Here is a 57,671-nt window from a genome sequence, read left to right on the forward strand (position 1 = left end):
ATGTCGGTAGGCGGTTCGTTGGATCAGCAATGGGCGCGGGTGAGCGGTCGGCTCAAGGACGAGGTCGGTGAGACGGCCTACCGGAGCTGGCTGAAGCCGCTCATCGTCAGCGAGCTGAAGGGCGGCGAGGTTCGCATCACCGTGCCGACCCGGTTCATGCGCGACTGGGTGCTGACCCACTACGCGGACCGGATCCGCGCCCTGTGGTCCGGCGAGAATCCGCGGGTCCAGTCGGTGGACATCGTCGTGGCGCCCAGCCGGCTGGATGTCGGCGCCTCCGCCAACGACGACATGGGGAGCGACCTGTCCGTCCCGATTCCCTCCGACGAGGTCGAGGAGGAGCGGCCGACCTCCGGTGCCCAGCTCGGGCTGGACGGCCGGGACGAGCATTTCGCCCACCTGGACCCGCGCTTCACCTTCGAGAATTTCGTCGTCGGCAAGCCGAACGAGCTGGCTCACGCCGCCGCCCGGCGGGTCACCGACGCCGCGACCGTCACCTTCAACCCGCTGTTCCTCTATGGCGGGGTCGGCCTCGGCAAGACCCACCTGATGCACGCCATCGCCTGGCAGATCCGCAAGAAGGACCCCAACCGCCGGGTGCTGTACCTGTCGGCCGAGAAGTTCATGTACCAGTTCATCCGGGCGCTCCGCTTCAAGGACACCATGGCCTTCAAGGAGCAGTTCCGGTCGGTCGACGTGCTGATGATCGACGACGTACAGTTCATCAGCGGCAAGGACAGCACCCAGGAGGAGTTCTTCCACACCTTCAACGCCCTGGTCGACCAGAACCGCCAGGTCGTGATCTCCGCCGACAAGTCGCCGTCCGACCTGGAGGGGATGGAGGAGCGCCTGCGCTCCCGCCTCGGCTGGGGGCTGGTCGCCGACATACACCCGACCACCTACGAGCTGCGGCTCGGCATCCTCCAGGCCAAGGCCGAGTCGATGAACGTCCAGATCAACTCCAAGGTCCTGGAGTTCCTGGCCCACAAGATCACCTCCAACGTCCGCGAGCTGGAAGGGGCGCTGAACCGCATCGTCGCCCACGCCGAGCTGGTCGGCCGGGCGATCACGCTGGAATCGACCCAGGAGGTCCTGCACGACCTGCTCCGGGCCAACGACCGCCGCGTCACCATCGACGAGATCCAGAAGAAGGTGGCGGAGCATTACAACATCCGCCTCGCCGACATGCATTCGGCCCGGCGCGCCCGCGCCGTCGCCCGGCCCCGGCAGGTCGCCATGTACCTGGCCAAGCAGCTCACCGCCCGCTCCCTGCCGGAGATCGGCCGCAAGTTCGGCGGCCGCGACCACACCACCGTGATGCACGCCGTCCGCAAGGTGGAGGAGCTGAGGACCTCCGACCAGAGCTTCGCCGAGGACGTGGAGCTTCTGCGCCGCATGCTTGAGGGCTGAGCGGCCCCCGGCGCCCTTTCCGGGCGCCGCTTCCGGCCCCCGGCGCCCTTTCCGGGCGCCGCATCCGGCCCGAGAATTCCGTTCGGAAATCGTTAGCTTTTCGCACGCGTGTGCTATAGTCGGCGCCCGTTTCGCGGCACCCGGCGGGGTGCGCGCGGCAGCGGCCACACCTGTCGGAACCGGCTAAAGCCCCTCGAGACCAGCGGATCAGCATGAAAATCACGATCGAACGAGCCGCCCTCCTCCGCTCCCTCGGGCATGTTCAAAGCGTGGTGGAACGCCGGAACACCATTCCCATCCTGTCCAACGTCATGCTGAAGGCCGAGAACGGCGAACTGGCCCTGACCGCGACCGACATGGACCTGGAAATCGTCGAATCCGTTCCCGCCGACATCGCCCAGCCGGGATCGACCACGGCGCCGGCCCACACCCTGTACGACATCGTCCGCAAGCTGCCCGACGGCAGCCAGGTGGAGCTGGACAGCTCCGGTGACAACGGGCTGCTGACGCTGCGGTCGGGCCGCTCCAACTTCAAGCTGGGCTGCCTGCCGGTCGAGGACTTCCCCCAGATGTCCGGCGGCGACATGGCCCACCGTTTCACCCTCGCCGCCTCCGACCTGCGGAACCTGGTGGACCGCACCCGCTTCGCGATCTCCACGGAGGAGACCCGCTACTACCTCAACGGCATCTACCTGCACGCCACCAAGTCCCGCGCCGGCGAGGCGGAGATGCCGGTGCTGCGCGCGGTCGCGACCGACGGCCACCGGCTGGCCCGGGTCGAGATCCCGCTGCCCGACGGGGCGTCCGGCATTCCCGGCGTGATCGTGCCGCGCAAGACCGTGCTGGAGATCCGCAAGCTGATCGACGAGGCAGCCGACCGGATCGAGGTCAGCCTGTCCGAGACCAAGGTCCGCTTCGGCTTCGACTCCGTGACGGTGACTTCCAAGCTGATCGACGGCACCTTCCCCGACTACGAGCGGGTGATCCCGACCGGCAACGACAAGGTGCTGGAGGTGGACAGCCGGGTCTTCGCCAGCGCCGTGGACCGGGTCGCGACGATCTCGACCGAGAAGAGCCGGGCGGTCAAGCTCAGCATCGACCGGGGCAACCTGACCCTGTCGGCGACCAGCCCCGAGGCCGGCAGCGCCACCGAGGAGCTGGAGGTCAGTTATGACAGCTCCCCCCTCGAAATCGGCTTCAACTCTCGCTATCTATTGGACATCACTCAGCAGATCGAGGGTGACGGCGCCCGCTTCACCATGGCCGACGCCGCGTCGCCCACGATCGTCCGGGATGTGGCCGACAGTTCGGCCCTGTATGTTCTGATGCCGATGCGCGTTTGACGCGCGGCCGCGCGGGAAGCGCGGCCCTCGCGGCGTGGCCGGGTACGGATACGGGTCCGGGCGGCGCCGCGGGTATGGCTGGAGTTTCGATGCCGCCAGTTCCGATGCCGCCAGTCCCCATGTCGTCAGGCCCGATGGCCTTGCGCGACGCGCCCGCCCCCAGGCTGGCGGTCACGCGCCTGACCCTGACCCAGTTCCGCTGCTATGACGGCGCGCGGCTCAACGCCGACGCGCGCCCGGTCGTGCTGACGGGGCCGAACGGCGCCGGCAAGACCAACCTGCTGGAAGCCGTCAGCTTCCTGTCGCCCGGCCGCGGCCTGCGCCGCGCCCGCCTGGCCGACGTGGAGCGGATCGGGGCGCCCGGCGGCAGCGGCTGGGCGGTCGCGGCCCGGGTCGAGACGCCGTTCGGCCCGGTCGATATCGGCACCGGCCGGGACGGCGCCGCCGACGGCGCGTCGGAACGCCGCCTCGTCCGGATCGACGGCCATCCCGTGCGCGGCCAGGTGGCCCTTGCTGAGCATGTCGCGCTGACCTGGCTGACGCCCCAGATGGACCGCCTGTTCGTCGAGGGGTCGAGCGGCCGCCGCCGCTTCCTGGACCGTCTGGTGTTCGGCTTCGACCCCGCCCATGCCGGGCGGCTCAGCCGTTACGAGCACGCGCTGCGCGAGCGCGGGCGCCTGCTGCGCGACGGGCGCGGCGACGACGCCTGGCTGTCCGCGCTGGAGGACGAGATGGCGACCTCCGGCGTCGCGGTCGCCGCCGCCCGGCGCGACATGGTGGCGCGGCTCCAGCAGGCCTGCGAGCAGGCGACCGGCCCGTTCCCGCGCGCCGACCTCGCGGTCTCCGGCACGGTGGAGGACTGGCTGGCCGACCAGCCGGCCCTGGCGGCCGAGGACGCGCTGCGCCGCCGGCTCTCCGAGTCCCGCCGCCACGATGGCTCCGGGAACGCGGGGGAGGGCGGCACCGCGGGTCCCCACCGCAGCGACCTCGCGGTCCGCCACCGCGGCAAGGACATGCCGGCCGAGTTCTGCTCGACCGGCGAGCAGAAGGCCCTGCTGATCGCCATCGTCCTGGCCAACGCCCGGCTGATGGCGGCGGAGCGCGGCCAGCCGCCCCTGATGCTGCTGGACGAGGTGGCGGCCCACCTGGACGCCGACCGGCGCAGCGCCCTGTTCGGCGAGATCCTGGATCTCGGCGCCCAGGCCTGGCTGACCGGCACCGACGCCGGCATCTTCGCCGAGCTGGGCGACCGGGCCAGCTTCTTCCGCGTGGAGGACGCCCATGTCCATCCGGCCTGACGCTCCGCCGGCCGTCCCGGCCCCCCGATTCTCCGCCGTGGGGATTAATCCCCCGGCATGTACCCCGAAACTCTGATAGTATCGACCGATGGCACAGGAAGCTTTCAAGACACCCGACTCCGCACCGCAGGAATACGGCGCCCACTCCATCAAGGTCTTGAAGGGGCTGGACGCGGTGCGGAAGCGCCCTGGCATGTATATCGGCGACACCGATGACGGCTCGGGCCTCCACCACATGGTCTACGAGGTGGTGGACAACGCGATCGACGAGTCGTTGGCGGGATACTGCGACAAGGTGGAGGTGGTGCTCAACGCCGACGGATCGGTCACGGTCCGCGACAACGGCCGCGGCATCCCCGTGGACATGCACGAGGAGGAGGGGGTTTCGGCGGCCGAGGTCATCATGACCCAGCTCCACGCCGGCGGCAAGTTCGACCAGAACTCCTACAAGGTGTCCGGCGGCCTGCACGGCGTCGGCGTCTCCGTCGTCAACGCCCTGTCCGAGCTGCTGACGCTGCGCATCTGGCGCGCCGGCCGGATCTGGGAGATGGATTTCCGCCACGGCGACCGGGTCGAGCCGCTGAGGGACGCGGGCGAGGCCCCCCTGGTGGACGGCAAGCCGCTGACCGGCACCGAGGTCACGTTCCTGCCGGCCAAGTCCACCTTCACCAAGGTGGAGTTCGATTTCGGCACGCTGGAGCACCGGCTGCGCGAGCTGGCCTTCCTCAATTCCGGCGTCTATCTCCAGCTCGCCGACGCCCGCGGGGTCGAGCCCAAGGTGGTCGACCTGCATTACGAGGGCGGGCTGGAAGCCTTCGTCCAGTACCTGGACCGGTCCAAGGCGGCGCTGCACAAGCCGGCGATCGCCTTGTCCGCCGTCCGCCCCAGCGAGCTGGGCGGCGAGATCACGGTGGAGGCGGCGCTCCAGTGGAACGACAGCTATCACGAGACGATGCTGTGCTTCACCAACAACATCCCGCAGCGTGACGGCGGCACCCACCTGGCCGGCTTCCGCGCCGCGCTGACCCGCACGATCAACGCCTACGCCACCGAATCCGGCATCGCCAAGAAGGAAAAGGTCACCCTGACCGGCGACGACATGCGCGAGGGACTGACCTGCGTGCTGTCGGTCAAGGTGCCGGACCCCAAGTTCTCCAGCCAGACCAAGGACAAGCTGGTCTCGTCCGAGGTCCGCCCCGTGGTCGAGTCGGCGATCTCCGAGGCGCTCGCCACCTGGTTCGAGGAGCACCCGAACGAGGCCAAGCGCATCACCGCCAAGGTGGTGGAGGCCGCCGCCGCCCGCGAGGCCGCCCGCAAGGCGCGCGAGCTGACCCGGCGCAAGGGCGTCCTGGACATCACCTCGCTGCCGGGCAAGCTGGCCGACTGCCAGGAGCGCGACCCCGCGCTGTCCGAGCTGTTCATCGTCGAGGGCGACTCGGCGGGCGGCTCGGCCAAGCAGGGCCGCTCGCGCCAGTACCAGGCGATCCTGCCGCTCCGCGGCAAGATCCTGAACGTGGAGCGGGCGCGCTTCGACAAGATGCTCGGCTCGGCGGAGATCGGCACGCTGATCGCGGCGCTGGGCACCGGCATCGGCCGGGAGGAGTTCGACGTCGCCAAGACGCGCTACCACAAGATCATCATCATGACCGACGCCGATGTGGACGGCTCCCACATCCGCACGCTGCTGCTGACCTTCTTCTACCGCCAGATGCCCCAGGTGATCGAGCAGGGCTACCTGTACATCGCCCAGCCGCCGCTCTACCGGATCAAGCGCGGCAACGCGCGGGAGCGGTACCTGAAGGACGACAAGGCGCTGGAGGATTACCTGACCGACGAGGGCATCGACGACGTGATCTTCAGCCCGTCGTCCGACGGCGTCATGGTCGTCGGCGAGCGCCTGAAGGCCCTGGTCGAGCAGGCCCGCGCCGCGCGCGGCCCGCTGGAGACGGTGACCCGCAAGGCCGGCAGCCTGCGCGTGGTCGAGCAGGCGGCCATCGCGGGCGCCTACGACCTAGCGATCCTCAACGACCCGGACCGCGCCGCCGCGCTGGCGACGGAGATCGCGACGCGCCTCAACACCCTGTCCGACAGCGACGGCATGACCGGCGGCGGCTGGCAGGGCAGCGCCAACCAGGACGCCCTGGTGATCTCCCGCACCCGGCGCGGCGTGACCCACCGCCACGTTTTCGACCGCGACCTGCTGAAGAGCGTCGAGGCCCGCACCCTCAACACCATGGCCGCCTCGCTCAAGGCCAACTACGCCGCCATCGGCCGCCTGACCCACAAGGACAAGGAACTCCGCCCGATCACCGGCCCCCTGGCCCTGCTCGACGCGATCATGGAGCTGGGCCGCCACGGCGTGACCATCCAGCGCTACAAGGGCCTGGGCGAGATGAACCCCGAGCAGCTCTGGGAAACCACCCTCGACCCGACCAAGCGCTCCCTGCTCCAGGTCAAGGTCAACCACGCCGACGAGGCCGAGGAGGTCTTCAGCACCCTGATGGGCGACATCGTGGAGCCGAGGCGCGAGTTCATCCAGGACAACGCGCTGAAGGTCGCGAACCTGGACGTGTAGGGCGCGTATCCGAGCGGGGGAACCAATCCCTGGGAGTCCGGTTCCAGGATTCGGATTGCAGAGTCCGTATCCAACCACAGGGGGACCGTGACGATGACCAAGGTCACCGGGAACACCGGCCAAACTCCGGAGACTGCCTGACCGGATCTTGATCCGGATCAAGTTTCCCGGCGGAGTGGCCGCGTATACTCGGAACGAGGCAACCGGAAGTCCGACTCCTGGCGACACTGGCGAGGCATTCAAGGATGCGACGCGGCATCGGCAAGATCGTGAGAACCCTGGTGGCGTGCCTGCTGATGCTGGCACTGCCCGGGGCTTCCCCCGTGCCGGACGCCGCGTTCGCCGATCACCTCCGGCACGGCTGCGAGCATGCGGCCGACCTCGCCGCCGGAGCCCTTCCTTCCGAAACCGGCGGGGATGACTGCGCCGGCACGACCGGCGCCGGCTTCAAATGCCGGATCGGTTTCCAGTGCATGACGGTGGCCGGCGGCCTTCCCGCATCCTTTTCCCTGCCCCTGGTCGGCCCGCCCGCCGGTTCGGAACTGCCGCCGGCCGCCGCATTGCTGGACGGCATAGATCCGGCTCCCGTTCTTCATCCTCCCAGGCCGGTCGTCTGACCGATCCGGAACGCCGGCTTGCCCGGCGTCGCCTGCACCACGCGTTCGCCCGCCGTCCCTTCACGACGGCGGCATGGTTCCGATGGAGGAAACGATGAAGACCTTTACCCGCATGACGCTCCCCGTTCTCGCGCTGCTGGCCTCGGCGGCCTTCGCCCAGGCCCAGCCGCAATCCCCGATGCAGGCCCCGATGCAATCCCGGGCGGACGACCACCAGGCCCACCATCCCGCCGGCCAGACCGCGCAGGCGCAGCCCGATGCGGCTCCGATGCAGCAGCCGGGCGCCGGCATGGGGATGCGGGGCATGGGCGGCCAACAAGGCATGCCCATGCAAGGAATGCCCATGGGCGGCCAGGGCGGCATGATGATGGATTGCCCGATGATGCGCTCCGGCCAGGGCGGCGCCTCCGCGGGCATGCCCATGATGCAGGGCATGGGCCAAGGCATGATGGGCGGAATGGGCCAGGGCATGATGGGAAACATGGGCCAGGGCATGGGCATGCCCTTCGAGCATGCCGAGGGCCGCATCGCCTTCCTGAAGGCCGAGATCGGCATCACCGACGCGCAGCAGAACGCCTGGAACGCCTTCGCCGACGCGATGCGCCGCAACGCGGAGACGCACCGGGCCATGCATCGGCAGATGATGGGCGCGGAAGCCGCAGCCGCCTCGGACTGGCAGGAGCGTCTCGATCGGCGGGCCCGGATGATGACCGCCCGCGCCGAGGCCATGACCGCCCTGAACGCCGCCGCCGGGCCGCTGTTCTCCGCCTTGTCGGAAGACCAGCGGCAGAAGGCCGAGAGGTTGCTTTCCGGCCCCATGGGCATGATGTGATGACGGCGGCGGCTCAAGTCGCCTGAAATCGATCGGCCTGAAATCGATCCGCCTGAAACCAGGCCGCCAGAACCACTCGGGGGCGCCCGCACCGCGCACGGGCGCCCCGCTCCAGGAGACATCATGAAGACCAGGAAGACCCTGCTCGCCGCCCTGACCGGCGCCCTCGCGATCGGCGCCGCCGCCTTCGCGGCCATGCCCGCCCACGCCGACCCGGCCGCCGCCGGCCAGGAGGTGGAAGTCTGGAAATCCCCCAGCTGCGGCTGCTGCGGCGGCTGGGTGAAGCACATGCAGGCCGCCGGCTTCACCGTGAAGGTCCACGACATCGAGGACGTGCAGCCGGTCAAGACGGCCAGCGGCGTCCCCGACGCGCTGGGCTCCTGCCACACCGCCAAGGTCGGCGGCTACGTGGTCGAGGGCCACGTCCCCGCGAAGGACGTCCTGCGCCTGCTCGCGGAGAAGCCGAAGGCGACGGGGCTGTCCGCCCCCGGAATGCCGGCGGACGCGCCCGGCATGGATATGGGGACCGGCCAGCCCTACGACGTGATCCTGTTCGACGCCGGCGGCGGCGCCAAGGTCTACGCGCGGCACTGATCCCGGCCCGGCGGCCCCCCGGCGGCCCCCGGCGGGCCGGTGATAACGCACGAGGAAACGGAGGACCGGCATGGCCGATCCGCATCCCGCAGGCAACCACCACGGCCACCAAGGCAGCCACCACCACGGCCATCCCCATCCGGACGACGGCAAGCCGACGGCGAAGGACCCCGTCTGCGGCATGACCGTGGACCCGGCCACGTCCCGGCACCGCGCCGAACATGGCGGGCGGACCCTGCATTTCTGCTCGGCCGCCTGCCATGACAGGTTCGTCGCCGATCCCGACCGCTACCTGAACCCCGCCGACAAGCCGCCGGAGCCGGCCGGGCAGGGCGTCATCTACACCTGCCCGATGCACCCCGAGATCCGCCAGGAGGGTCCGGGCACCTGTCCCATCTGCGGCATGGCGCTGGAGCCGGTCGGCGGCGGGGCCGAGGACGGGCCCAACCCCGAACTCGCCGACATGACCCGGCGTTTCCGGATCGGCGCCATCCTGACCGTCCCCCTGTTCATCCTGGAAATGGCGGCGCACATCCCCGGCATGGGGCTCCATGGCATCCTGCCGCCCCGCGTCTCCCTCTGGATCCAGTTCCTGCTGGCCACGCCGGTCGTCCTGTGGGCGGGATGGCCGCTGCTGGAGCGCGGCTGGCGCTCCTTCGCCACCCGCCGCCTCAACATGTTCTCGCTGATCGCGCTCGGCGTGGGCGCCGCCTACCTGTTCAGCCTCGTCGCCACGTTCCTGCCGGGCCTCTTCCCGGCCGGGTTCCGCAACGCGGAGGGACTGGTCGCGGTCTATTACGAGGCGGCGGCCGTCATCACCGTCCTGGTGCTGCTGGGGCAGGTCCTGGAACTCCGCGCGCGGGAACGGACCGGCGGCGCCATCAAGGCCCTGTTGAACCTGGCGCCCAAGACCGCCCGGCGCATCCGCGACGGCGGCGAGGACGAGGAGGTCCCGCTCGACCGCGTGCAGGTCGGCGACCGCCTGCGGGTCAGGCCCGGCGAGAGCGTTCCCGTGGACGGCACGGTGCTCGACGGGCGCGGCGCCGTGGACGAGTCCATGGTGACCGGCGAGTCCATGCCCGTGGAGAAGGCGCCCGGGACCAAGGTCATCGGCGGCACCCTCAACCAGACCGGCGCGCTGGTCGTGCGGGCGGACGGGGTCGGCTCCGACACGATGCTGTCGCGCATCGTCGCCATGGTCGCGGAGGCCCAGCGCAGCCGGGCCCCCATCCAGCGGCTCGCAGACATCGTGTCCGCCTGGTTCGTGCCCTCCGTCATCGTCGTGGCCGTGCTGGCCTTCGCCGCCTGGATGGCCTTGGGGCCGTCCCCCGCCTTCGCCTATGCCCTCATCGCCGCCGTCTCGGTCCTCATCATCGCGTGCCCCTGCGCCCTGGGGCTGGCGACGCCGATGTCCATCATGGTCGGCGTCGGCAAGGGGGCGACCGCGGGCGTGCTGATCAAGAACGCGGAGGCGCTGGAGCGCTTCGAGAAGGTGGACACGCTGGTCGTGGACAAGACCGGCACCCTGACCGAGGGCCGGCCCCGCGTCGTCGCCGTGGTCCCTGCGCCCGGCTTCGACGAAACTTCCGTCCTGTCGCTGGCCGCGGGACTGGAGCGGTCGAGCGAGCATCCGCTGGCGGCGGCCATCGTCTCCGCCGCCCGGGACAGGGGCCTGGAATCCCCCGACGTGACCGGCTTCGGGTCGGTGACCGGCAAGGGCGTTTCCGGAAATGTCGGCGGGCGGAACGTCTCGCTGGGCAACGCCGCGATGATGCGGGACCAGGGCATCGCCCTGGGCGACCTGGAAAGCCGCGCCGACGCGCTGCGGCGGGACGGCGCAACGGCGCTGTTCGCGTCGATCGACGGCAGGCCCGGCGGCGTGATCGCCGTCGCCGATCCCGTCAAGGCCAGCACGCCCGAGGCGCTCGCCAGGCTGCGCGAGGACGGCATCCGCATCGTCATGCTGACCGGCGACAACCGGACCACCGCCGAAGCCGTGGCCCGGACCCTCGGCATCTCCGACATCGAGGCGGAGGTCCTGCCCCAGGACAAGAACCAGGTCGTGAAACGCCTCAAGGCCCAAGGCCGCGTGGTCGCCATGGCGGGCGACGGCGTCAACGACGCCCCGGCCCTGGCGGAGGCCGATGTGGGGATCGCCATGGGCACCGGGACCGACGTCGCCATCCAGAGCGCCGGCGTGACCCTGGTGAAGGGCGATCTGGCGGGTATCGCCCGGGCTCGGACGCTCAGCCGGGCCACCATGTCCAACATCCGCCAGAACCTCGTCCTGGCCTTCGTCTACAACGCGCTGGGTGTCCCCGTCGCCGCCGGCCTGTTCTATCCGCTGTTCGGCTGGACCCTCAGCCCGATCATCGCCGCCGCCGCGATGGCGCTCAGCTCCGTCAGCGTGATCGGCAACGCCCTGCGCCTCAGGACGCTCCGCCTGTGAAGGACGATCCTCAGGAACGATGGTCCGCCCCCGCGCGGCTGCCGTCCGGAGATGCCTGCTTCACGGCCAAGGCGTCCCTCATGCGGCGCTTGCAATTCCTGGCTCGGCTACCCTACTGTGAATTCTGCCAAAATATGTGACATGCGATGCGAGACCACCGGAACCGCTTTGCGCTACCCCTCATGGGCCTCGACAACGTGCTTCGATCGTACGGGGGTGCGGTTGCGCCTCCTGTCGTGATTCCCAGGCGCCATGGTGACGTGGTTGCACAAGTGGTTGAGCGGATCATTGACGAAGCCGGCGTCGCCAGGGCGCGGCGCATCCTCGATGCCGCCGCCAGGGCGGAGCGCGGCGGCGCCAACGTCACTTGGCTGACAGGCATGTCCAAGGAGGAGCGGCGCGAACGCCTCTTCGGCAAGATGCCGCGTTCCTGAGTTCAGCTGAAATTTCGCGGCCCACCCGACTCTCCCTTCGGTATATCGAAGCGAAACCGAAGATCGTCGGAATCGTGGGCGATCATCTCGATGTCAAGGTATCGCTTTCCTCACGCCAGCAAGCCGATCTGGAACTGCTGATCGACCTGATCGAGTCAGGGGTTGCCGTTCCCGATCGCTTCTACCGCCCCAGCATGGATCGCCGGGGTGACGACATGCTCGTCAAGGGCAAGGTGATGCACCTGCATCTGGATGGCCCATCGAATGCACTGGTGTATTTGATCCAGTACGACGATGCCGTGCTCATCATCGAAGTGAATTCACATATTCACCTGCACGACAAACCGGAGGGCAAGAAGTTCCGCGCCGACCTTATCGGCAGAGCCGAACGGAATCTTCACAAGGTTCTTCAGGCCGGACCCGCTTCATTCCCTGCCGGCGGTCGAGGCAGGAAATCTCGGACGTGAAGCCTGTCCCGGCCCTCGACTGGCCACTCTTTCCGCGATGCCGGTTATCCCATCCCGCTCTTGCGGATATCGAGGCCGACCGTTCCGACGCCAAGCCGCCCCGCTGACGCTCCCGCACCCATCACCCGCGCCCTTCCGCCGCACCCTGCAAGATCACGGTACCGAATCCCGCACCGGCCTGTTCCTTCCGCTGAACCCGTCGAGCAACGGACCGGGCATCGAAGAACGCATCGAACGCGAGGGCTGCCATGAGCTGGTCAATCCCCATCGGGACCGTCAAGGGCACGGTCATCCGGATCCACGTCACCTTCCTGCTTTTCCTCGTCTGGATCGGCGCGATGCACTACGCCCAGGGCGGCGGGCCGGCGGCGCTGGAAGGAATCGTCTTCATCGTGCTGCTGTTCGCCTGCGTGCTGCTGCACGAGTTCGGGCACGTCTTCGCGGCCCGGCGCTACGGGGTACAGACACCGGACATCACCCTGCTGCCGATCGGCGGCGTGGCGCGGCTGGAGCGCATCCCCGAGAAGCCGTCCCAGGAACTGGTGATCGCGCTGGCCGGGCCGGCCGTCAACGTCGTGATCGCCGCCGCCCTCTACGTGGCGCTCCTGGCCGGCGGGTTCCCGCTGTCGGTCGGCCTGCCTGCCGACGGGTCGGAGGTACAGAACCCCGGCGTCAGCATGCTGGCCCGGCTCGCCTGGGTTAACGTTTTCCTGGTGCTGTTCAATCTGATCCCCGCGTTCCCCATGGACGGCGGCCGGGTCCTGCGGGCCTTCCTGGCCCAGCGCATGGGCTATGGGCGCGGCACCGCGGTGGCCGCCACGATCGGGCAGGGCGTCGCCTTCGTGTTCGGCCTGCTGGGCCTGTTCGGCAATCCCCTGCTGCTGTTCATCGCGCTGTTCGTCTATCTCGCCGCCTCGTCGGAAGCCCATGCCGTGCAGATCCGCGAGGTCTCGCGCGGGGTCATGGCCGGCGACGCCATGATCACCCGGTTCGAAAGCCTGTCCCCCGGCAGCGTCGTCGAGGACGCCGTGCAGTGCCTGATCCACACCACCCAGCACGAGTTCCCCGTCGTGGACGGCTCCGGCCGCCTGCGCGGGGTGCTGACCCGCGACGACATGATCCGCGCGTTGCGGGACCGCGGCCCCGACACCCCCGTGCTGGAGGTGATGCGCACCGACATCCCGGTGATCGGCCAGCGCCAGAACCTGGAGGAGGCCCTGCGCCTGATGCAGGAAAACCGTCTCCCCGCCGTCGGCATCAACGACGGCGCCGGCCGTCTGGTCGGTCTGATCACCCCTGAGAATGTCGGCGAGATGATGATGATCGAGTCCGCGCGGCCCAAGGGCGGCCCCCGCGCTCCGCAGGCATCGGCACCGCTCCCCGGCCGGTGAAAAGGCTTGCGGAGGGGCGGCGTCCCGCCGCCCAAGGTGCGCGGGACGCGCACCCTCCCAAGGATCATGCCTGCCGATACTAAGATTGAATTCCTGAACAAAAAAGGATAAAACACCTAAAACCTACCCCGTCCGGAGAGCCGCGCCATGCCCGAAGTCATCCCCAAGCTCCCCCACCGCCGTGAAGCCTTCGCCCGCCACGTCGCGGCCGGCCGCAGCCTGGCGGAGGCGGCGCGGCTCTCCGGCTACGCCCATGACAGCGCGCGCCAGACCGGCTCGCGCCTGATGAAGGAGGGGGAGGTCGCCGCCCGGGTGGCCCAGCTCGCCGCCGAGGAGGACCGCCGCCAGCGGGAGGAGACCGACGAGCTTGTCGGCATCCTCAAGCGCGTGATGCTCGACGCGGTGGATCGCCACCGCCACTCCGCGGCCCTGCGCGCCGTGGATCAGATCGCCCGGTTCCGCGGCCTCGCCGTCGCCAAGCCGGCGGCGCGCGGGTCCGCCGCCCGTGCCGGGGATGGCGACGCCCCCGCCTCCAACGAGGAATCCGACGGCCCCCCCGGCGACGTCGATAATTTCAGCAACATCCTGTTCGACCCGCCGATGCCGCCGGAATCCATCCCTCCGGTCGAGGCCGCCCCCGTCCCCCCGGACCCGAAGAAGGAGGAGAGCAAGGCCCGCGAGGCGAAGGCGGAGCGGCGGTCCCTTTGCCGGGACCTGATCGTGAGGCACCATCCCCAATTGATCCCGCGCGTCCGGGACGGTGCGGAGCCCGAAGCGTTCTTCGACGCGGAATACCGGCTGCTGCCGGCCGACCGGTGGCCCGAGGATCGCCTTCGGCTGCGCGAACCGGCCCCGGCCTCCCCGGCTTCGGCTTCGGCTTCCGCCCCGGCCCAGGCGTCCCCGGCCCCAGCCCCGGCTTCCCGGGCTCCGGCCTCCCCGGCCCGGGGCCGATGATGACGAATCATGACATTCTCCGCCCCGGAACGGCGCCGCCCTCGAACGGCCCGGACCGCGCCCCTGTTGAGCGGCATCCCTTCAGCGGGTACCTTGTCATGCCGTCCGGATCGGCGGCATTCGCCGACATGAACCGCCGATCCGGACGGCAAGGATGACAAGCTCCCGGCCGTGGCGGCGCGGCGCGGGGCATGCCATGGACAGGCCGCCAGGAAGGGACATGCCTTGACCACCGACATCAACGATCGGGTGCTGCTCGATATCGCGGGGGGCGTCGCGACGCTGACGCTCAACCGGCCGGGCGCGCTCAACGCCCTCGACACCAAGCTTGCCGAAGGGCTGTCGGCCGGGTTGTCGCGCTGCGAGGAGGACGACGCGATCCGCGCGGTGGTGATCCGCGGCGCCGGCGACAATTTCATGGCCGGCGGCGACATCAAGATGTTCTCGGCCCTGCTGGCCGAGCCGAACGGCGCCCGGCGCAGCTATTTCGAGCGCCTGATCCATCAGGTCCACGAATCCATCGTCATCCTGCGGCGCATGCCCAAGCCGGTCGTCGCCAGCGTGCGCGGCGCCGCCGCCGGCTTCGGCGTCAGCCTCGTGCTGGCCTGCGACCTCGCCATCGCCGCCGACGACGCCGTCTTCACGCTGGCCTACTGCCATATCGGCGTCAGCCCGGACGGCGGTTCGACCTTCCACCTGGCCCGCGCAGTCGGCATGAAGAAGGCGATGGAGATCGCGCTGCTGGGCGACCGGTTCAGCGCCACCGACGCCGAAAGCCTTGGCCTGATCAACCGCGCCGTCACCTCCGCCAACCTGGAGGACGAGACCGCCAAGCTCGCCAACCGGCTCGCGGCCGGACCGACCGCGGCCTATGGGCGGACCAAGCAACTGCTCAACGCGTCGCTCAACACGACCCTGGAAACCCAGCTCCAGGCCGAGGCCGAGCGGTTCGCCGCCAGCGCCGCGACCTCCGACTTCGCGGAGGGCGTCACCGCCTTCCTGGAGAAGCGCAAGCCCTCTTTCACCGGCAAATAATCACAAGAACCAGTCGCACCGCGATTCTGTCCCGCGATCCTGACCCGCGATTTCGGAGGAAACGACCATGGCTCCCGCCGGCACCGGCACCCTATCGGGCAAGACCCTGTTCATCACCGGCGCCAGCCGCGGCATCGGCAAGGCCATAGCCCTGCGCGCGGCGCGCGACGGCGCCAACATCGTCATCGCCGCCAAGACGACCGAGGCCCACCCCAAGCTTCCCGGCACCATCCACAGCGCGGCGGAGGAGATCGAGGCCGCCGGCGGCCGGGCGCTGGCCGTCCAGGTCGATATCCGCGACGAGGCCCAGATCGCCGCCGGGGTCGCCCGCGCGGTCGAGACGTTCGGCGGGATCGATATCCTGGTCAACAATGCCAGCGCCATCAGCCTGACCGGCACCCTGGAAACGCCGATGAAGCGCTTCGACCTGATGATGGGCGTCAATGCGCGCGGCACTTTCGCCACGTCGCAGGCCTGCATCCCGCATCTCCGCGAGGCCGCCAACCCCCATGTCCTGATGCTGTCGCCGCCGCTCGCGATGAATCCCAAGTGGTTCAAGGACCACACGGCCTACACCATGGCGAAGTACGGCATGAGCATGTGCGTCCTGGGCATGAGCGCCGAGTTCCGCGACGCCGGCATCGCCGTCAATGCCCTGTGGCCGCGCACCCTGATCGCGACCGCGGCCCTCGCCATGATCCCCGGCGTCGATCCGGGCACCGGCCGCAAGCCGGAGATCGTCGCCGACGCGGCCCATGCGATCCTGTGCCGCGACAGCCGGGGCTGCACCGGCAACTTCTTCATCGACGACGAGGTGCTGGGCGGGGAGGGTGTCACCGACTTCACCCCCTATGCCGTCGATCCGTCGAAACCCCTGATGTCCGACCTTTTCCTGGACTGATCCGGGAACAAATAGGACGACAGGGAGGAAGAAACGAATGAAACCATTCAAGACCATCCGGGCCGCCTGCGTCGCGGCCGCCGCCGGTACCGCCATCGCCGCCGCGATCATCACCGCCGCCATGCCGGCCCAGGCCGTCGAGGTGACCATCGGCTATCTCGGTCGCCAGGAACCGCCGCGCGAGCCGCTGTCCTTCGTCGAGCCGATCCTGGAGGACGAGGGCATCCAGGGCGCCCAGCTCGGACTGAAGGACAACGCCACGACCGGGCGGCTGCTCGGCCAGGAGTTCAAGCTGGACGAGGTGATCGTGCCGGAGGACGGCGACCCCGCCGCCGCCGCGCGCGAGATGCTGGGGCGCGGCGTCCGGCTGATCGTCTCCGACCTGCCGGCCCAGGCCCTGCTCGCCATAGCCGACCTGCCGGAAGCCGGCGGCGCCCTGATCCTCAACGCCCGGGCGCGGGACGACAGCCTGCGCCGCGACCAGTGCCGGGCCAACGTCCTGCACACCATCCCCAGCCGGGCCATGCTGGCCGACGCCCTCGGCCAGTACCTGGTGTTCAAGCGCTGGACCCGCTGGTTCCTGGTCGAGGGGCCGGGCGAGGGCGACAAGAAGCTGGCCGAGGCGATCCGCAGGACCGCCAAGCGCTATAACACCCGCATCGTGGTGGACAAGCCCTGGACCTTCGAAACCGGCAACCGCCGCACCGACAGCGGCGCCGTCAACGAGCGCGACGCGATCCAGGGGTTCACCCAGGTGGACGACTACGACATCCTGATCGTCGCCGACGAGGGGGACCAGTTCGGCGAATATCTGGTTCACCGCACCGCCCGCCCGCGCCCGGTCGCCGGGACCCAGGGGCTGGTGCCCACCGCCTGGTCCAGGGTGACGGAGAACTGGGGCGCCACCCAGCTCCAGCGCCGGTTCGAACGTCAGGCCGGCCGCAGCATGACCGAGCGCGACCACACCGCCTGGCTGGCGGTCCGCACCATCGGCGAGGCCGCGACCCGGACCAACTCGGCCGATCCCAAGACGATCGAGGGCTTCATCCGCAGCCCCGACTTCGCGCTGGGCGGCTTCAAGGGCCAGCCGCTCAGCTTCCGCCCCTGGGACGGCCAGATGCGCCAGCCGATCCTGCTGGTCAACCCGCGCATGCTGGTTTCCGTCTCCCCGCAGGAAGGCTTCCTGCACCAGGTGACGGAGCTGGACAGCCTGGGCGACGACCGGCCGGAAACCCAGTGCCGGTTCTGACCTGAAGCCCTAAAACCTGTAGGTCGGCCTTCGCCCGTCAGGGCGAACGCCGACACCCCTCGCCGACGCTCCGGCAGTGGCGTCGGCGTCGGCCTTCGGCCGAGGCCGACCTACGGCGACCTGCCTCCGATGACCTGTCTATCTCCCGCTCAGGACCGCCGTTCCCCCGTCCCGGCGATCACGCGGCGGTCGTCCTGGCGCCGCGTGAAGCCGTCGGCGTCCAGGTGTTCCAGCAGCGGGATGCTGAATTTCCGCGAGATGCCGAGCAGCCGGCCCAGGTCGGCGACTAAAAAGCCGCCGGCCCGGTCGGCAAGGTGGATCCCCATGATCCGCTTCGCCTTGGCGACCGCGTCGCGGTGGAACAGGATGTCGCGCTTCTGCACCCGGTCGGTGGTCCGGACCAGCGTCCCGGTGCGGATCAGATAGCGGACCGCCTGGAACCGGGCCTTGTCCGACCCGACCACGGCGGCGATGTCCGGCGGCGTCAACCCGCCCTCCCGGAAGGGCGCCTCGACATCCTCGATGGCGCTCCGGTCCCGCTCCGACAGCAGCGCCGCCGGATCGAAGTCCCGGTGGCGCAGCCGCCCCCCGTCGTTGACCAGGACGCCCCGGCGGACCAGCCCGGCGGCCATGGTGGCGGCCATGGTGGTGGATGTGCCTTCCAGCCGCTCCCGCGGCAGCCCCGGCTCCGTCGGATGGCGGCGGTGATGCTCCTCGACCAGCGCCAGGACGCGGCATTCCAGGTCACGCCGTACCTCCGTCAGGATTGCGGCATCCTCGCCCAGAAGCTCCGCCCCCGCGGCGGGCAGGATGGCGCCCAGCATTTCACGTGAAACCGCCAGCAGCCGGCACAGCTCCGCGACCGCGCAGCCGTCGGCGCCGGCGGCCCGCAGCCGCGCCGCGACCACGGCGGCGGGCGGCCCGGATGCCAGCACGCGCAGGAAGTCCAGCGTGGCGGCATCGTGGCGCCGGCGCCGGCGGGACGCCGGGTCGAGGATCCGCCCGCCGCCGACCGTGGCCGGCGGCGACGGCGTCCGGATGATGAAGGGCTCGCCGGCCGGCACCGCCACCGCTTCGCCGGCCTGGAGCTGGACCGCCGCGCTGTCTCCCGGCTCCAGCCGGTCCCGGTCCAGCAGCCGCACCCGCGCCGATGTCTCCGTCGTGCCGACCAGCAGCCGGACCACCGTCCCGCTCCGAAGATCCCGGCCGGCGGAGGGCAGCAGCCGTAACTCCGCGTCGAGCCAGGCGGAAGGCACCAGCAGGCCCGGCGTCGCCAGCGCATCCCCGCGCGCCAGGTCGGACCGCTCGACCCCGCGCAGGTTGACGGCGGTGCGCCGGCCGGCCCCGGCGGCCTCGACCGCCCGGCCATGGACCTGAAGGCCGCGGACCCGCACGCTCCGCCCGCCCGGCAGGATTTCCACCGCGTCGCCGACCCGCAGCGCGCCGCGCCGGAGCGTGCCCGTCGCGACCGTCCCGAAACCGGCCACCGCGAAGACCCGGTCGGCCGGCAGGAAGAAGACTCCGGCATCCGCCCCGGTCGCGGACTCGCGGGGCAGGGTGCCCAGCGCCTCGCGCAACCGGTCCAGGCCCGCTCCGGTCACGGCGGAGGTTCCGACCGCCGTGACCTCCGCGATGCCGGCGGCCCGCGCCAGCTCGCAGGCGGCCCGTCCGGCGGCTTCGGCCCGTGCGGTATCCACCAGGTCGCACTTGGCGACCGCGACGATGCCCCGCTTCACGCCGATCAGTCCGGCGATCTCCACATGCTCCACGGTCTGCGGCTTGATCCCCTCGTTCGCCGCGACCACCAGGAGCACCGCGTCGATCCCGGTGGCGCCGGAGATCATGGTGCGGACGAAGCGCTCGTGGCCGGGCATGTCGATCAGGCCGATCTCTCCGCCCGGCACCGCCAGATGGGCGAAACCCAGGGCGATGGAGATGCCGCGCCGCTTCTCCTCCTCCAGCCGGTCGGTGTCGATCCCGGTCAGCGCCTTGACCAGGGAGGTCTTGCCGTGGTCCACATGGCCGATCACGCCGACCAGCGCGCTCCTCATGGCGCCGCTCCCCGGACCGTTTCCCGGATCGCCCCCCGGATCGCCCCCCGGATCGCCGCCGCGATCTCCGGCAGGTCGGCATCCGCCAGCGTCCGCACATCCAGGACAAAGCGGTCCGCGGCGATCCTGCCGACCACCGCAGGCCGGTGCAGCCTCAGCCGCCGCGCCAGTTCCGCCGTGCCCAGCCCCGCCGCCCGGATCGTCACCAGCCTGGTCGGCACCGCCGTCTCCGGAAGGGAGCCGCCGCCGGAATAGCTCTTGCCCTCCGCCCCCGCGACCTCCAGTCCGTCGATGCCGGCCAGCAGTTCCGCCAAGCGGCCGGCCCGCTCCTCCAGCTGGGGCAGCGGCGCCGCCAGCATGGCCAGGACCGGCACAGAAGCCACCACCCGGGCAGGGTCCAGGTACAGCCTCAGCGTCGCCTCCAGGGCCGCCAGCGACAGCTTGTCGATCCGGACCGCCCGCAGCAGCGGATGCTTCTTTAACTGGACAATCAGGTCGCGACGGCCTACTATGATGCCAGCCTGCGGACCCCCTAGCAACTTGTCCGCGCTGAACATCACCAGATCGACGCCGAATGCGACGCTTTCCCCCACGGTCGGTTCGTGGGGCAGCCCGATGGCGCGCAGGTCGAACAGGGTGCCGCTTCCCAGATCCTCCATCACGACTAGCCCGCGCCGCCGGCCCAGGTCCGCCAGATCGGCAAGGGCGGGCGCGCTGGTGAAGCCGACGATGCGGTAATTGCTCTGGTGGACCTTCAGGATCACCCGGGTCTCCGGCGTGATCGCCGCCTCGTAGTCGGATGTCCGGGTCTTGTTGGTGGTGCCGACCTCGACCAGCCGGGCGCCCCCCTGGCGGATCACGTCGGGTACCCGGAAGGAACCGCCGATCTCCACCAACTCGGAGCGGGAGACCAGGGCCTCGCCCCCCTGGGCGACGGCGCTCAGCGCCAGCAGCACGGCGGCGGCATTGTTGTTGACCACCAGGGCCGCCTCCGCCCCGGTCAGCCGGCACAGCAGGCCGGTGACCGCCGCGTAGCGCGATCCCCTGGCGCCGCTCTCCAGGTCGAATTCAAGGTTCGCATAGCCGGCGGCGACCTCCGCGATGGCCGCCACGGCCGGCTCCGCCAGGGGCGCGCGGCCCAGGTTGGTGTGGATGACGATGCCGGTGCCATTGATCACCCGGCGCAGCCGGTCATGGCGCAAGGGTTCCAGCGCCGCCCGGACCGAGTCGAAGAAGCCGGCCGCGGGGAAGGTATCGAAGGACAAGGCTCCGTCCAGCACGGCGCGGCGCAGCGCGTCGAGCGCGCCGCGGACCGCCTCGACGACCAGGGCGCGCGGGAACTCCGCCATGAGGGCGGCGGCCTCGGCGCTCTCCAGCAGCTTCTGGACCTGGGGCAGTGCGCGGAGCGTGGCTGGGGCGATGGGGGACGGAGCGACATGCATGATCTCGGATGTGGAGGCTGGCGTCCCGGTACCCAGCCCATCCAAACGTCCTACCCCGGGCGGAAAGCGTCCTGCTGCGCAGCGTCAATTCGCCGCTTGTGCCCAGTCATGCCGGGTCTAACGTGATCCTGAAATAGAACGGGACGGACAGAGATGTCTTTCCAAGTCATGTGGGAGACAGGGCATGGCAATCATCACGTTTTCATCGCCGACGTTGCATCGCGATGTCACTGTTTATGCGACCGCCGGTGATACAAAGACAGTTCTGTCCTTGGCGGAGAAGAACGATCTCAGGATTCCCCATGATTGCCGCGAGGGCGACTGCGGGTCGTGCCTGATCGAAGTGAAGTATCTGGCCGGCAAGCCGAAGATGGCGATCGACCTGACCGAGAAGGAGAAATCCACCCTTCAGTCGCTCGGACGCATCACCGCCGCCCAGATCGAGGACGCCGAGGTCAACCATGTGGCTCCGCCGTTCCGGCTGGCCTGCCAGTTCATCGCCCGGGACGAGGACATGGTCATCACCTTCACCGGCGAGCCGGGCGGCGCCGACTGACGTCGAAGAGAGGCGGCCCCCGTCCCGGGCGGGGTCGCCCTCTCTCCCGGCCCACCCAATTCCGAAAGGGGTATCCACTTAATCTTCGTAACGGAATAAACAAAATTGCATAAAATATTCCCATACTCCAGCCGAGGGCTTTGGGATGGGATTGGTTACGAAGATGCTGGAGAGGGCCGCTCCCACGCAGGCGTCGGCCGCCGCCTCCCGCCCCCTGTCCGCGAGGCTGAGCCTGGCGATCTGGATCGTCGTGATGTCCATACTCTGGGTGCTGGTCGCGGCCGGCGTCAGCGCCCTGCTCGGCATAGAATTCTAATTGCGAACTCTAGCCACGAATTTCAGCCGCTCGCGTCGCGATTCCTGGACCGTCGCCTGTTCTTCACGGATGGTGACCGACCCTCAACATCCGAGTTCCGGGGCCCTGGATTGCAGCGAACCAACCTGACGCAGGATACCATCCATCTGCCGGACGGCCGGCGGCTGGGCTACGCCGAGTATGGCGATCCCGAAGCACCTCCCGTCATCTATTGCCACGGCTTCCCCAGCTGCCGGCTGGAACCGGGCATGGTCGAGATCTCGGGCATCCGGCTCGTGGCGCTGGACCGCCCGGGCTATGGCCTGTCCGATCCCAAACCGGGCCGCCGGCTGGTGGACTGGCCGGCCGACGTGGCCGCCGCCGCCGATGCCCTCGGGATCGAACGTTTCGCGGTGGCCGGCGTCTCGGGCGGGGCGCCCTATGCCGCCGCCTGCGCGGCGCTGCTCCGCGGCCGTGTCACGGGACTGGCGCTGATCTGCGGCATAGCGCCGCCGAACATGGGATGGGAAGCCGGCGGCGCCGCGGCGCAGCTGATGATCCTCGACCGGCTGCCCGGCTCGGCGGCGCTGGCCGCCGCCCTGGGGCGCCGCCTCGTCCTCGGCCTTCGGTCGGCCTCGCTGCTGCGGACGCTGCTTCGGTTCGGACGGCTGCCGGATGCCGACCGCCGCGTCCTGGCCGGCCGGGTCGGCATCCATGTGCTGGACAGCTTCCGGGAAGCGCTGCGGAACGGCCCGCAGGGCGCCCTCGACGACGCGCGCATCTTCGCCCAGCCCTGGGATTTCACGGTGGAGGACATCTCGGTGCCGACGGTGATCTGGCACGGCGACTTGGACAATCAGGTACCCGTGGCGGCGGCCGAAGTGTACGCAAGGCTGATTTCCCACGCGCAACTGTGTATCAAAGATGGCGAAGGTCATTTTTCACTGGTCGTTCAATATAACCGCAAGATCATCACCTCTCTTTTTGCCATTGCGGAAAGGTACGTGCTGACCGATGTTACATCTGCGGCTCGCACATTTCCGCCTGCGGGAGGATGAGCCGGAAAAACCCGTCTGGTTTCTCAACGACAGAACAAGAACATGCACATAGATACCGTACGCGCTGCCTACCGCCGTTATGCCGGCGTCTACGACCTCGTCTTTGGCAAGAGCTTCGAGGCGGGGCGCCAGCAGACTCTCGACCGGATCAACGCGCGCAAGAAGCTCCGCATCCTCGAGGTCGGGGTCGGCACCGGCCTGTCCCTGCCGGACTACAATCCCGACCACACGATCGTCGGCATCGACGCGTCGGAGGAGATGCTGAACATCGCGCGCGAGCGGGTCGCCAAGAAGGGGATCCGGAACGTCGAGAGCCTGGTCGAGATGGACGCCCAGAACATGACGTTCGAGGACCAAAGCTTCGACGTGGTCGTCGCGATGTATGTGATGACCGTGGTGGAGGACCCGCAGGCCGTGATGAACGAGCTGAAGCGGGTGTGCAAGCCGGGCGGCGACATCTACATCGTCAACCACTTCTCGGCGGAGAAGGCCGGCCTGCGGCTGAAGTTCGAACGCATGATCGCCAACTTCGCCGAGCTGCTGGGCTGGCACGCCGACATGCCCATGTCGCCGCTGCTGTCCAATGCCGGGATCGAGATCGTGACGATCGCCAAGCTGCCGCCGTTCGGCATGTTCACCATGGTCCACTGCCGGAACAGCGACAACTCGGGCGGCGCGATGCTCCAGGCGGTCGGGACCTGACCGTTCACGCCCCGGCGGTTCAGGCCCTCCCGCCGACCCGGTCGCTTGGCCGGGCCGGCAGGCGGACCGGAACCGCCGCGCACGTTACTGTTACTACTGGGCCGCGACCAGCAGGATCACCATGTTCACCGCGGCGGCGGCCACCATGGTCGGCACCAGCCAGGTCGGGTGGGTGATGAACAGGGCGATGATGACCAGCAGGCCGACCAGGGCGAGCACGCCGGCGGCCAGGGGCTTCAGATAGACGTCCATTCCAGGATCTCCGTTACGGGGCAGGGGGTGCGCATGTGGGCTTGTGCGAAAGCTACACGATGCGGCCGCGCGCGGCTGTTCAAACCATGCCCCGGGCTGTGCGGCCTGTTGTCACAAGATTGACGGATTTCCGCCGGATCGCCTCCGCCGGAACCGTCGCCATCGGCGGCGGTTGATCCAGGATTACCAACGGACCTGACTGGAAGGAGCCGATGCCATGGAAGAGGCGCACCTGGTCGCTCTCTACACCCGATTCGAGACCGCCCTGCGCGTGATGGACGAGCTGGGCGCCGAAGGCTTCGGCGACGGCGCGGTCAATGTCCTGTCGCCCCACGCCGCCGGCCGGCACGGCACCGCGACCGCCGGGGACGTCCCTGCGGACCGTCCCGGACGCCATGACGTGAACGACTCCGACATCGGCCCGCTGGTCGTGATCGGCCCCTTGGCGGAACAGCTCAGGGGCAGGGAACTCATCCAGGTCCTGCGCGACCGGGGAATCCCGGTCGAGGTCGCGCAGCGCGCCGCGGAAGCGTTGCGCCGCGGCGGCTCGATCGTGGTGGTCGATACCGCCGCCTCCGGCCATGACCGGGCGCTCGCCGTGATCGACCGTCATCAGCCCGGCGGGCTGGAGACCCTGGGGACCGCCTATCTCGAGCCCGGTTGGAGCCGAGCCGACGAGGTCGCCGGGGCCGAAGGCGTGCTCGAGATCTCGGAGGACCGGCTGAACGTCAAGAAGCCGGGCGAGGATGCATCGGAATTCCGGTCCCTGGCGCCCGGATCGGAGGAACTGCGGGCGGAGAAATCCGGTGGCCGGAGTTCCGAGGCCGGAAGCGGTGAACTGCACGGCAGCCAGCCGGCGGGTCCGGACCGCTGAACGGGGTCCCGAAAGCAAGAACCCCCGCATGCTCGAGGGCAGCGGGGGTTCGATAACGGTTAAGACGTTACCACATTCCGGTGCAATACCGGATTAATTTTGGTAGCATGTGAAGTGCCGTATCGACGGCAAGCTCATGTAATCGCCGGCGGACTCATGGATTTTACTCACCCTCCAATCAATCGGCCATTGGCCTATCTTCTGGATTCTGGCCGGAGAACCGACCACGGAGAAGTTTATCCTGATCTGACGACCTCCTCGTTCTTGCTACATCTTTATGATGTGCCTTTGTCATCAAGCTGTCAAGCGGTCGCCAACACCGAAAAATGCACGCCTCGCGAAAAAAAATGAAAATCGGCTCTGGACAATGGCTCCGCGGGATCGTAGATACGCGTCCCCACGACGCGGGTGTAGCTCAGTTGGTTAGAGCGCCGGCCTGTCACGCCGGAGGCCGCGGGTTCAAGTCCCGTCACTCGCGCCATTTTCCTCCAGTGATGGTCTTCCAGCGGGAAGACCACTGGCTAGGTTTTTTTCCAAGTAGCGAAAATCCAAAGTGGTATACCGCAAGTCTATGGACTGCTGCGCGGGTCCCAGGCGCTCGTCCGTCTGCTAGCCTGACGAGGCGCGCTCTCCATGGTGGAAAGCCGTGGCGGGGGCCATTCCCGCCCAGGGATCCCTGGACCAGGGGCAGCATCAGGTATCTTCGTGTTCCGTCTCAATGAACGAAAATAGTATCCCGGCCGTGCGCGCGTCCGCGACGGCCGAGGCGGCTTCGGAATTCCCCACGTTCCGGCCGCTCGACTTGGCACGGCCCGCGCCGCGAGCGGACCAGCCGCACAGCCCTGCGGTCTCCCGGCGCTCCATGCAGGATGTCCTGGAGGATCTGCGGGCGCAGGCTGAAACCGTGCCGCGTGCCAGGGCTGCGGAGAGTCGCGATGCGCCTCCGGATCTGCCGGAACGGGCGGCGCCCGGAAGAATGCGCATTCCGCCGACTCCGCGCCGCGGCCGGATCCTGCCACTGGTCACCGGCATCACCCTGGCCGTCGCGACGACCGCGTTCATCGCCCCCGTGCCCAGGCACGGCGTGCCGACGGTGCATGTCTCCGATGATCCGAACACCGTCGTGGTCAGTTCGGTCGTTCCGGAACCGGCGGCCAGCATGGGGGCATCCGAGCCGGCGGCGGTCATGGTGGCCGAACTGGAAGACGAGCAGCCTCGTGCCGACGACTCCACGACCGACCCGCTGCCCGAACCCGAACCACTGTCCGAACCGCTGCCACAAACGCGGATTCCGGCGATGGCCGAGGACGCCCTGCTGGACCGGGGCGACCGCCTGATGGCGTTGGGAGACATCGCCTCGGCCCGGCTGCTGTTCGAGACGGCGGCATCCCAGGGCAGTGCTCGGGGCGCGCTGGCGGTCGGCCGGACGTTGGACCCGGCCTATCTCGGCTCGATCGGCGCCCGGGGCGTCGCCGGCGATCCGGAGGCCGCCGCCCTCTGGTACCGCCGGGCGGCCGACCTGGGAGAAACCTCGGCCGCCGCCCTGCTGGAGTCGCAAGGCCGGCGCTGACCGGCGTCACTCGATCAGCCGGGTCACCAGGAACAGGGTGGAGCCGACCAGGGCCGCGACGATGGTGCCGGAGATGCGGACATATTGCAGATCGCTGCCGACCGCCGTCTCGATCCGGTCCGACACCGTCCGGGCGTCCCAGCCGTGGACCACCTCGGCGATGAAGCGGCCGATGCCGCGCCGCCAGGGCGAGATCAGGTCCAGCGCCAGCCGCTCGGCCGAGGCGTTGAGGCGGGCCCGCATCGCGGGGTCCGACTCCAGCGCCGACCCCAGCGATTTCAGGCCGGTGACCAGCGCCTCGCGCGTCCGGCCCTGGGGCCGTTCCAGGTCGTCCAGAGTGATCCGGCGCACCTCGTCCCACAACCCGGCGAGCCAGGCCTGGATTTCCGGCTGGTCGAGCAGCCGGGCCTTGGCCGCCTCGACCTGGGCGCGGGTGTCGGCGTCGTCCTGGAGGTCGCGGGCCAGATCCTCGATCGCCAGCTCCATGCGGATGCGCATCGGCGAGGCCGGGTCGAGCAGCTCCTTCAGGTAGTCGTGCGCCCCGCTGCCCAGGGAGCGGGCGACCCGCCGGTCGATCGCCTTGGGGATCCACCAGCCGCTGCGCTGGCCGACCATCGCCTCCAGCCGGCCCTGGTTGCGGTCGATCAGGTCGAGCGCCCAGGCTACCGCGCGTTCCAGCAGGGGCTGGTGCTGGCCGCTGGCGACCAGCACGCCCAGCACCTTGCCGATCAGCGGCGCAACTTCGGTCCCGCGCAGCTGCTCGCCCAGCGCCCGGCCGAAGAAGTCTCGCAACTCGCGGTCCTCGATCGACCGGATCACCCCGGGCAGGGTCGCGACCAGACGGGCGGCCAGCGCCTCCGCCGTGCCCGGCGCGTTCAGCCAGCGCACCAGCCGCGCCGCCGGATCGACCGAGCGGAGCTTCGCCACCACCAGCGACGGCTCCAGGAAGTTGCGTTCGACGAAGCTGCCGAGCCCGTCGCCTATGCGGTCCTTGCTGGACGGGATGATCGCGGTATGCGGGATCGGCAGGCCCAGGGGCCGGCGGAACAGCGCGGTCACCGCGAACCAGTCCGCCAGCGCGCCGACGATCGCCGCCTCCGACGCGGCGCGCAGCAGCAGGATCCAGAATCCCGGCTCCGGCACGAAGCGCAGGGCCACGAACAGGCTGGCCGCGAACAGCAGGAGCCCGGTGGCCAGCCTCCTGTTGCGCCGGAGCAGGCGGCGCTGCGCCGCCTCGTGGTCCGTATCGGTATCCAGTCGGTCGATCAATTTGCCTCCGCGTCGGCTCTCCAACGCGGAGGGCGGAGGGAGGTTCCCCGGGGGAGCGGCCGGTCAGGCGTCGCCGGATGGCTCGGTCAGGGAAATACGGACCTCCACCACGCCCGGCTCTTCGCGGTTCTCACGCCGGGTGAAGCCCAGCTCGTGGCACATCGCCAGCATGGTGGTGTTCTCGCGCAGCACCTCGCCGAACACCTCGCCGATGCCGCGGGAACGGGCATACTCGATGATCTGGGTCATCAGGACATAGCCCAGGCCCTTGCCCTTCATGTCGCTGCGGACCATCACGGCGTATTCGGCCTTCTGGTTGTCCGGATCGGCGGCGATGCGGACGATGCCGTAGAGCTCGTCCTGGCCGTCGGCCATCTGGGCCACGGCGACCAGGGCCATCTCGCGGTCGTAGTCAATCTGGGTCAGCTTGGCGGCCATCTGGTGCGACAGGCGCTTCATCGGCGCGAAGAAGCGCAGGCGGATGTCCTCCGGGGTCATGCGCTCGAACATCCGGTGGATGATCGGCTCGTCCTCGGGCCGGATCGGGCGCAGCAGGAACTCGCGCCCGTCGTTGAGCTTGACCCGCTTCTCCAGCTTCTTCGGGTAGGGCCGGATCGCGAGCCGCCGGGATCCCGGGACGAGGGCGGGCACCGCCACCTTGATGCGGGCGTCGAGCGCCAGCACGCCGGTGTCGTCGGCCAGCAGCGGGTTGATGTCCAGCTCGACGATCTCGGCGATATCGGTGATCAGCTGGCTGACCTTGATCAGGGTCAGCGCCACCTGGTCGTTCGCGGCGGGCGGCCGGTCGCGGTAGCCCTGGAGCAGCTTCCAGACCCTGGTCCGGGACATCATCTCGCGCGCAAGGTTGGTATTGAGCGGCGGCAGTCCCAGCGCCTTGTCCTGGACCACCTCGACCGAGGTGCCGCCCTGGCCGAACAGCAGCACCGGCCCGAACAGCGGGTCGTCGGCGACGCCGACGATCAGCTCGTGGGCGCCGGGCTTGCTCGCCATGGCCTGGACGGTGAAGCCCTCGATGTCGGCATCGGGCCGCAGTGCCCGGACCCGCTCCAGCATGGCGACGGCCTTGGCGCGGACTTCCTCCGGCGTCTTGATGTGGAGCTGGACGCCGCCGATGTCGGACTTGTGGATGATATCCACGGACAGGATCTTGAGGGCCACCGGCTTGCCGATGCGGCGCGCGGCCTCGGCCGCCTCGTCCGGCGTGCCGGCCTTCAGCGTCTCGACCACCGGGATGCCGTAGGCTTCCAGGACATGCTTGGCCTCGAACTCGCTGAGCCAGCCCCTGCCGTCGGCGATCGCCGCGTCGATCACGGCGCGTGCGGCCTTCTCGTCCACCTGGAACTGCTCGGGCGTGCTGACCGGAGTCTCCATCAGCAGTTCCTGGTTCTTGCGGTAGCGCACTAGGTGCATGAAGGCGCGGACGGCCTTGCTCGGCGTCTCGTAGGTCGGGATCCGGTTGGCGGCGAACAGGTGCCGCGCCTCCTGCGCGGAGGAGTCGCCGAGCCAGCTCGTCAGGACCGGATGCTTGCGGCCCTTCAGGGCATCCACCACGGCCCGCGCCGACTCGGCGCCGTCCGCGACCGCGACCGGGCAGTTGATAACCAGGATGGCGTCATGGTTGCGGTCGCCGACCAGCGCCGCGAGGGTGTCGGCATAGCGCTTGCCCGAGGCGTCCCCGATGATGTCGATCGGGTTGCCGCGGCTCCAGGTCGGCGGCAGGACGGCGTTCAGCTTCGCCATCACGCTCTCGTCCAATCCGGCGAGGCAGCCGCCTTCCTCGATCAAGGTGTCGGTCGCCATCACGCCGATGCCGCCGCCGTTGGTCACGATCGCCAGCCGGTCGCCGGTGATCTGCACGCCCATGGCGAGCGTCTCGACGGCGTCGAACAGCTCGTCCAGCTCGACCACGCGCAGCATGCCGGCGCGCCGGAAGGCCGCGTCGTAGACGTCGTCATGGCCGGCCAGCGCCCCGGTGTGGGAGCTGGCGGCCTTCGCCGCCTCGTCGGTGCGGCCCGAGCGGATCACGATGACCGGCTTCTGGCGCGCCGCGGCACGGGCCGCCGACATGAACTTGCGGGCGTGGGTGATCGCCTCGACATAGAGGCAGATGGCGCGGGTGTTGTAGTCGGCCGCCATGTAGTCGAGCAGGTCGCCGAAATCCACGTCGGCCATGCCGCCCAGGGAGATCAGGTGGCTGAAGCCGACATTTCGGCTGGTCGCCCAGTCCGCGATGGAGGTCACGACGGCGCCGGACTGGGCGATCAGCGCGATGTCGCCCTTGATGGGATTCACGTGGGCGAAGCTGGCGTTGATGCCGCGCCCGGGCACCATGACGCCCAGGCAGTTCGGCCCGGCGATCCGCATCAGGTGGGGGCGCGCTGCGTCCAGGACGCGCTGCTGGAGGGCCTTGCCCTCCGGTCCCAGCTCGCCGAAGCCGGCGGTGATGACGATCGCCGCCTTGGTGCCGCGCTCGCCCAGCCGGCGGACCAGGTCGGGGACCGTGTCGGGCGGGGTGCAGATCACCGCGAGGTCCGGGGTGATCGGCAACGATTCGACCGTGGGATAGCACAGCACGCCCTCGATCGACCGCTCGTGCGGGTTGACCGGCATCACCGGCCCGTCGAAACCGGCGTTGAACAGGTTTCGGGCCACGACCGCGCCGATGGATTTCGGCTGGCGGCTGGCGCCGATCAGGGCGATCGACGTGGGCTTCAGCAGGGCTTCGAGATTGCGAACGGTCATGGCCGGTCCCGGATCGTGATCAAGCCATCCGGCCCCGGCGCCGACAACCGGCCGGCGGGACGGAGGTCTCTTTGATGCGGGGCACCATACCCGCGCGGGACCATCCCGACAATTCAAGGTTCCGGGGGGCGGGTGCGGTATTACGCCCCAAGCAGCTCCCGGTAGAGGCCGGCGGTGGCTTCGTCGAAGCAGACGAACCGGACTTCGGCGATCCCGGGCAGGCCGGCCAGCGTGCCGACCACGGTATCGACCGCGATGCGCGCCGCGCGCCCGGGGGGAAAGCCGTAGATGCCGGTGCTGATGGCGGGAAAGGCGATGGTCGCGAGCCCGTGACCGTCCGCGAGCAGCAGGGCCGAACGGTAGCAGCCGGCGAGCGCCGCGTCCTCGCCCGCGGAACCGCCGCGCCAGACCGGCCCGACGCAGTGGATCAGCCTCGACGCGGGAAGGCCGTAGGCGCCGCTGATCCGGCATTCGCCGGTGGGGCAGCCGCCGATTCCGTCCAGCTCCCGCTGGAGCTCGGGGCCGGCCGCCCGGTGGATCGCGCCGTCGACGCCGCCGCCGCGCTTGAGGGCGCTGTTGGCGGCGTTGACGATCGCATCCACCCGGCAGAGGGTGATATCGCCCCGCAGGACGGTCACCCGGTCGATCGCCCGGGATCCGGTCACCCTTCGGCGTTATACTTGTCGATCGACTGCTGGATGATCTTGGCGGCCTCCTCGGCGTCGCCCCAGCGCTTGATCTTGACCCACTTGCCCTTTTCCAGGTCCTTGTAGTGCTGGAAGAAGTGCGCGATCTGGTCGAGCAGGATCTCGGGCAGGTCCTTGTAGGACTTCACGTCGCTGTAGAACGGGTGCAGCTTGTTGACCGGAACCGCGAGGACCTTCTCGTCCTGGCCGGCCTCGTCCTCCATGATCAGCACGCCGATCGGCCGCGACCGCAGGACGGCGCCCGGCTGGATCGGCCGGCGGCCGACCACCAGCATGTCGCACGGATCGCCGTCGTCGGACAGGGTGTGCGGGATGAAACCGTAGTTGCACGGATAGTACATGGCCGTGTGCAGGAACCGGTCGACGAACAGCGCGCCGCTTTCCTTGTCGACTTCATACTTGATCGGCTCGCCGCCCATCGGGATTTCGATGATGACGTTGACGTCCCACGGTGCGTCGTTGCCCACTGGGATCTTCGAGATATCCATGAACTTTTCCCTCGGTTCCGATCGGTTGCGCCCGTTTGGCGCGGCCCCGACCGCGCCGGCTCTTCCACCAGGTTTCTGGCACCGGGCTTGCGGCGCGTGCCGGAGTTTAGCGTAGAGACCATAAACCGGCCATACTTGCAAATAGGCGCATCGTCACGGCTCCTATTGGTCGCACCCCTTGAGTGCTGCTTCCTTGGTAGCCGCTCTTTGGTGGAGTCCGGCCGGTCGATCCAGCTTGCGCGCGGGCGGCCGGATGCCGACACTCGCCGCCCATGTATGGAATTCCGATCCGCCGCCTGCTGGCGGTCCTCCTCGTCCCGGCCTTCCTTGCCGCCGCGCCTGCCGCCGGGCTCGCCGCTGCGGACGAGGCGCGTCCGGCCCACGCCATCGCCATGCACGGCGATCCGCGCTATCCCGCCGGGTTCGACCATTTCGACTATGCCGACCCTGCGGCGCCCAAGGGGGGCGTCTTCCGCAACGCCGCCGGGGGCACCTTCGACACGCTCAATCCCTTCATCGTCCGCGGCCGCGCAGCGCTGGGGCTGGGCTATGTGACGGAAAGCCTGATGCAGCGGAGCTGGGACGAGCCGTTCTCGCTCTATGGGCTGATCGCCGAGTCCGTCACGGTGCCGGAGGACCGGTCGTGGGTGGAGTTCACCCTGAACCCATCGGCGCGCTGGCACGACGGCGTGCCGATCACGCCGGCCGACGTGCTGTTCTCGTGGCGTACCCTGCGCGACCATGGCCGGCCCAACCACCGCAGCTACTATGCGCGGGTGTCACACGCCGCCCGGACCGGCGAGCGGAGCGTGCGCTTCACCTTCGCCCAGGGTACCGGGGACATCGATCGGGAAATGGCCCTGATCATGGGCCTGATGCCCATCCTGCCGGAACATTACTGGAAGGACCGCGAGTTCGACCGGACCACGCTGGAGCCGCCGCTGGGCAGCGGGCCGTACCGGGTCGCGCGGTTCGAGCCGGGGCGCTCGATCGCCTACGAGCGGGTGCCGGACTATTGGGGCCGCGACCTCGGCGTCAACCGAGGCCAGTACAATTTCGACGAGATCCGCTATGACTATTACCGTGACGACAGCGTGGCGCTGGAGGCGTTCAAGGCCGGAGCCTACGATTTCCGGCGCGAGACCGACCCGGCCAAATGGGCGACCGGCTATGATTTCCCGGCCGCGCGCGACGGGCGGGTCACGCTGGAACGGTTGCCTCACGGCCGGCCGGAGCCGATGCGCGGCCTGATCTTCAACACCCGGCGCCCCGCGTTCGCCGACCCGAAGGTGCGCGAGGCGCTGGGCTACGCGCTCGACTTCGACTGGATCAACCGCACCCTGTTCCACGGGGCCTATCGCCGGACGGCCAGCTACTACCCCAATTCCGAGCTGGCGGCCGCCGGTCCGCCGGGGCCGGCCGAACTGGCGGTGATGGAGCCGCTGCGACGCCACCTGCCCGCCGAGGCGTTCGGACCCGCCTATACCCCGCCCGCGACCGACGGAAGCGGACCGGCGGGACTGCGCGCCAACCTGCGCCGGGGCCAGGAATTGCTGGCCGAAGCGGGCTGGACCGTCCGGGACGGCCGTCTGGTCGATGCCGGCGGCGCCCCCCTGGAGTTCGAGATCCTGCTGGTATCGCCGGGAGACGAGAAGGTGGCACTGGAATATGCCAGGGCGCTGCGGCGCATCGGGGTTTCGGCGCGCGTCCGTACCGTGGACAGCGCCCAGTACCAGGCCCGGTTGGAGAGTTTCGACTTCGACATGACGCTGAACCGCTGGACCTCCACCCTGTCGCCCGGCAACGAGCAGCTCTTTTACTGGGGCAGCGACGCGGCCGGCCAGGAGGGCAGCCGGAACTACGCCGGCATCCGCAGCCCGGCGGTAGACGCGCTGGCGCGGGGGCTGGGCACGGCCCGGGACCGGGCCGACCTGGTCGCCCGGGTCCGGGCGCTGGACCGGGCGCTGACCTGGGGACACTATGCCGTTCCGCTCTACCACCTGCCGGACGACCGGGTCGCCTACTGGTCCCGGCTCCGCCGGCCGGCGGTGACCCCGGTCTACGGCATGGTGATCGACGCTTGGTGGATCGGGGAGTAGGGACATATCGGGAGCATCACGGCCCGCGGGTTCGAGTTCTGACGAACTATCGACTGTCACCGTACTGTCAAACCGGATAAGAGTTGCCCTTCGGCCCCGCTGACATCGTCCCCAGCTGCTCTCGCCCCGGCGAACCCGGACAGATTCGAGTTCAAGCCTGCCATGAAGCAACGCCTTCAGATCGCTGTCCTCGCCACGGCCGTCCTGCTGCCGCTCCTGGCGTTCTCCAGCGCCATGGTCGTGCTGTTCGACCGCCAGCAGAAGGAGACGGTCGAGCACATGCTCAACCACGCCGCCGCGGCACTCGAGGATGCGCTGGACCGCGAACTCGTGTCCAACATCGCGGGGCTGGAGTCGCTGGCGACCTCCATCCATCTCGACGACAACGACATCGTCGGTTTCGCGGTGGTGGCGCGCCGGCTGCTGGAAAGCCGTGGGAACTGGCTATCGTTGCGGCTGCTGCGGGCCGGCGACGGAACCGTGCTGCTGACTTTGCCCGCCGGGGGCGGCATGGACGCGACGACTTCGCCGCCGTCGCCCGAAATGGTCCGCGATGTCGTGACGGCAAGGTTGCCGATGGTGAGCGAGGTCCGGCATGACTCGCAAGGCGAGCCCTTCGTCTCGATCGTGGTTCCGGTGCTGCGGAACGGTACGGCCGTTTATGCCCTGTCGGCTGCGTTGCGCAACCGGGCGCTCAGCGCGGCGCTGGGCGGGCCGACGATGCCGGCCGACTGGCTCGGCGCGGCCCTCGACACCGAGCGGGTGATCCTCGCCCGGACCCGCAGGCAAGAGGAATTCGTCGGAAAGCCGGTGACGGAGTCCCTCCGGCAGCGGATCGACCAGGATGACCGGACCTTCTTCTTCGCTCGCACCAAGGAGGGCGAGGAGGTTTACAGCGCCTTCGTCACGTCGGCCTCGACCGGCTGGACCGTCGTCGTGGCGGCGCCCGGCGAAACGGTGGCCGGCCCCATGCGCCGGTCGCTCATGGCGGTGGCCGGCGGCGGCCTCCTCGCGCTGGTCGCCACCGTCGGGCTCGGCGCGCTGCTGGTCGGCAACGCCAGCCGCCGGCATGCCATGGAGCGCAGGCTGCTGGCGCTGGAGGGCGAGCGGATGGCTGAACGCCGGCTCGCCGACGTGGCGGCCAACCTGCCCGGCGTGATCTTCCGGCGGGTCCGCGACCCCGATGGCGCGATACGCTATCCCTATCTGAGCGCGGGGCTGAACAGCCTTGCCGGAGAGGTGCCGGAAGCACCGCCGGGCGCCGACGAGCTGGAGCAGCTGATCCACCCCGAGGACCGCGACGGCTGGCGGGAAGTCTTCCGGCCGGCCGAGGGCGGCATCCGGCCACAAGCTCCGGAAGCGCCACCTCTCCAAGCTCGGCACCTGGAGGCCAGGATCGGCCCGGCCGCCGGACCGGTCCGCTGGGTCCGCGTCATGGCGCGCCCCGTGCTGACCGGCGAAAACGAGACGGCCTGGGACGGCGTCGCCCTGGACGTGACCGACCTGAAGGAAACCCAGCACCGCCTGGCCGCCTCGCTGGCCGAGAGCCAGGAGCTGCTTCAGGAGGTGCATCACCGTGTCAAGAATAACCTTCAGGTTGTTTGGAGCCTGATCCAGCTCGAGGCGATGCAGATTGAGGATCGGGAGGCCCGCGACCGGATGGAGATCATCGGGCAGCGGATCGGCGTCATGGGCAGGATCCACGAGCAGGTCTATGCCTCGAAGGAATTCTCCCGGATCGACTTCGATCGCCAGCTGCGCGGGCTATGCGATACCCTGGCCCGCACCTTCGGCGACTCTCCCGGGATCAAGCTGGAGGTTTCGGGCGACCCCCTGTTCTGCCACCTGGAAACGGCCATTCCCCTGGGGCTGATCGCCAACGAGCTTGTGGCGAACGCCTTCAAGCATGCCTTCCCCGGCGGCAGTGGAACGATCCGCGTCAGCTTGCGCGCCGAAGGCGACGGCGCCGTGCTCGAGATTTCGGACGACGGCGTCGGCATGTCCGGCGCCAATACCGACCGCGGCCTGGGTCTCAGGCTTGTCAAGGGGCTGATCCGGCAGATCGGGGCGACCATGCGGACCGGGTCCGGCGACGCCGGAACGGCCGGGGCCGCTGATGCCGGTGGCGGAATCGGGGGAACCCATGTCACAATCTCGATCCCGGGACCCTGGTATGCCCGATGACGGAAATTATTTTGTCGAACGGACAGGCGAACCCACTTTAGAAACAGTTTAGTCTAGAGCGCTAGTCCGCAGAAAATCGAGGAACCCATGCCCACGCGCCTGGAAGAACTGTGCGTCCAAAAAGGTCTGAAGATGACGGAGCAGCGCCGGGTGATCTCCCGGGTGCTTTCCGAATCGACCGACCATCCCGATGTCGAGCAGGTCTACCGTCGTGCCGTCGAGATAGATCCCAAGATCAGCATCGCCACCGTTTATCGTACCGTGCGCCTGTTCGAAGAGGCGAACGTCATCGAGCGGCTGGATTTCGGCGACGGCCGGTCGCGGTTCGAGGAAAATCGGGAGGAACACCACCACCACCTGATCGATCTCCAGTCCGGCGAGGTGATCGAGTTCGTCAACGAGGAGATCGAGCGGCTGAAGGAGCGGATCGCCCGGGATCTCGGCTATGAACTGATCGGGCATCGGCTGGAGCTCTACGGCGTCCCGACGAACCGGGCGTCCAAGCCCGGCGGCGACAAGTGACACCGGGTTCAGCGATTTTCAGGCAATGAGTTCCAGGCGCACATGACAAGCATTCCGCCCGAAGGATCCGGCGGAAAGGCCGAGGCCTGCATGCCGGCGGTCGTCCGAGCCTATCGGGAGCTTCGTGGAAAAGGGCAGCCCGACCGCTTCGCGTTCGAAGCCGCCCTGACCATCTATCTCTGGCATTGCCCCCTGGTCCCGACCCTGGAAGCGAGCCAGATCGTCGCCGGATGGGTCCGGGAAAGAGTCACCCACTAAGGGGGCGCCGGGCTTCAGGCGCACCCCGCTCCGGACGTGGCGGGAACCATGGCGCCCCGGTCAGTCCTCTTCCTCGGCATCCTGCTCGATCTGGCTGGCCAAGTCGCGCAGCATGTCGACCACGTCGGCGTGGCTGGTCTCCTCGACCGCCTGGTTGACCGCGGCCTCGATCATGGCGACGGCGACATAGGAGGACAGCGGCCCGCCTTCCTTCATCGCCGCCTCGAGGTGCTTCTCGGCGATGTCGAGCGCCTTGTCGAACATGGCTTCGGCAGGGCTGTTGTTCTGGTCGGTCATTTCAGGATCCCCTTGGGGCGTGGTGGTCGCGTATGGTGATGGGTCGATGTGCGAGCTATAGCATTCCGGATCGAAAGGCGCGTGGCAAATATGCCCCGCGCCGCGGCACCGGCTTCCCTTGCGATAACGAACGAAAACCCGCTTTGCTGCATCCCGGGAATGGCCGGAGCGGAAGCGGTCCCGCCGGGTGGAAGCTCCGGATCGCCGCCAGGCCCCGATAGGCGGACCCTGATCGCAGACAGACCCTGACCAAAGGCAGACCGAGGATGAATGACATGGCAGATACGGAAACTCCGGAAGCGACCAGCCCGGACTTCTACCGGTACTGGATCGACGAGACCGTCCGTTTCGCCGACCTGGACCCCGTCGGGCACGTCAACAACGCCGCCATCAGCACCTATTTCGAGAGCGCCCGGGTGGCGCTATTCCATGATTCCGGCAATTCGCCGGTATCGGGTCCGCGATCGGTCGTGATCGCGCGGCTCACCATCGATTTCCGGGCCGAGCTGCATTATCCCGACCGGATCCGGATCGGCCTGCGGGTGACCCGGTTCGGCCGTTCGTCGCTGACGCTGGCCGGCGCGGTGTTCCGGGACGATACCTGCATCGCGACCAGCGAGGCGATCTGCGTGATCATCGACGTGGCCGAGCGCCGCTCGGTCGAAATCCCGGCCGACGTCCGCGCGCGCCTGACCGCGCTGGCCGGCTGATCCATGGAGCGCCGACCGCAGCGGCGGCACCAGCGCAAGAAGCCCGCGCCCGGCGGCGGCGCTCCGGTGACGCTCGAGATACGGGAAATCGGCGCGCGCGGCGATGGCCTCGCCGAGCATGCCGGACGCCGGGTGTACGTGCCGCTGACGGTGGCCGGCGACCGCGTCCGCGCGGCCCTCGGCGAGCCGCGCGGGGACGGAGTCGCCGCCACCCTGCTGGAGGTGGCGGAACCCGGCCCGGACCGCGCGGTCCCGCCCTGCCGCCATTTCGGCACCTGCGGCGGCTGCGCGCTCCAGCATCTGGAGGATGCGGCCTATGGCGCCTGGAAGCGCTCCCAGGTATCGGCCGCGCTGGCCCGCGCCGGGCTTGCCGGCGCCGAGGTTGCGCCGACCGTCCGGACCCCCGCGGCGAGTCGCCGGCGCGCCACTTTCGCGGCGGCCAGGCGCGGCGGCCGATGCGTCCTGGGCTTCAACGAGCGGTCGAGCCACCGGATCGCCGCGGTGACCGGCTGCCTTGTGGTCGAGCCGGCGATCCTGGACCTGCTGGCTCCGCTCGAAGCCCTACTCTGCGCCATCCTGCCTGACGGCGGCACGGCCGATGTCGCCGTGGCGGTGCTGGACGGCGGCATCGACCTGCTGCTGACCGGCGGCCCGGAACCCGGGCTGGATGCGCGGGAGCACATGGCCGCCTTCGCGGAGACCAACGACATCGGCCGCCTGTCATGGCGCCGATCCGCCACGGCCGAGGTGGAGCCGATCGCCGCCCGCCGGGCGCTCCATGCCCGGTTCGGCGGGGTCGCCGTTCCGGTGGGGCCCGGGGCCTTCCTTCAGGCGAGCGCCGCGGGCGAGGCGGCACTGGTCGAGGCAGTGCTGGCAGGGGTCGGCCCCACCGCCCGCGTCGCCGACCTGTTCGCCGGGCTCGGCACCTTCACCTTTCCCCTGGCCTCGCGACCCGTCCCGGGGACCGCCGTCTACGCGGTAGAGGGCGATGCCGCGGCCCACGGGGCGCTGGTGGCCGCCGGCCGGGGGCGGGCGGGCGTGACGGCGGAGCGCCGCGACCTCTTCGCCGATCCTTTGGAGGCCGAAGAGCTTTCCCGCTTCGATGCGGTGGTCTTCGATCCGCCGCGCGCCGGCGCCCGCGCCCAGTCGGTCCAACTCGCCGCGTCGGCCGTCCCCACGGTGGTCGGCGTGTCCTGCAACCCGGCGACATTCGCGCGCGACGCCCGCACGCTGGTCGATGGCGGCTATCGACTGGAGCGGGTCACGCCGGTCGACCAGTTCCTCTGGTCGTCCCATGTCGAGCTGGTCGGGGTGTTCCGGCGGTAGGGCAACCGCTTTGCGGCAAGTCAGTCGCGCCGGATGAAGATCCAGCAGCCGCCGTCCGAGGCGGGCTGGATGCGCACCTGGAGTTCCCGCGCGCGGTCTGCGAAATCGCCGATCCAGCCGAACTCCAGGTTGTACTTGCCGGCGGCCCTGGCGTGGTCGATCCGGCCGCGAAACTCCTTGTCGTCCATGCAGGGCGCCATGTCGGTGAAGAACGACCGGCCCAGCGCCGGACGCGTCCCGTAGCCGGAAAGCCGCGCCTCCGCGGCGCTGTAGAAGGTCACGTCGCCCTTGGCGTCGAGCCGGATCGCTCCGAAAGACAGCGCATCGACCTCGGACCCTGACAACCGTTCGATGGCCCCGGCGAGGTCGGGCATGTCGAAATCGACTTCGGACGAGTCGTTCATGGCCTGCTCCGTTGTTGGGCGTCGGGACCCGTGAGATCGGTGAAACAGGCGATGCCCAGGATGTGGGTCACCAGGGTGCCGTCCGACGAGAGGGGCAGCAGCAGCCGTTCGAACAGCAGCGGCGCCGCGTCGGCAAGCGCGTAGCGGGCATATTCGTAGGAGGGCGATTCCGATTCGATGCACCGGCGGTACGAGGCGCCGGCGGAGCCAAGCTCTTCTCCGCCATCATCGACCAGTTCGCCGACCAACGGCCGGCCCAGCCTCCGGGCGAGTTCGTCGCCGATCCGCAGGTAGCGGAACTCCCCGGTGCGGCCGCTGCCGATCACTTCGACCAGGAAGCCGTTGTCGGCCACGGACCCGTCGTCGGGTGGGAAAAGATCAGGCCCCGGCAGGCCGCCGTCCGTGGCCCGGGCCTTCTTCCAGCGGTCATAGGCATCGCGCAGGCGGGGACTCCTCAACCGGTTGCGCAGCTTGTCCGCCGCCGCGGGTTCTGCCTGAAGTGCCGGCGGAAGGCGGCCCAGCCGTTCCAGGACCGCCTCGGCAAGCTGTGCCTTGCTGAACGGCTTCCGGAGCAGCCGCTCGCCGTCCGGAACGGTGTCCTCGCGGTCGCCGCTGATGAACAGGACCGGCAGGTTCGGCCGGTCGAGCCGGAGCCGGGTCCCCAGCACCGGGCCGGAGTCGCCCGGCATCATGATGTCGGTCACGACGAGGTCCAGCGGGTCCGTGAGATGCGCCAGCGCGATCGCGGTCTCGGCGCTCCGGGCCTCGATCACGGCGTAGCCGAGATCGCGCAGCAGGTGCGCTGTCAGCGCCCGGAGGCTGTCGTCGTCGTCCACCAGCAGGATCGTGGCGCCTTCCGGCGGGGCAGCCCCGGCGTCCGGCAGTTGCTCGTCCTTGTGCGCCGAGATCTGGGCGCGCGGCAGGTGCAGTTCGATCGTCGTACCGGTCCCGATGGCGCTGAGGATGCGCAGCTTGCCGCCGGACTGCGTGGTCAGGGCATGGGCGGAGGCGAGGCCCAGGCCGGTGCCCCTGCCGCGCGGCTTGGTGGTGAAGAAGGGCTCCGACGCCCGGGCGACCACTTCCGGAGTCATGCCCACGCCGCTGTCCTTCACGGAGATGAGGATTCCCTCCCGCGATCCCGTGCGCTCGTCGGCGGGAAGGTTCCGGGCCGATATCTCCAGCTCGCCGCCGTTCGGCATGGCGTCCCGGGCATTGGCCGCTAGGTTCAGCAGGACCGCGTTCAGGCGCGAGGGGTCGACGATCACCGGCCAGAGATCGTCCTGGAGGTCGAAGGCGCAACGCACCCCGCTGCCCGCGGTGTGGCAGATCATGTCCTCGCTTTCGCGCAGGATCGCGGCCAAATCGACCAGGGCCGGCTGCGTCTCCTCCCGCCGGGCGAAGGCCAGCAGGTGATGGATCAGGCCGGTCGCGCGGACCACAGCCTGCTCCCCCAGGTCGAGGATCCTGACCTGCTCCGGAACGTCGATCCGCCGCCTGAGCAGGCTGTAGCTGCTCTGGATGACAGCCAGGATGTTGTTGAAGTCGTGCGAGACGCCGCTGACCAGCTGGCCCAGCGCTTCCAGCTTCTGGGACTGCAGCAGCGCCGCCTGGGTCTCTTCCCGCCGGCGGATCTCCGCCGTGAGTTCCCGGGCGGCGTCGGTCAGCGCGCGGGTGCGCTCGGCGACGCGCGCCTCCAGGGCCGCGTTGCTGTCCCGCAGGATGGCCTCGGCGGTCTTGCGCTCGGTGACGTCCCAATTGACCCCGATGATGCGCTCTGGTTTGCCGGCCGCATTCCGCTGCACGCCGCACCGGATCGACAGCCAGCGGACCTCCTCCCCTTGCCGGAGCGGATCCGGAGGGCGCCGGACGCGGAAATCCAGCTCGAACCCCCGGCCCGTCCGGACGGCCTGGTCTATCCGGTCCAGCAGGGTGGCGCGATCCTTGGGGTCGATCAGTGCCCCGAACGCATTGAGGCTCGGCGCGGGCGTGGCCGGGTCGATCCCGAAGAGGCGGTACTGGATATCGTTCCAGGCCATGCGGGTGTCCGTCACGTCCATCTGCCAGATGCCGACCGCGGCGGCGTCGAGCGCGAAGCGCAGGCGTTCCTCGCTCTCCCGCAACGCCGCCTCGACCTGCTTGCGGGCGGTGACGTCGGCGGTGATCCCGGTCAGGCGGACCTTGCGGCCGTCCCGATCGAAAACGGCCGCTGCGGATTCCTCGAGCCAGGCCACCGCGCCGTCGGGGCGCTGGTATCTGTAGGAGACGGTGTAGTTCGGGGAAGCAGGCTCCAGCCGGGCCACGGCGGCGGCGAACTCCGCGCGATCCTCTGGATGGACGGTGGCGAAGAAGTTCCGTCCGGTATCCGCCGTCGCATTCCCCTCCAGGCCGAGGATCGCCGCGCAGCCTTCGCTCCTGCGCACTTCGTCGGTCCCGATGTCCCAGTCGAAGGCGAACATGCGTCCGGCGGCCATCGCGCGGGCCAGCTGTTCCTCGGCGTCGATCAGCTGGCGTTCCAGCAGCTTGTTCGCGGTTATGTCCGTGGTGGTGCCGACGAAACCGGTGATCTCTCCCGTATCGTTCCGCTCAACCAGGGATTCGCCCAGCACCCAGGTGGTTTTGCCCGACGGCGTGCGGAAGCGGTATTCTAAACGGAAAGGCCGGTTCTCAAGGGCGCTGCGACGCCATTCGGAGAAGACCCGGTCGTAGTCCTCCGGATGAAGGAAATCGGTCCAGCCATTGCCGAGCGCCTGCTCCGGCCGGGCGCCGGCCATTTCGCACCAGCGCTCGTTGACGCCGGTGCAGCGCCCCTCCGGGTCGGTGCGGAAGATCCCGACCGGCGAGCCGAGCTCCAGGATACGGTACTGGCTTTCGGCCGCGCGCAGCGCCATGGACCTCTCGTCCAATTTCTGGAAGGCGGTGGTGAGAGCCAGGCCGATCTCGTTGGCTTCCCGCCAGCCGGTGCGGATCCGGGGGACGGCTTCGCCGCCCCGCAACGCCCTGCCCGCCAAGGTCAGCCGTTGCGCCGCCCGCGACATGCGGAGGCCCAGGCCATAGGCCAGGAGCCCGGACAGGGCGAGCAGGACGCTGCCGAGCAGAACGGAAGACCAGATTTCGGCCATGACCGCGGCGTCGACGGCCTGGTCGGGCAGGTCGACCGTGGCGACCCATCCGGTCAGGTCGGACCTGCTGTAGCCCGAGACGAGATCGGCGCCTCCCGGTCCGGCCGCGGTCGTCACGCCCTCGCTTGCGATCCTTCCGGGGGGGCCGGCCCCCCCGGCGTTCTCCCGATTCGGGCCATCCAGGTTCTGGCCGTCCAGATCCGGACCCTCCCGGGCCGGCACGCGGCTCAGGACGTTGCCTTTGCGGTCGGTGACGGTGGCGGTCAGGCCGTCGCCGATTCGGGCCTGGGTCAGGATGTCCTCGATGCGCTTCAACGGAAGGCTGGCGGTCAGGAAATAGGCGACCTCTCCGGCTCGAAAAACCGGGACGACGATGCCGACGACCTCGGTCCCCGAGACCGGCCCGATCACCAGGTCCGATACGCGGGGCATCCTGGTTTCGAGAACGGACCGCGCGACATCGTCGTCGAAGAAGGAAGGCAGCGGCGTGTTCCAGGGGACCCGCGTGTTGAGCCGCTGCCGCTCGGTCCGGTCGGTCAGGAGGATGACGATACCGTGGCGCTCGGTGATCCGGCTCGCCAGCTGGTGGAAGGTCGCGAAATCCTCCTGCTGGAGCGAGGGCATCAGGGCCAGGGTCTCCAGCATCGCCGTTACGCCGCGCATGTCGCGATCGATCATGGCCGTGATCGATCGCGATTCCTTGAGCAGATCCCGCTCGATCTGCGACCGCTGGAGACCGACTTGATGCAGCAGCAGATAGGACGCGAATATCGAAATCGGTATGAACAAGCCAAGAGCGAGCAAAACCAGATGGCCCCTGGTGGAAATGCCTTGGTTTCTACAGACTAAGCTAATACGAGACATTAGTGGCTAGCCCCTGGCTTTGCCTCATTTATTTGTTTCTACCCACAAGTCCGTTATTTGTATAATTTTTTCTTGGTTCGGACTTCAGCCATTTATCCGGTATGACGGGTATAGGATGCGCCGCGGACAGGCCACCACGGAAAACAGCTATGTTGTAACATGCACATCCCTTCACGGGCCAGTGACATGATCCGGCGATCTCGTGTCCTGGTCTTCTGTCCCGGCCGGCGAGGGCGCGCAAATCTAACCCTTTATTTTCCACTCTTTGCCGTCATGCTTCGGGATCATCCGACCGCCGTGATCCCCGCGGCCGCCTCGCGGTCCTCCCGGGCCAGGGCGGTCAGTCCGAAATCGTGCAGGATCGCGTAAAGCGACGGGACCACCACCAGCACCAGCACGGTGGACGCCAGCAGGCCGAACACCAGGCTGACCACCAGCGGCTGGAGCACCTGGGCCTGGAGGCTGCGCTCGGCCAGCAGCGGCAGCAGCCCGGCGATGGTGGTCAGCGAGGTCAGCAGCACCGCGCGGAAGCGCTGGCGGCTGGCGATCCGGGCGGCCGACACGACGTCGCGTCCTTCCCGCGCGCGGAGCTTGACGAACTCGACCAGCAGGATCGAGTCGTTGACCACGATGCCGGCCAGCGAGACGAAGCCGATCATGCTCGGCATGGAGACGTCGAAGCCGGCGAGCCAGTGTCCCCAGACCACGCCGATCAGCGCCATCGGGATCGCGACCATGACGATGACCGGCTCGACATAGCTGCGGAACTGAAGGCTCAGCAGCACGAAGATGCCGAACAGGCCGATCATGAAGCCGCGCTTGAGGCTGTCGCCGGTCTTGCCCTGCTCCCGCTCCTGGCCTTCCAGCGTGATGTCGACCTCCGGGTAGCGGGCGCGCAGCTCGGGCAGGAAGCGGGCGCGGGTGTCCGCGATCACCTCGTTGGCGTTGGCGATCCGGGTGTCGATCTCGCCCCGGACGATCACGGTGCGCCGGCCGTCGATCCGGCCGATCCGGGCATAGCCGCGGTCCGGCTCCAGCACCGCGATCGAGCGCAGCGGCGCCTGGCCGCCGTCGGGCAGGGTGACCGGGAAATCCTCCAGGTCGGCCAGGGTGGTTCGGTCGGCCGCGGCCAGCCGGACATCGACCTCGATCGATTCGCTGCCGACCTGAAGCTCCGCCGCGGTCTGGCCGAAATAGGCCGCCCGGAGCTGGGCCGCCAGAGCCGCCGAGTCGAGCCCCTGGCCGAAGATGCCTTCGCGCAGGCGGAGCCCCATTTCCGGCTTGCCGGGGCGCAGGTCGTCGGACAGGTCCTCGACGCCCCGGTAGCGGCCCAGCCAGTCCTGGAGTTCCAGGGAGGCCGCCTTCAGCCGGTCCAGGTCGCCGCCGGCCAGCCTTATGTCGATCGGCAGGCCGCCGGGGCCGACCTGCGCCTCCTTGAAGGTCAGCGCCAGCACGTCGGGCAGGGGACCGATCTCGGCCCGCCACAGGGCGGTGATCTCGTCGATCGTGCCGTCCCGCCGCTCGGCCGTCAGCAGGTCGGCGGAGACCGAGGCGAGGTGCGGCCCGGTCTCGTAGGCGTCCTGGTTCTCGTTGAAACGCACGGTTACCGCCCGCACCAGGGCGGCGCCGTCGGGCTGGCGCGGGGCGAGATGCGCCGTGACGCGGTCCAGCGCCTCGGTCACCCGGTCCACCACCTCCTCGGTCCGGGCCAGCGGCGTGCCCTGGGGCAGCAGGATGCGCGCCTCCAGCACGTTGCCGTCGATCTGCGGGAAGGCCCGGAACTTGACGGTGCCGCCGGCCAGCATGGCGGCCGACACCAGCACCGCGCAGATCACCAGCCCGAGCGTCAGGTAGCGCCACTCGACCGCCCGGTCCACCAGGCCGCCGAGCAGCCGGTCGCGCACGAAGTCGAACCCGCGGTCGAGGTGGACCCGCACCGCGTTCCGCCGCTCGCCGCCGGGCGGGATGCTCTTCGCCAGATGGTGCGGCAGGATCAGGAAGGCCTCGACGATGCTGACCGTCAGCGCGATGATCAGCACCACCGGAAGGACCGCCATCACCTTGCCGATGTCGCCCTGCATCAGGATCAGCGGCCCGAACACGCATACCGTGGTCACGTAGGAGGCGAAAACCCCCGAGGCGACCTCGCGCGTGCCGTCGATCACCGCCTCCATCGGCGGCAGCCCGGCGGCAAGCTTGGTGGCCACGTTCTCGGCGATCACGATGGCGTCGTCCATCAGCAGGCCCAGCGCGATCAGCAGGCCCACCATGGTGATCATGTTGATCGACAGGCCCATGAACTGCATGGCGAAGACGGTGCCGGCCAGCGCCACCGGCAGGCCCATGGCGACCCAGAAGGAATAGCGTAGGCTGAAGAACAGCCACATGGACAGGAAGACCAGCGCGATCCCCTGGAACGCGTTGCCGGTCAGCATGTCCAGCCGGTCCTGCACGATCGAGGAGACGTCCTGGGTCAGCGCGTAGCCGACGCCGGGAGGGGCGGAGCGCAGCTCCTGCTCGACGAAGCCGCGGACCGCGGCCATGACCCGCAGCGTGTCCTGCTGCTTGGTCTTGGTCACGCGGAGCATGGCGGCGCGTTTGCCGTCGAACAGGGTCTTGGCCTCGTCCAGCTCGAACCGTTCGGTGATCGCCGCGATGGCGCCCAGCCGCACCTCGCCGCCGCCGGTCCCGCCGATCACCACGAGGTCGGCGAGCTGGCGCACGGTCCGCCGCTCGTCGGCGAACCGGACGGTCAGGCTGCGCTCCGCCGTCTCCAGGGTGCCGGCCGGCTGGTCCAGGCTCTGGCGGCCGATGATGCCGGCGACGTCGGCGACGCTCAGCCCGTGGGCGCGGAGCGCGCCCTGATCCAGCTCAACCCGGATCTGGCGCTGGGAGAAGCCGGTCAGCGTCGCTTCGGACACCTCGGGCAGGCGCAGCAGGCGCTCGCGCACGCCCTCGGCGTAGATCTTCAGGTCGGGCACCGACATCGGGCCGGTGATGGCAATCGACACCACCCGGTCGGTCAGGTTGAGCCGCTTGATCACCGGCCGCTCGACCAGGTCGGGGAAGGTGGTGATCGCCTCGACCTCGGCCTTGACGTCCTCCAGGAAACGGTCGGGATTGCCGCCCTCGACCATGTCGATGATCGCGGCGGCCAGCCCCTCGCGCGATTCGCAGCGGACCTCGTCCACGCCGCTGACGCCGGCGACCGCGTCCTCGATGCGCTGGCAGACGGCCTCCTCGACCTCCTCCGCGCTGGCGCCGGGGTAGGGGACCTGGATCTGCACCTGGCTGAGGGTGAAGTCGGGGAAGGTCTCCCGCCGCAGCGACGGCGCCGTGACCAGCCCGATCACCAGCAGGAACAGCATCAGCAGGTTGGCGGCGGTCGGGTGGCGGGCGAACCAGGCGATCATGGGGCGTGACCGGTCAATGCATCGGGGGTGCGGCGGCGGCATCCCGCGCGAGGCCGGACTCGGCGGCCTCGTCGCGGAGCGGCGCCAGCAGCATGCCCTCCACCGCCGGGATCAGGTCGGAGATCACCACGCGCTCGCCCGGCTTCAATCCTTCCGCAATCGCTATGAAGCCGCCATGGGCGTCGGCGACCGTGACGCGGCGGATTTCCAGCCGGTCGTCCCGGGTGGCGACATGGACATGGTCCCCGGGCTGCAGGGCCGCCCGGGGGATGACCGGCACCGGCGGGCCGGGGGGAGCCCTCAGCTCGACCTCGACGAACATGCCCTTGGTCAGCGGCGGCCGGATCCCGGGAATCGCCTTGGCGTAGGGCTGGTCCACCACGACCATCACCTCGATCGTGCGCGTCTTGGGATCGACGCCGTCGCCCATGCGGGCGAAACGGGCGGGCCACTCGGCCGACAGGGTGCCGGTGCGCAGCCGGACCACCGCCTCCAGCCCCAGCTTGTCCAGCGGCGGCAGGCCGCGGTCGGGCTCGACCGAGCCGCCGCCGAGCAGCCCGGCGACGAGCGGCCGCAGCCGGTCCAGCGGCACCTGGGCCGCCACCTCGGCCAGCTCGATCCCGTCGGCGCCGGCGAGCTGGGTGCCGGGCGCCGCGTACTGCCCGCGTTCCACCGAGACCTCGTTGATCCGGCCGGCAAAGGGCATGCGGATCTCCGTCCGCTCCAGCGCCAGCCGGGCCTCGGACAGCTGCGAGTCCTGGAGGGCCGCCGTTGCCCGCAGCTGGTCGCGCTGGCTGGGGATCAGGTCGAGCGAGGTCTGCTGGCCCTGGAGCCGCTGGCGCTGGGCCAGCATCGAGTTGAGCGCCTGGTCGAGCGCCGACTGGCTGCCGGCGCCCGAGGCGGACAGGTTGCGCTTGCGCTCCACGTCCTGGGTGGCGACGGCCAGCGCCTCGCGCTCGATCGCGACCGCCTGGCGGAGGTTGGCCTCGCGGACGTCCAGTTCCCGGATCTGCGCCTCGGTGGAGCGCTGCTGCGCCTCCATCCGGGCGATCGCCAGCTCGTAGTCGGCGGGGTCGATCCGCACCAGCAGGGCGCCGGCGGGAAGCAAGGCGCCGCGTTTCAATTCGGGATGGATCTCGACGACGGTGCCGCCGACCTGGGCGATGGCGGTCCAGACCCGGTCGGGGCGCACCGGGCCGAAGCCCGTGGCGCGCGGGGCCACGGGCAGGGCCGCTACCTCGATCACCCGCGCCGGCCGCGCGGTCTCGGCCCGCTCGACCTGGACGGGCACCGCCTTGTCGCGGGCGAAGGTGACGAGGACGAAGGCGCCGAGCAGGACGGGCGGGACGATCAGGAGGCGGCGCCACCATGACCTGCCCGTCGCCCCCGGTGCGGGGACCCGGTCTTCTCCGGGCCGGCTGGCGGACATGGCGGAATTCCTCGGACCAATTGTTTCAGGTTGCGCTAATATATCCGGAAGGGACCGTCGGCGCTCACCTGAAAATGTCGCAGGGCCGCCCCTTTTCCAAGGGCGGCCCCGGACATGCGTCACAAGGACGTCAGCGGGCGGTGGCGGGCGCCTCCTCCGCCCTGGGCCCGCTACCGCCGCCACCACCCCGGGTCATGACCAGGGACACGATGACGCCGGCGGCCAGCAGGCCGAAGGTGACCGACAGCGAGATGACCGGGTCCAGCTTGCCGTAGAACTGGTTGTAGAAGATCTTGCCGCCGATGAAGATCAGCACCAGCGACAGCGCGTATTTGAGGTAATGGAACCGGTGGACCATCGCCGCCAGCGCGAAATAGAGCGCCCGCAGGCCCAGGATCGCGAAGATGTTGCTGGTGTAGACGATGAACGGGTCGGTCGTGATCGCGAAGATCGCGGGCACGCTGTCCACCGCGAAGACCAGGTCGGCGAACTCGATCAGCACCAGCGCCAGGAACAGCGGGGTCACGAACCGCACCATCCTGCCCGATCCTTTCGGGTCCGGAAGCTTTACGAAGAACTTTTCGCCGTGGAGCCGGTCGGTGACGTTGAGACGCCGGCGCAGGAACTTCAGGATCGGGTTCTTCTCGATGTCCGGCATGTTGTCGGACACCAGCAGCATCTTGACGCCGGTGATCAGCAGGAAGGCGCCGAAGATGAACAGGATCCAGTCGAACTCGGTGACCAGGGCGGCGCCCAGGCCGATCATGATGCCGCGCAGGACGATGACGCCCAGGATGCCCCAGACCAGCACGCGGTGCTGGTAGAGCCGGGGGATGGCGAAGTAGCTGAAGATCAGCGATATGACGAACACGTTGTCCATCGCCAGGCTCTTCTCGACGAAGAAGCCGGTGAAGTACTGCATGCCCGGCTCGGGGCCGAAATACCACCAGACCCAGGTGCCGAACAGGCAGCCCATGGCGATGTAGCCGGCGCTGAGCCAGAGGCTCTCGCCGATGCCGATTTCGTGTGTCTTGCGGTGGAGCACGCCGAGGTCGAAGGCCAGGAGGGCGATGACGATGGCGATGAAGGTGAACCAGATCCAGGCGGGCTTGCCGAGGAAGTCCGCCGAAAGGACGGCGAGAAGGGCGTCCATGTGCCGAATGACCCGTTACGCTGCTGCGTCGGCTGTTGCTGACGAAGGTCCGACATCACGGTCGACGCCTCGACCGCCAGCGGGGCCCGGACCCTTATGCTTTGGCCAAGCCGAGATGGTCCCGGGCACCCATCGGCACAAGTCCCCGATAACCGAAATCCAACCAATCGAAAGACGATGGCCGCAAACTCAGCCGGGCGGCGGGGCCGGGTCGGACGGCGGCGCCGGGCGCAAGGCGACCGTGAAGACGGCTCCCCCCTGCTCGTGGTTGGCGGCGGTGATCCGGCCGCCGAAATCCTGGACGATCCCGTAGCTGATCGACAGGCCGAGCCCCAGCCCCACGCCCACCTCCTTCGTGGTGAAGAAGGGGTCGAACAGCCGGGGCAGGTCGTCCTCCGGGATGCCGGGACCCGTGTCGCGCACCTTCAGCAGGACAAGCCCGTCCTCCTGCCCCAGGCTGACCGTGACGGCCCTTCGGTTGCGGGTGGAAACCGCGTCCAGCGCGTTGCGCAGCAGGTTGACGACCACCTGTTCCAGCCGCGCCTCGTCGGCCAGCACCATCGGAACCTGTTCCGGCACCGTTTCGTCCGGCAGTTCGAGCACCATGTCGGCGCCCAGCGCGTTGGCCTGGGCGCCCAGCAGCGCCATGGACCGTTCGACCGCGACGCGGGGGGAGACGGGGCCCAGCATGCCGGACGACTTGCGGGCGAAGGTCTTGAGCTGCCGGGTGATGGCGGCCACCCGTTCGGTCAGTCCCGTGATCTCCAGCAGGTTGGCGCGCACCAGGTCCAGGCGCCCGCGGTCCAGCAGCAGCCCGGCATTCTCGGCGTAGGACCGGATCGCGGAGATCGGCTGGTTGACCTCGTGGACGATGCCCGCGGCCATCTGGCCGAGCGCCGCCAGCTTGGCTGCCTGGATCAGGTCCTCCTGGGCGCGCCGGGCCGCCTGTTCCGCCCGCTCGCGTTCGGCGATCTCATCGGTCAGGCGCGCGTTGGCGGAGCTCAGCTCGGCGGTCCGCTCGGTGACCCGATGCTCCAGCATCAGCTGGGCGCGCCGCTGGTATTCCAGCCGCTCCACCATGGCCAGCCGGCGCTGGAGCACCACCAGCCCGGCCGCCAGCAGCAGGAGCGTCGCGATGCCGGCGCTGAGTCCGGCCGACCAGGCGCGGGCGTCGGCCGGCCTGCTGTCGAGCGCCACATGGACCCTCCAGTCCGTGTCGGGGACCGGCGATTGGTGGACCAGGGCGCTGTCCAGCCGGGGCAGGGGCTCCAGGCCGGTGCCCTCGTACTGCTGGCTGGCCTCGAACTCGCGCCGGGCCTCCGGGGACAGCGGCGCCAGGGTGCGGAAACGCCAGTCCGGGACGTTGGTGATGAAGACGACGCCGTGCCGGTCGGTGACGAAGACCCGTTCGCCGGCCATGTCGTGCCAGGTCGCCTCCAGCGGCTCCATGGCGACCTTGGCGACCACCACGCCGACCGCGTGGTGCTCCGCCCAGACGGGAGCCCAGACCGGGTACGCAATGTAATAGCCGGGCTTCTGCGAAGTCGTTCCCATCGCGAAATAACGCCCGACGCGCCCCGCCAGCGCCTCCCGGAAATAGGGGCGGAAAGCGAAGTTGCGGCCGATGAAGCTGGTCTCCTCGGTCCAGTTGCTCGACGCCAGGGTGGTCCCGTCGCGCGCCATGACGTAGAGCGCCGACAGCGACGCCCCGGCGTTCAGCGTCGCCAGCTTGCGGTCGACCCGGTCCACAAGGGCGACGTCGCGCGGCGAGGCGAGCAGGGCCGCCACGTCGGGGTCCCAGGCCAGGGTCAGCGGCAGGACGCGGTACTTCTCGATCTCGGCGGTCAGGGTGGCGGTATAGAGCGTCAGCCTTGCCTGCGCCGTCTCGGCCAGCTCGTCCAGAGCCTGCCCGCGCGCCCACTCCGCCGCGATCCAGGAGGCGGGCGGCACCAACAGGCAGGCCGCCAGGGCCAGGGCCGCCGCCAATCCGCGGAAACCGCGCGGGCGGGACCCCGGCCATGCCGGGAGCCACCTTCCCCATCCCTTGCCCCATCCCTTGGTCGATCCGGTCACGGCGCCCTGCCTTTCCCGCGTTTCGCCTGCGAAACGACTGCCGGCATCAGTCCAGTTGCAGTACCTGAGCCTTCAGGTAGGCGGTCTCCGGCAGGTGCGGGTGGACCGGGTGGTCGGGCGCGGCACCGCCGGTCCGCAGTATGCGCCCCGACCGGCGGGCGTCGTCCAGGCCGCGGGCGACCTGCTCGGAGAACAGCGGCACGTCCACATTGTGGCTGCACGACGCGACCAGCAGGAAGCCGCCCGGCGCCGTGATCGAGGCGGCCAGCCGCGTCATCTTGCGATAGGCCCGGGTCCCGGCCTGCAGGTCCTTCTTCGATTTCACGAAGGCCGGCGGGTCGGCGATCACCACGCCGAACCGCTCGCCGGCCGCCGCCAGCCGCTCCAGTTCCTCGAAGGCGTCGGCCCGGCGGAACTCGCACAGGCCGGCGACCCCGTTGGCTTCCGCGGCGCGGGCGCCGCTGGCGAGGGCCGCCTCCGACCGGTCCACCGCGACGACCGACGCGGCGCCGGCCTTGGCGCACTGGACCGCGAAGCCGCCGTTGTAGCTGTAGAAGTCGATCACCCGCGCGCCGCATGCCAGCGCCGCGATCGCCGCCCGGTTGTCGCGCTGGTCGTAGAACCAGCCGGTCTTCTGCCCGGCGCCCGGATCGGCGAAGAAGGTGCAGCCGTTCTCCTCCAGCCGGACCGCGCCGTCCAGCGATCCTCTGGCGACCCTGACCTCGCCGCCCAGGCCTTCGAGCCCGCGCGCCGGGCTGTCGTTGCGCAGGACCACCGCGGCGGGGGACAGCACCTCGTCCAGCGCCTCCAGCAGGTCCGGGGTCAGCCGGTCCATCCCGGCGGAGTTGGCCTGGACGACCACCGCGTCGCCGAACCGGTCGATGATCAGGGCCGGCAGCCCGTCGGCCTCGGCGTGGACCAGCCGGTAGAACGGCCGCTCGTAGAGCCGCTCGCGCAAGCCCAGCGCCCGGCGCAGCCGTTCCGCCAGGAAGCCGCGGTCGACCGCGGCTTCCGGGTCGCGCGACAGCATCCGCGTGCAGATCAGCGTGTGCGGGTTGAAGGTGGCGGCGCCCAGCGGCACGCCGTCGTGGGTCACCACCCGGACGACGCTGCCCGGCGGGATCGCCTTGGCCGCGTTGTCCATGTGGATCTCGTTGGAATAGACCCAGGGATGGCCGTGCTGGACCCGCTTGTGCCGGCTCGGCTGCAGGCGGATCGTGGGTCGGGGGGCAATGTCGCTCATGGCCCGCAGTCTAGCGGTTGCCGGCGCCCTGGCAACAGCGAGAGGCGCCCCTACTGGTCGTTGGCGACGTCCAGCGCCACGGGCGCCATGTCGACCATCAGCTTGCACAGCCTCAGGGTCTCGACGGCATGGCCCGCCTCCCGGAAGCTGTTCAGCAGCCAGTTGCAGTATTCCGGCAGGCTCGAATAGTCGTCCGGCAGGTTGGTGTGGATGGCGGCGCAGCCGAGGTCGTCGGCGACCCTGTCCATCGCGCCGAGCAGCGCGTCGGCGGCGCCCGCCAGATCGAACAGGTCGAGCACGATGAAGTTCTCGACCGCCAGCACCCGGCCGTGCCGCAGGTGGTTCTCCACCGCGTAGCTGAACAGGCCGTGGATGTAGCCGCGGGCGTTCTGCACCGTCATGATTCCCCGGGACCGGGTTCGGCCCTTTCCCGAGGGGGATTGGCCGCCGGTTTCAAGCTCCGGAACCGCCAGGACGGCTGCGGCAAATTCGCGCCATCGCTCCACGTCGAGATCGGGTGCGATGGTCTGCACCACCGGGAAAGCCTGGTCGATCTGACGGCGGGCTAAGGGTTTTGCAACATAAGTGTCGTGCATGGGCGTCTCGACCACGGGTGCTGGCGTGACGATGGCAGCCCCCGCGCCCACGGGTCCTTGACGTAGATCAATGTTGCCGGCCAGCGGCATCCCCATAGTCCCCACCCGTCAAAGGGATTTGCGTACGTGCCGCGTGCCGTCGCGGCGGTGCGGACCCGGCACGATGGAATAAGAGCAACCTTACGGTGGCGAGGAACGACCGGCCCGTCCGGCCCGTCCCCGCCAGACGGGAGATATAGGTAATGACAGCAGCGACCCTGTCCCACGGTTCGTCCGTGGGAGGCGAGCGGGCAGGTGAGGAGACCGTCTCGTACAACGAGGCTGTCATCCGCCTGTTCGTCATCGCCACCGTTTTCTGGGGCGTGATCGGCTTTATCGCCGGCATCTTCATCGCCCTGCAACTGGCGTTCCCGGCGCTGAACCTGGGCCTGGAATGGACCAGCTTCGGCCGCCTGCGGCCGCTGCACACCTCGGCGGTGATCTTCGCCTTCGGCGGCAACGCCCTGTTCGCCACCTCGCTGTACGTCGTCCAGCGCACCTGCCGGGCTCCGCTCTGGGGCGGGCCGGCGATCGCCAACTTCCTGTTCGTGGGCTACCAGCTCTTCATCGTGCTGGCGGCGTCGGGCTACGTGCTGGGCATCACCCAGGGCAAGGAATACGCCGAGCCGGAATGGTACGTCGACCTGTGGCTGACGGTCGTCTGGGTGGTCTACCTGCTGACCTTCGTCGGCACGATCATGCAGCGCCGCGAACCCCACATCTACGTGGCCAACTGGTTCTACCTGGCGTTCATCGTGACCATCGCGATGCTTCACCTGGTCAACAACCTGAACGTCCCGGTCTCGTTCTTCGGCACCGCCAGCTATCCGCTGTTCGCGGGCGTGCAGGGCGCGCTGGTCCAGTGGTGGTACGGCCACAACGCGGTGGGCTTCTTCCTGACCGCCGGCTTCCTGGGCATGATGTACTACTTCATCCCCAAGCAGGCGGGCCGCCCGGTCTATTCCTACCGGCTGTCGATCATCCATTTCTGGTCGCTGATCTTCCTCTACATCTGGGCCGGCCCGCACCACCTGCACTACACGGCCCTGCCGGAATGGGCGCAGACGCTGGGCATGACCTTCTCCGTCATGCTGTGGATGCCGTCCTGGGGCGGCATGATCAACGGCATCATGACCCTGTCCGGCGCCTGGGACAAGCTGCGGACCGACCCGGTCCTGCGCTTCCTGGTCACCTCGGTCGCGTTCTACGGCATGAGCACCTTCGAAGGCCCGGTGATGTCGATCAAGGCTGTCAACGCCCTGTCGCACTACACCGACTGGACCGTCGGCCATGTCCACTCCGGCGCGCTCGGCTGGGTCGCCTTCGTCAGCTTCGGCGCGGTGTACTACCTGGTTCCCCAGCTCTGGAAGGCCCAGCGGCTCTATTCGCTGCGGCTGGTCAGCTATCACTTCTGGACCGCCACCATCGGCATCGTCCTCTACATCACCGCGATGTGGATCTCGGGCATCATGCAGGGCCTGATGTGGCGCGCCTATGACAATCTCGGCTTCCTGCAGTACTCGTTCGTCGAGACCGTGGCGGCCATGCATCCCTTCTACGTGATCCGCGCCATGGGCGGCGTGCTGTTCCTGATCGGCGCCCTGATCATGGTCTACAACCTGTGGCGGACGACCAAGGGCGACATCCGGGTCGAGAAGCCCTACGTCACCGCCCCGACGCGCAAGTTCGCGCCGGCCGCCGAGTAAGGACCCAGCACGATGGCTAGCACCGACAAGAAGCCCGGCCTTTTCAATCACGGGCTGATTGAAAAGAACGTCACCCTGATGATGGTCCTGATCCTGCTCACCGTCTCCATCGGCGGCCTGGTCGAGATCATCCCCCTGTTCACCATCGAGACCACCATCGAGAAGGTGGAGGGGGTCCGCCCCTACACCCCGCTCGAGCAGATGGGCCGCAACATCTACATCCGCGAAGGCTGCTACAACTGCCACAGCCAGCAGGTCCGTCCGTTCCGCGACGAGGCCGAGCGCTATGGCCACTACAGCCTGGCGGCCGAGAGCATGTACGACCATCCGTTCCAGTGGAGCTCGAAGCGCACCGGCCCGGACCTCGCCCGGGTCGGCGGCAAGTACTCCAACCAGTGGCAGGTCGCCCATCTGGTCGATCCGCGCGCCGTGGTGCCGGAATCGATCATGCCGGGCTACGCCTTCCTCCTGGACCGCCCGCTGAAGTACGGCGACGTCAAGGACCACCTGAAGACCCTGAGCATCGTCGGGGTGCCCTACACCGCCGAGCAGATCGACGTCGCCGCCAAGGACCTGGAGGTCCAGCAGCGTCCCGACGGCGAGACCGACGGCCTCCTGGCCCGCTATCCCAAGGCTGTCGTCGCCGACTTCGACGGCAACCCGAAGGTCGTGACCGAGATGGATGCGCTGGTCGCCTACCTCCAGATGCTCGGTACGCTGGTCGATTTCACGAAGTATCAGCCGGCCGATCTCAAGCAATAGTTGGTGGAACCAGTGGATCTGAACGCAATCGCGTCATTTTTGCGCTCCTTTTGGACGGTTTGGTTGATGCTGCTGTTCGTCGGCGTCCTGTTCTGGGCCTTGCGGCCCAAGAACAAGTCGAAGTTCGACGAGGCCAGCCGCATCCCGTTCAAGGATGAAGGCCAGGAGAAATAGGTCATGCCGACCAAGGTTGAAAAGGACTCCCTGTCGGGGGTCGACACCACCGGCCACGAGTGGGACGGTATCCAGGAACTGAACAATCCGCTGCCGAAGTGGTGGCTCTACGTCTTCTATGTCTGCGTCGCCTTCTCGGTGGTGTACTGGATCCTGTACCCGGCGATCCCGCTGGGCAAGACCTACACCGCCGGGATCCTGGGCTACAGCCAGCGCGAGACGGTCGTCGCCGACCTGGCGAAGGCCCGCGAAGCCCAGGGCGCCTTCCGCTCGAAGATCGAGACGTCCTCGTTCGACGAGATCCTGGGCAACCAGGACCTGCTGGCCTTCGCCACGGCCGGCGGCCGCACGGCCTTCGCCGACAACTGCGCGGCCTGCCACGCGGCCGGCGGCGCCGGTGCCAAGGGCTACCCGACGCTGGCCGACGACGACTGGCTGTGGGGCGGCAAGGCGGACGACATCCACACCACGCTGCTGCACGGCATCCGGTCGACCAACGACGAGGACACCCGCATCTCCGAGATGCCGAAGTTCGGCGTCGACCAACTGCTGACCCGTCCGCAGATCGACGACACGGCCGAGTATGTCCTGTCGCTGACCGGCCGGGAAACGGACAAGGCCGCCGCCGGCCGCGGCGCCACGGTGTTCGCCGAGAACTGCGCGTCTTGCCACGGCGAGAAGGGCGAGGGGATGCGGGAAGTCGGGGCTCCCCGGCTGAACGACAACATCTGGCTCTATGGCGGCGACAAGAAGTCCGTCGTCGAGTCGATCACCTATGCCCGCGCCGGCGTCATGCCGGCCTGGAGCAGCCGTCTGGACCCGGTCACGATCAAGCAGCTCGCCGTCTACGTCCACAGCCTGGGCGGCGGCGAGAAGTAAAAGGCACCTCCCGCAAGGGTCGGCACCTGGGCAACGCCGGGGAAGTCCGCTTCCCCGGCGTTCGCTTTTCCGCAGCCGCAGTCGCGACCGCCCGCCGCGAACCATTTCTTCATTCCATCCGTGTTAATCCGTGGATATCCGTGTCCATCCGTGATCCTGCCACGTCCGTCCGGCAGGAGCCGCACCGGGTATCCCGACGATGCGCCGCCCGTACTTCCTGATACCCGCATTCCTGCTTGCGCTGATGCCCGGGCCGTCCCGCGCCGAGCAGCAGAGCCTCGACCGAACCGCGCCGCCGCATTTCGAGGCGTTCCCGGTCTCCCCCTGGCCGCCGGACTGGCTGTACCCGTTCCGCGCCACCCCGATCCGGCCGGAGCGGATCGTCTACCGCCTCAAGGGCAGCGTCCGCCAAGTTGCCAAGGTCGATCCCGTCCTGTCCAAGGCCTGCCGCCGGGGCGCCTTCGTCCAGCGGCTCAACTGGATCTTCCGGGTGCAGTCGTCCGACGACCGGCCCTACGGCATCGGCTGGGGATCGGGCGTCAACCTGCACGATCCGGAAAAACGCAGCACGCTCGACAAGGTCTACCTGTTCGACCGGCAGGATACGGGGCTCTGCGCGGTCTGGGTCGCGCCGCTGGAGACCCTGCGCCGCTATCTCGATCCCAGCCCCGCCCGCTGAGCCAGCACGCGCAAAGCGCGACCTCCCACGCGTGCGTCCGGAGCAATCCTGCGATCACCGGGCAACGTCGCGCTTTCCGCAGGGGGCCTGAGCCTCTATATAGGGGCGGGCCGTCACTCCGGGGTCTTCAGCGGTCGGATCGGCGTGCCGTTCATTCGAACCTTCT

Annotated in this window: 48 protein-coding genes and 1 tRNA gene; 33 read left to right on the forward strand and 16 right to left on the reverse strand. The window is 69.1% G+C overall.

Annotation, left to right across the window (positions count from 1 at the left end):
* The 15 genes from dnaA to JL100_RS00075 all read left to right on the forward strand — a co-directional run bounded on the left by dnaA (position 1) and on the right by JL100_RS00075 (position 17,549).
* Complete coding sequence (gene dnaA, locus JL100_RS00005) at positions 1-1,410, forward strand: chromosomal replication initiator protein DnaA (protein ID WP_202680977.1); 1,410 nt, start codon at positions 1-3, stop codon at positions 1,408-1,410.
* 212 nt (positions 1,411-1,622) lie between these two features.
* The gene (gene dnaN / locus JL100_RS00010) at positions 1,623-2,753 is read left to right on the forward strand and encodes a DNA polymerase III subunit beta (RefSeq protein WP_202680978.1); all 1,131 of its coding nucleotides are present in this window, start codon (positions 1,623-1,625) and stop codon (positions 2,751-2,753) included.
* Positions 2,754-2,872: 119 nt separating this feature from the next.
* Positions 2,873-4,051, forward strand: a complete 1,179-nt coding sequence (gene recF / locus JL100_RS00015) for a DNA replication/repair protein RecF (RefSeq protein ID WP_202681202.1) — start codon at positions 2,873-2,875, stop codon at positions 4,049-4,051.
* 88 nt (positions 4,052-4,139) lie between these two features.
* Complete coding sequence (gyrB, locus tag JL100_RS00020; RefSeq protein WP_202680979.1) at positions 4,140-6,626, forward strand: DNA topoisomerase (ATP-hydrolyzing) subunit B; 2,487 nt, start codon at positions 4,140-4,142, stop codon at positions 6,624-6,626.
* Positions 6,627-6,871: 245 nt separating this feature from the next.
* Positions 6,872-7,243 (forward strand): hypothetical protein, encoded by a 372-nt coding sequence (locus tag JL100_RS00025; RefSeq protein WP_202680980.1) that lies wholly within the window; start codon positions 6,872-6,874, stop codon positions 7,241-7,243.
* A gap of 94 nt (positions 7,244-7,337) precedes the next feature.
* Positions 7,338-8,075, forward strand: a complete 738-nt coding sequence (locus JL100_RS00030) for a Spy/CpxP family protein refolding chaperone (RefSeq protein ID WP_202680981.1) — start codon at positions 7,338-7,340, stop codon at positions 8,073-8,075.
* A 123-nt stretch (positions 8,076-8,198) separates the two neighbouring features.
* Positions 8,199-8,669, forward strand: a complete 471-nt coding sequence (locus JL100_RS00035) for a DUF411 domain-containing protein (RefSeq protein WP_202680982.1) — start codon at positions 8,199-8,201, stop codon at positions 8,667-8,669.
* Positions 8,670-8,739: 70 nt separating this feature from the next.
* Positions 8,740-11,118: a heavy metal translocating P-type ATPase gene (locus tag JL100_RS00040; protein WP_202680983.1), complete on the forward strand. Its 2,379-nt coding sequence runs from the start codon at positions 8,740-8,742 to the stop codon at positions 11,116-11,118.
* Positions 11,119-11,390: 272 nt separating this feature from the next.
* Positions 11,391-11,552: a hypothetical protein gene (locus JL100_RS00045; protein WP_202680984.1), complete on the forward strand. Its 162-nt coding sequence runs from the start codon at positions 11,391-11,393 to the stop codon at positions 11,550-11,552.
* Positions 11,553-11,626: 74 nt separating this feature from the next.
* On the forward strand, positions 11,627-12,019 hold the full coding sequence (locus tag JL100_RS00050; RefSeq protein WP_202680985.1) for a hypothetical protein: 393 nt from the start codon (positions 11,627-11,629) through the stop codon (positions 12,017-12,019).
* A 248-nt stretch (positions 12,020-12,267) separates the two neighbouring features.
* Positions 12,268-13,410, forward strand: coding sequence for a site-2 protease family protein (locus tag JL100_RS00055; RefSeq protein ID WP_202680986.1), 1,143 nt, complete (start codon positions 12,268-12,270; stop codon positions 13,408-13,410).
* Between the two features lie 147 nt (positions 13,411-13,557).
* Positions 13,558-14,364 (forward strand): terminase small subunit, encoded by an 807-nt coding sequence (locus tag JL100_RS00060; protein ID WP_202680987.1) that lies wholly within the window; start codon positions 13,558-13,560, stop codon positions 14,362-14,364.
* A 225-nt stretch (positions 14,365-14,589) separates the two neighbouring features.
* A complete protein-coding gene (locus tag JL100_RS00065) occupies positions 14,590-15,399 on the forward strand; it encodes an enoyl-CoA hydratase/isomerase family protein (RefSeq protein WP_202680988.1) in 810 nt (269 codons plus the stop codon).
* 67 nt (positions 15,400-15,466) lie between these two features.
* A complete protein-coding gene (locus JL100_RS00070; protein ID WP_202680989.1) occupies positions 15,467-16,300 on the forward strand; it encodes an SDR family oxidoreductase in 834 nt (277 codons plus the stop codon).
* Between the two features lie 37 nt (positions 16,301-16,337).
* Positions 16,338-17,549 carry an ABC transporter substrate-binding protein gene (locus tag JL100_RS00075; RefSeq protein ID WP_202680990.1) on the forward strand — a complete coding sequence of 404 codons (1,212 nt, stop codon included), beginning with the start codon at positions 16,338-16,340 and terminating at the stop codon, positions 17,547-17,549.
* Positions 17,550-17,698: 149 nt separating this feature from the next.
* On the opposite strand, the gene selB is transcribed toward JL100_RS00075, so the two are convergent.
* Positions 17,699-19,600, reverse strand: coding sequence for a selenocysteine-specific translation elongation factor (gene selB, locus JL100_RS00080; protein WP_202680991.1), 1,902 nt, complete (start codon positions 19,598-19,600; stop codon positions 17,699-17,701).
* A complete protein-coding gene (selA, locus tag JL100_RS00085; protein WP_202680992.1) occupies positions 19,597-21,042 on the reverse strand; it encodes an L-seryl-tRNA(Sec) selenium transferase in 1,446 nt (481 codons plus the stop codon). The genes selB and selA overlap by 4 nt, the downstream gene beginning before the upstream one ends.
* Positions 21,043-21,313: 271 nt before the next feature.
* On the opposite strand from selA, the gene JL100_RS00090 reads away from it, so the two are divergent.
* The 4 genes from JL100_RS00090 (at position 21,314) to JL100_RS00105 (ending at position 23,653) form a co-directional block, all read left to right on the forward strand.
* Positions 21,314-21,598, forward strand: a complete 285-nt coding sequence (locus JL100_RS00090; RefSeq protein WP_407696932.1) for a 2Fe-2S iron-sulfur cluster-binding protein — start codon at positions 21,314-21,316, stop codon at positions 21,596-21,598.
* Between the two features lie 145 nt (positions 21,599-21,743).
* Positions 21,744-21,914 (forward strand): hypothetical protein, encoded by a 171-nt coding sequence (locus JL100_RS00095; protein ID WP_202680994.1) that lies wholly within the window; start codon positions 21,744-21,746, stop codon positions 21,912-21,914.
* Between the two features lie 110 nt (positions 21,915-22,024).
* Positions 22,025-22,951, forward strand: coding sequence for an alpha/beta fold hydrolase (locus tag JL100_RS00100; RefSeq protein ID WP_202680995.1), 927 nt, complete (start codon positions 22,025-22,027; stop codon positions 22,949-22,951).
* Positions 22,952-22,993: 42 nt separating this feature from the next.
* Positions 22,994-23,653 carry a class I SAM-dependent methyltransferase gene (locus JL100_RS00105; protein ID WP_202680996.1) on the forward strand — a complete coding sequence of 220 codons (660 nt, stop codon included), beginning with the start codon at positions 22,994-22,996 and terminating at the stop codon, positions 23,651-23,653.
* A gap of 93 nt (positions 23,654-23,746) precedes the next feature.
* On the opposite strand, the gene JL100_RS00110 is transcribed toward JL100_RS00105, so the two are convergent.
* Complete coding sequence (locus JL100_RS00110; RefSeq protein WP_202680997.1) at positions 23,747-23,905, reverse strand: hypothetical protein; 159 nt, start codon at positions 23,903-23,905, stop codon at positions 23,747-23,749.
* A gap of 217 nt (positions 23,906-24,122) precedes the next feature.
* Between JL100_RS00110 and JL100_RS00115 the strand changes: the two genes are divergently transcribed.
* The 3 genes from JL100_RS00115 (at position 24,123) to JL100_RS00125 (ending at position 26,349) form a co-directional block, all read left to right on the forward strand.
* Positions 24,123-24,779, forward strand: coding sequence for a hypothetical protein (locus tag JL100_RS00115; RefSeq protein WP_202680998.1), 657 nt, complete (start codon positions 24,123-24,125; stop codon positions 24,777-24,779).
* Positions 24,780-25,183: 404 nt separating this feature from the next.
* A tRNA-Asp gene (locus JL100_RS00120) sits at positions 25,184-25,260 on the forward strand.
* Between the two features lie 237 nt (positions 25,261-25,497).
* The gene (locus JL100_RS00125; RefSeq protein ID WP_202680999.1) at positions 25,498-26,349 is read left to right on the forward strand and encodes a hypothetical protein; all 852 of its coding nucleotides are present in this window, start codon (positions 25,498-25,500) and stop codon (positions 26,347-26,349) included.
* Between the two features lie 6 nt (positions 26,350-26,355).
* Here JL100_RS00125 and JL100_RS00130 read toward each other — a convergent pair whose 3' ends face one another.
* From JL100_RS00130 to ppa, 4 genes are all read right to left on the reverse strand, one after another.
* Entirely contained in the window at positions 26,356-27,618 is a 1,263-nt protein-coding gene (locus JL100_RS00130; RefSeq protein ID WP_202681003.1) for a DUF445 domain-containing protein, read from the reverse strand.
* A gap of 63 nt (positions 27,619-27,681) precedes the next feature.
* Positions 27,682-30,381 (reverse strand): bifunctional acetate--CoA ligase family protein/GNAT family N-acetyltransferase, encoded by a 2,700-nt coding sequence (locus tag JL100_RS00135; protein ID WP_202681006.1) that lies wholly within the window; start codon positions 30,379-30,381, stop codon positions 27,682-27,684.
* Positions 30,382-30,521: 140 nt separating this feature from the next.
* On the reverse strand, positions 30,522-31,046 hold the full coding sequence (locus tag JL100_RS00140) for a macro domain-containing protein (protein ID WP_228420980.1): 525 nt from the start codon (positions 31,044-31,046) through the stop codon (positions 30,522-30,524).
* Positions 31,043-31,576 (reverse strand): inorganic diphosphatase, encoded by a 534-nt coding sequence (gene ppa / locus JL100_RS00145; RefSeq protein WP_202681008.1) that lies wholly within the window; start codon positions 31,574-31,576, stop codon positions 31,043-31,045. The genes JL100_RS00140 and ppa overlap by 4 nt, the downstream gene beginning before the upstream one ends.
* A 272-nt stretch (positions 31,577-31,848) precedes the next feature.
* Between ppa and JL100_RS00150 the strand changes: the two genes are divergently transcribed.
* From JL100_RS00150 to JL100_RS00165, 4 genes are all read left to right on the forward strand, one after another.
* The gene (locus tag JL100_RS00150; RefSeq protein WP_202681010.1) at positions 31,849-33,675 is read left to right on the forward strand and encodes an extracellular solute-binding protein; all 1,827 of its coding nucleotides are present in this window, start codon (positions 31,849-31,851) and stop codon (positions 33,673-33,675) included.
* 162 nt (positions 33,676-33,837) lie between these two features.
* Positions 33,838-35,859, forward strand: coding sequence for a sensor histidine kinase (locus JL100_RS00155; protein WP_202681012.1), 2,022 nt, complete (start codon positions 33,838-33,840; stop codon positions 35,857-35,859).
* An 87-nt stretch (positions 35,860-35,946) separates the two neighbouring features.
* A complete protein-coding gene (locus JL100_RS00160) occupies positions 35,947-36,381 on the forward strand; it encodes a Fur family transcriptional regulator (protein ID WP_202681014.1) in 435 nt (144 codons plus the stop codon).
* Positions 36,382-36,423: 42 nt separating this feature from the next.
* On the forward strand, positions 36,424-36,639 hold the full coding sequence (locus JL100_RS00165) for a hypothetical protein (RefSeq protein WP_202681217.1): 216 nt from the start codon (positions 36,424-36,426) through the stop codon (positions 36,637-36,639).
* 60 nt (positions 36,640-36,699) lie between these two features.
* On the opposite strand, the gene JL100_RS00170 is transcribed toward JL100_RS00165, so the two are convergent.
* Positions 36,700-36,936: a hypothetical protein gene (locus JL100_RS00170; RefSeq protein ID WP_158043355.1), complete on the reverse strand. Its 237-nt coding sequence runs from the start codon at positions 36,934-36,936 to the stop codon at positions 36,700-36,702.
* A 275-nt stretch (positions 36,937-37,211) separates the two neighbouring features.
* Here JL100_RS00170 and JL100_RS00175 point away from each other — a divergent pair, with 275 nt between their 5' ends.
* Positions 37,212-37,646: an acyl-CoA thioesterase gene (locus tag JL100_RS00175; RefSeq protein WP_202681016.1), complete on the forward strand. Its 435-nt coding sequence runs from the start codon at positions 37,212-37,214 to the stop codon at positions 37,644-37,646.
* A 3-nt stretch (positions 37,647-37,649) separates the two neighbouring features.
* Positions 37,650-38,972 (forward strand): class I SAM-dependent RNA methyltransferase, encoded by a 1,323-nt coding sequence (locus JL100_RS00180; protein WP_202681019.1) that lies wholly within the window; start codon positions 37,650-37,652, stop codon positions 38,970-38,972.
* A 20-nt stretch (positions 38,973-38,992) separates the two neighbouring features.
* Here JL100_RS00180 and JL100_RS00185 read toward each other — a convergent pair whose 3' ends face one another.
* The 8 genes from JL100_RS00185 to JL100_RS00220 all read right to left on the reverse strand — a co-directional run bounded on the left by JL100_RS00185 (position 38,993) and on the right by JL100_RS00220 (position 53,317).
* Positions 38,993-39,376: a PAS domain-containing protein gene (locus tag JL100_RS00185; protein ID WP_202681028.1), complete on the reverse strand. Its 384-nt coding sequence runs from the start codon at positions 39,374-39,376 to the stop codon at positions 38,993-38,995.
* Positions 39,373-43,173 carry a PAS domain-containing protein gene (locus tag JL100_RS00190; RefSeq protein ID WP_323378357.1) on the reverse strand — a complete coding sequence of 1,267 codons (3,801 nt, stop codon included), beginning with the start codon at positions 43,171-43,173 and terminating at the stop codon, positions 39,373-39,375. The genes JL100_RS00185 and JL100_RS00190 overlap by 4 nt, the downstream gene beginning before the upstream one ends.
* Before the next feature lie 470 nt (positions 43,174-43,643).
* Positions 43,644-46,772 carry an efflux RND transporter permease subunit gene (locus JL100_RS00195; protein ID WP_202681033.1) on the reverse strand — a complete coding sequence of 1,043 codons (3,129 nt, stop codon included), beginning with the start codon at positions 46,770-46,772 and terminating at the stop codon, positions 43,644-43,646.
* A 13-nt stretch (positions 46,773-46,785) separates the two neighbouring features.
* Complete coding sequence (locus JL100_RS00200) at positions 46,786-48,201, reverse strand: efflux RND transporter periplasmic adaptor subunit (protein WP_202681035.1); 1,416 nt, start codon at positions 48,199-48,201, stop codon at positions 46,786-46,788.
* A 130-nt stretch (positions 48,202-48,331) separates the two neighbouring features.
* Positions 48,332-49,354, reverse strand: coding sequence for a TerC family protein (locus tag JL100_RS00205; RefSeq protein ID WP_202681036.1), 1,023 nt, complete (start codon positions 49,352-49,354; stop codon positions 48,332-48,334).
* A gap of 189 nt (positions 49,355-49,543) precedes the next feature.
* Positions 49,544-51,427 (reverse strand): sensor histidine kinase, encoded by a 1,884-nt coding sequence (locus JL100_RS00210; RefSeq protein ID WP_202681037.1) that lies wholly within the window; start codon positions 51,425-51,427, stop codon positions 49,544-49,546.
* A gap of 46 nt (positions 51,428-51,473) precedes the next feature.
* Complete coding sequence (locus tag JL100_RS00215) at positions 51,474-52,670, reverse strand: class I SAM-dependent rRNA methyltransferase (protein WP_202681038.1); 1,197 nt, start codon at positions 52,668-52,670, stop codon at positions 51,474-51,476.
* 50 nt (positions 52,671-52,720) lie between these two features.
* Positions 52,721-53,317, reverse strand: a complete 597-nt coding sequence (locus tag JL100_RS00220) for a hypothetical protein (protein ID WP_228420982.1) — start codon at positions 53,315-53,317, stop codon at positions 52,721-52,723.
* A 191-nt stretch (positions 53,318-53,508) separates the two neighbouring features.
* Between JL100_RS00220 and ccoN the strand changes: the two genes are divergently transcribed.
* The 5 genes from ccoN to JL100_RS00245 all read left to right on the forward strand — a co-directional run bounded on the left by ccoN (position 53,509) and on the right by JL100_RS00245 (position 57,505).
* Positions 53,509-55,011, forward strand: coding sequence for a cytochrome-c oxidase, cbb3-type subunit I (ccoN, locus tag JL100_RS00225; protein ID WP_202681039.1), 1,503 nt, complete (start codon positions 53,509-53,511; stop codon positions 55,009-55,011).
* 12 nt (positions 55,012-55,023) lie between these two features.
* Positions 55,024-55,773, forward strand: a complete 750-nt coding sequence (ccoO, locus tag JL100_RS00230) for a cytochrome-c oxidase, cbb3-type subunit II (RefSeq protein ID WP_202681044.1) — start codon at positions 55,024-55,026, stop codon at positions 55,771-55,773.
* A 66-nt stretch (positions 55,774-55,839) separates the two neighbouring features.
* A complete protein-coding gene (locus tag JL100_RS00235; RefSeq protein ID WP_407696933.1) occupies positions 55,840-55,947 on the forward strand; it encodes a cbb3-type cytochrome oxidase subunit 3 in 108 nt (35 codons plus the stop codon).
* Between the two features lie 3 nt (positions 55,948-55,950).
* Positions 55,951-56,826 carry a cytochrome-c oxidase, cbb3-type subunit III gene (gene ccoP, locus JL100_RS00240; RefSeq protein ID WP_202681048.1) on the forward strand — a complete coding sequence of 292 codons (876 nt, stop codon included), beginning with the start codon at positions 55,951-55,953 and terminating at the stop codon, positions 56,824-56,826.
* A 199-nt stretch (positions 56,827-57,025) separates the two neighbouring features.
* The gene (locus tag JL100_RS00245; RefSeq protein ID WP_202681049.1) at positions 57,026-57,505 is read left to right on the forward strand and encodes a hypothetical protein; all 480 of its coding nucleotides are present in this window, start codon (positions 57,026-57,028) and stop codon (positions 57,503-57,505) included.
* The last annotated feature ends 166 nt before the right edge of the window (positions 57,506-57,671 follow it).

The sequence above is a fragment of the Skermanella mucosa genome, from assembly GCF_016765655.2.
Taxonomy (GTDB): Bacteria; Pseudomonadota; Alphaproteobacteria; order Azospirillales; family Azospirillaceae; genus Skermanella; species Skermanella mucosa.

Bases quoted from the DNA above. Each gene is read 5' to 3' on its own strand.
- JL100_RS00025 (WP_202680980.1), top strand. From the start codon at position 6,872: ATGCGACGCGGCATCGGCAAGATCGTGAGAACCCTGGTGGCGTGCCTG.
- JL100_RS00170 (WP_158043355.1), bottom strand. From the start codon at position 36,936: ATGACCGACCAGAACAACAGCCCTGCCGAAGCCATGTTCGACAAGGCG.
- JL100_RS00055 (WP_202680986.1), top strand. From the start codon at position 12,268: ATGAGCTGGTCAATCCCCATCGGGACCGTCAAGGGCACGGTCATCCGG.
- JL100_RS00035 (WP_202680982.1), top strand. From the start codon at position 8,199: ATGAAGACCAGGAAGACCCTGCTCGCCGCCCTGACCGGCGCCCTCGCG.
- JL100_RS00040 (WP_202680983.1), top strand. From the start codon at position 8,740: ATGGCCGATCCGCATCCCGCAGGCAACCACCACGGCCACCAAGGCAGC.
- selA (WP_202680992.1), bottom strand. From the start codon at position 21,042: ATGCATGTCGCTCCGTCCCCCATCGCCCCAGCCACGCTCCGCGCACTG.
- JL100_RS00105 (WP_202680996.1), top strand. From the start codon at position 22,994: ATGCACATAGATACCGTACGCGCTGCCTACCGCCGTTATGCCGGCGTC.
- JL100_RS00165 (WP_202681217.1), top strand. From the start codon at position 36,424: ATGACAAGCATTCCGCCCGAAGGATCCGGCGGAAAGGCCGAGGCCTGC.
- selB (WP_202680991.1), bottom strand. From the start codon at position 19,600: ATGAGGAGCGCGCTGGTCGGCGTGATCGGCCATGTGGACCACGGCAAG.
- JL100_RS00150 (WP_202681010.1), top strand. From the start codon at position 31,849: ATGTATGGAATTCCGATCCGCCGCCTGCTGGCGGTCCTCCTCGTCCCG.
- JL100_RS00060 (WP_202680987.1), top strand. From the start codon at position 13,558: ATGCCCGAAGTCATCCCCAAGCTCCCCCACCGCCGTGAAGCCTTCGCC.
- JL100_RS00155 (WP_202681012.1), top strand. From the start codon at position 33,838: ATGAAGCAACGCCTTCAGATCGCTGTCCTCGCCACGGCCGTCCTGCTG.
- ppa (WP_202681008.1), bottom strand. From the start codon at position 31,576: ATGGATATCTCGAAGATCCCAGTGGGCAACGACGCACCGTGGGACGTC.
- dnaN (WP_202680978.1), top strand. From the start codon at position 1,623: ATGAAAATCACGATCGAACGAGCCGCCCTCCTCCGCTCCCTCGGGCAT.
- JL100_RS00200 (WP_202681035.1), bottom strand. From the start codon at position 48,201: ATGTCCGCCAGCCGGCCCGGAGAAGACCGGGTCCCCGCACCGGGGGCG.
- JL100_RS00195 (WP_202681033.1), bottom strand. From the start codon at position 46,772: ATGATCGCCTGGTTCGCCCGCCACCCGACCGCCGCCAACCTGCTGATG.
- ccoP (WP_202681048.1), top strand. From the start codon at position 55,951: ATGCCGACCAAGGTTGAAAAGGACTCCCTGTCGGGGGTCGACACCACC.
- JL100_RS00075 (WP_202680990.1), top strand. From the start codon at position 16,338: ATGAAACCATTCAAGACCATCCGGGCCGCCTGCGTCGCGGCCGCCGCC.
- JL100_RS00245 (WP_202681049.1), top strand. From the start codon at position 57,026: ATGCGCCGCCCGTACTTCCTGATACCCGCATTCCTGCTTGCGCTGATG.
- dnaA (WP_202680977.1), top strand. From the start codon at position 1: ATGTCGGTAGGCGGTTCGTTGGATCAGCAATGGGCGCGGGTGAGCGGT.
- JL100_RS00180 (WP_202681019.1), top strand. From the start codon at position 37,650: ATGGAGCGCCGACCGCAGCGGCGGCACCAGCGCAAGAAGCCCGCGCCC.
- ccoO (WP_202681044.1), top strand. From the start codon at position 55,024: ATGGCTAGCACCGACAAGAAGCCCGGCCTTTTCAATCACGGGCTGATT.
- gyrB (WP_202680979.1), top strand. From the start codon at position 4,140: ATGGCACAGGAAGCTTTCAAGACACCCGACTCCGCACCGCAGGAATAC.
- JL100_RS00110 (WP_202680997.1), bottom strand. From the start codon at position 23,905: ATGGACGTCTATCTGAAGCCCCTGGCCGCCGGCGTGCTCGCCCTGGTC.
- JL100_RS00235 (WP_407696933.1), top strand. From the start codon at position 55,840: ATGCTGCTGTTCGTCGGCGTCCTGTTCTGGGCCTTGCGGCCCAAGAAC.
- JL100_RS00070 (WP_202680989.1), top strand. From the start codon at position 15,467: ATGGCTCCCGCCGGCACCGGCACCCTATCGGGCAAGACCCTGTTCATC.
- JL100_RS00125 (WP_202680999.1), top strand. From the start codon at position 25,498: ATGAACGAAAATAGTATCCCGGCCGTGCGCGCGTCCGCGACGGCCGAG.
- JL100_RS00115 (WP_202680998.1), top strand. From the start codon at position 24,123: ATGGAAGAGGCGCACCTGGTCGCTCTCTACACCCGATTCGAGACCGCC.
- JL100_RS00135 (WP_202681006.1), bottom strand. From the start codon at position 30,381: ATGACCGTTCGCAATCTCGAAGCCCTGCTGAAGCCCACGTCGATCGCC.
- JL100_RS00205 (WP_202681036.1), bottom strand. From the start codon at position 49,354: ATGGACGCCCTTCTCGCCGTCCTTTCGGCGGACTTCCTCGGCAAGCCC.
- JL100_RS00215 (WP_202681038.1), bottom strand. From the start codon at position 52,670: ATGAGCGACATTGCCCCCCGACCCACGATCCGCCTGCAGCCGAGCCGG.
- JL100_RS00095 (WP_202680994.1), top strand. From the start codon at position 21,744: ATGGGATTGGTTACGAAGATGCTGGAGAGGGCCGCTCCCACGCAGGCG.
- recF (WP_202681202.1), top strand. From the start codon at position 2,873: ATGTCGTCAGGCCCGATGGCCTTGCGCGACGCGCCCGCCCCCAGGCTG.
- JL100_RS00175 (WP_202681016.1), top strand. From the start codon at position 37,212: ATGGCAGATACGGAAACTCCGGAAGCGACCAGCCCGGACTTCTACCGG.
- ccoN (WP_202681039.1), top strand. From the start codon at position 53,509: ATGACAGCAGCGACCCTGTCCCACGGTTCGTCCGTGGGAGGCGAGCGG.
- JL100_RS00185 (WP_202681028.1), bottom strand. From the start codon at position 39,376: ATGAACGACTCGTCCGAAGTCGATTTCGACATGCCCGACCTCGCCGGG.
- JL100_RS00190 (WP_323378357.1), bottom strand. From the start codon at position 43,173: ATGATCGATCGCGACATGCGCGGCGTAACGGCGATGCTGGAGACCCTG.
- JL100_RS00030 (WP_202680981.1), top strand. From the start codon at position 7,338: ATGAAGACCTTTACCCGCATGACGCTCCCCGTTCTCGCGCTGCTGGCC.
- JL100_RS00160 (WP_202681014.1), top strand. From the start codon at position 35,947: ATGCCCACGCGCCTGGAAGAACTGTGCGTCCAAAAAGGTCTGAAGATG.